Annotated in this window: 48 protein-coding genes (2 of these 48 cut by a window edge); 5 read left to right on the top strand and 43 right to left on the bottom strand. The window is 47.7% G+C overall.

Features of this window, described 5'->3' with window-relative positions; translation table 11 throughout:
* Positions 1-1316, top strand: the 3' portion of a protein-coding gene (locus ACESLK_RS07855; protein WP_373228654.1) for an APC family permease. 52 nt of this gene lie to the left of the window's left edge; 1316 of the gene's 1368 nt are visible here — the last part of the coding sequence; the start codon falls outside the window, past its left edge; the stop codon is at positions 1314-1316.
* Between the two features lie 346 nt (positions 1317-1662).
* On the opposite strand, the gene ACESLK_RS07850 is transcribed toward ACESLK_RS07855, so the two are convergent.
* On the bottom strand, positions 1663-2640 hold the full coding sequence (locus tag ACESLK_RS07850; protein ID WP_373228653.1) for an aromatic ring-hydroxylating dioxygenase subunit alpha: 978 nt from the start codon (positions 2638-2640) through the stop codon (positions 1663-1665).
* Positions 2641-2660: 20 nt separating this feature from the next.
* On the bottom strand, positions 2661-3818 hold the full coding sequence (locus ACESLK_RS07845) for a BMP family ABC transporter substrate-binding protein (protein WP_373228652.1): 1158 nt from the start codon (positions 3816-3818) through the stop codon (positions 2661-2663).
* 224 nt (positions 3819-4042) lie between these two features.
* On the opposite strand from ACESLK_RS07845, the gene ACESLK_RS07840 reads away from it, so the two are divergent.
* A complete protein-coding gene (locus ACESLK_RS07840) occupies positions 4043-5407 on the top strand; it encodes an amidohydrolase (RefSeq protein ID WP_373228649.1) in 1365 nt (454 codons plus the stop codon).
* Positions 5408-5571: 164 nt separating this feature from the next.
* Here ACESLK_RS07840 and ACESLK_RS07835 read toward each other — a convergent pair whose 3' ends face one another.
* From ACESLK_RS07835 to ACESLK_RS07805, 7 genes are all read right to left on the bottom strand, one after another.
* Positions 5572-6420 carry a sugar phosphate isomerase/epimerase family protein gene (locus tag ACESLK_RS07835; RefSeq protein ID WP_373228647.1) on the bottom strand — a complete coding sequence of 283 codons (849 nt, stop codon included), beginning with the start codon at positions 6418-6420 and terminating at the stop codon, positions 5572-5574.
* A 41-nt stretch (positions 6421-6461) separates the two neighbouring features.
* Entirely contained in the window at positions 6462-7565 is a 1104-nt protein-coding gene (locus tag ACESLK_RS07830) for a Gfo/Idh/MocA family protein (protein WP_373228645.1), read from the bottom strand.
* Between the two features lie 110 nt (positions 7566-7675).
* Positions 7676-8992, bottom strand: a complete 1317-nt coding sequence (locus tag ACESLK_RS07825; RefSeq protein WP_373228644.1) for an ABC transporter substrate-binding protein — start codon at positions 8990-8992, stop codon at positions 7676-7678.
* A 55-nt stretch (positions 8993-9047) separates the two neighbouring features.
* On the bottom strand, positions 9048-9869 hold the full coding sequence (locus ACESLK_RS07820; protein WP_373228643.1) for an alpha/beta hydrolase family protein: 822 nt from the start codon (positions 9867-9869) through the stop codon (positions 9048-9050).
* A 30-nt stretch (positions 9870-9899) separates the two neighbouring features.
* Entirely contained in the window at positions 9900-11216 is a 1317-nt protein-coding gene (locus tag ACESLK_RS07815) for an ABC transporter substrate-binding protein (RefSeq protein WP_373228641.1), read from the bottom strand.
* A 122-nt stretch (positions 11217-11338) separates the two neighbouring features.
* Positions 11339-12175: a carbohydrate ABC transporter permease gene (locus tag ACESLK_RS07810; protein WP_373228640.1), complete on the bottom strand. Its 837-nt coding sequence runs from the start codon at positions 12173-12175 to the stop codon at positions 11339-11341.
* Positions 12175-13011, bottom strand: a complete 837-nt coding sequence (locus tag ACESLK_RS07805) for a carbohydrate ABC transporter permease (RefSeq protein ID WP_373228757.1) — start codon at positions 13009-13011, stop codon at positions 12175-12177. The genes ACESLK_RS07810 and ACESLK_RS07805 overlap by 1 nt, the downstream gene beginning before the upstream one ends.
* 249 nt (positions 13012-13260) lie before the next feature.
* Here ACESLK_RS07805 and ACESLK_RS07800 point away from each other — a divergent pair, with 249 nt between their 5' ends.
* Entirely contained in the window at positions 13261-15045 is a 1785-nt protein-coding gene (locus ACESLK_RS07800) for a cache domain-containing sensor histidine kinase (RefSeq protein ID WP_373228638.1), read from the top strand.
* A complete protein-coding gene (locus tag ACESLK_RS07795; protein WP_373228637.1) occupies positions 15042-16664 on the top strand; it encodes a response regulator in 1623 nt (540 codons plus the stop codon). Before ACESLK_RS07800 ends, ACESLK_RS07795 begins: the two co-directional genes overlap by 4 nt.
* A gap of 402 nt (positions 16665-17066) precedes the next feature.
* Here ACESLK_RS07795 and ACESLK_RS07790 read toward each other — a convergent pair whose 3' ends face one another.
* The 14 genes from ACESLK_RS07790 to ACESLK_RS07725 form a co-directional block, all read right to left on the bottom strand.
* Positions 17067-17678: a nitrite reductase gene (locus ACESLK_RS07790; RefSeq protein ID WP_373228635.1), complete on the bottom strand. Its 612-nt coding sequence runs from the start codon at positions 17676-17678 to the stop codon at positions 17067-17069.
* A gap of 36 nt (positions 17679-17714) precedes the next feature.
* Positions 17715-18551 (bottom strand): hypothetical protein, encoded by an 837-nt coding sequence (locus ACESLK_RS07785; RefSeq protein ID WP_373228634.1) that lies wholly within the window; start codon positions 18549-18551, stop codon positions 17715-17717.
* 19 nt (positions 18552-18570) lie between these two features.
* Positions 18571-20997: a heavy metal translocating P-type ATPase gene (locus ACESLK_RS07780; RefSeq protein ID WP_373228633.1), complete on the bottom strand. Its 2427-nt coding sequence runs from the start codon at positions 20995-20997 to the stop codon at positions 18571-18573.
* Between the two features lie 85 nt (positions 20998-21082).
* Entirely contained in the window at positions 21083-21283 is a 201-nt protein-coding gene (gene copZ, locus ACESLK_RS07775) for a copper chaperone CopZ (RefSeq protein WP_373228632.1), read from the bottom strand.
* Between the two features lie 20 nt (positions 21284-21303).
* Positions 21304-21633 (bottom strand): metal-sensitive transcriptional regulator, encoded by a 330-nt coding sequence (locus ACESLK_RS07770; RefSeq protein WP_373228631.1) that lies wholly within the window; start codon positions 21631-21633, stop codon positions 21304-21306.
* Between the two features lie 564 nt (positions 21634-22197).
* Positions 22198-23892 carry a M3 family oligoendopeptidase gene (locus ACESLK_RS07765; protein ID WP_373228630.1) on the bottom strand — a complete coding sequence of 565 codons (1695 nt, stop codon included), beginning with the start codon at positions 23890-23892 and terminating at the stop codon, positions 22198-22200.
* An 84-nt stretch (positions 23893-23976) separates the two neighbouring features.
* Positions 23977-25200, bottom strand: coding sequence for an MFS transporter (locus ACESLK_RS07760; RefSeq protein WP_373228628.1), 1224 nt, complete (start codon positions 25198-25200; stop codon positions 23977-23979).
* Positions 25197-25946, bottom strand: coding sequence for an MBL fold metallo-hydrolase (locus ACESLK_RS07755; protein ID WP_373228627.1), 750 nt, complete (start codon positions 25944-25946; stop codon positions 25197-25199). Before ACESLK_RS07755 ends, ACESLK_RS07760 begins: the two co-directional genes overlap by 4 nt.
* A 1-nt stretch (position 25947) precedes the next feature.
* Positions 25948-27114: a cysteine desulfurase family protein gene (locus ACESLK_RS07750; RefSeq protein WP_373228626.1), complete on the bottom strand. Its 1167-nt coding sequence runs from the start codon at positions 27112-27114 to the stop codon at positions 25948-25950.
* On the bottom strand, positions 27084-27749 hold the full coding sequence (locus tag ACESLK_RS07745; RefSeq protein ID WP_373228625.1) for a metalloregulator ArsR/SmtB family transcription factor: 666 nt from the start codon (positions 27747-27749) through the stop codon (positions 27084-27086). Before ACESLK_RS07745 ends, ACESLK_RS07750 begins: the two co-directional genes overlap by 31 nt.
* Positions 27750-27890: 141 nt before the next feature.
* Positions 27891-28499, bottom strand: a complete 609-nt coding sequence (locus ACESLK_RS07740; protein ID WP_373228623.1) for a class I SAM-dependent methyltransferase — start codon at positions 28497-28499, stop codon at positions 27891-27893.
* An 18-nt stretch (positions 28500-28517) separates the two neighbouring features.
* The gene (locus ACESLK_RS07735) at positions 28518-29117 is read right to left on the bottom strand and encodes a TetR/AcrR family transcriptional regulator (RefSeq protein WP_373228622.1); all 600 of its coding nucleotides are present in this window, start codon (positions 29115-29117) and stop codon (positions 28518-28520) included.
* A gap of 49 nt (positions 29118-29166) precedes the next feature.
* Complete coding sequence (locus ACESLK_RS07730) at positions 29167-29601, bottom strand: ABC transporter ATP-binding protein (RefSeq protein ID WP_373228621.1); 435 nt, start codon at positions 29599-29601, stop codon at positions 29167-29169.
* A gap of 52 nt (positions 29602-29653) precedes the next feature.
* A complete protein-coding gene (locus tag ACESLK_RS07725; RefSeq protein WP_373228756.1) occupies positions 29654-30574 on the bottom strand; it encodes an ABC transporter permease in 921 nt (306 codons plus the stop codon).
* 159 nt (positions 30575-30733) lie between these two features.
* On the opposite strand from ACESLK_RS07725, the gene ACESLK_RS07720 reads away from it, so the two are divergent.
* On the top strand, positions 30734-31822 hold the full coding sequence (locus ACESLK_RS07720; protein ID WP_373228620.1) for a GerAB/ArcD/ProY family transporter: 1089 nt from the start codon (positions 30734-30736) through the stop codon (positions 31820-31822).
* Here the strand turns inward: ACESLK_RS07720 and ACESLK_RS07715 are convergent.
* The 20 genes from ACESLK_RS07715 to ACESLK_RS07620 all read right to left on the bottom strand — a co-directional run.
* Complete coding sequence (locus tag ACESLK_RS07715) at positions 31814-32041, bottom strand: hypothetical protein (RefSeq protein ID WP_373228619.1); 228 nt, start codon at positions 32039-32041, stop codon at positions 31814-31816. The genes ACESLK_RS07720 and ACESLK_RS07715 overlap by 9 nt on opposite strands.
* Positions 32038-33216, bottom strand: coding sequence for a Ger(x)C family spore germination protein (locus tag ACESLK_RS07710; RefSeq protein WP_373228617.1), 1179 nt, complete (start codon positions 33214-33216; stop codon positions 32038-32040). The genes ACESLK_RS07715 and ACESLK_RS07710 overlap by 4 nt, the downstream gene beginning before the upstream one ends.
* A 39-nt stretch (positions 33217-33255) precedes the next feature.
* The gene (locus ACESLK_RS07705) at positions 33256-34779 is read right to left on the bottom strand and encodes a spore germination protein (protein ID WP_373228755.1); all 1524 of its coding nucleotides are present in this window, start codon (positions 34777-34779) and stop codon (positions 33256-33258) included.
* 211 nt (positions 34780-34990) lie between these two features.
* Complete coding sequence (gene metE, locus ACESLK_RS07700) at positions 34991-37279, bottom strand: 5-methyltetrahydropteroyltriglutamate--homocysteine S-methyltransferase (protein ID WP_373228616.1); 2289 nt, start codon at positions 37277-37279, stop codon at positions 34991-34993.
* Between the two features lie 133 nt (positions 37280-37412).
* Positions 37413-38312 (bottom strand): LysR family transcriptional regulator, encoded by a 900-nt coding sequence (locus ACESLK_RS07695; protein ID WP_373228615.1) that lies wholly within the window; start codon positions 38310-38312, stop codon positions 37413-37415.
* A 925-nt stretch (positions 38313-39237) separates the two neighbouring features.
* Entirely contained in the window at positions 39238-40713 is a 1476-nt protein-coding gene (locus ACESLK_RS07690) for a protein adenylyltransferase SelO (RefSeq protein ID WP_373228614.1), read from the bottom strand.
* A 43-nt stretch (positions 40714-40756) separates the two neighbouring features.
* Positions 40757-41263, bottom strand: a complete 507-nt coding sequence (locus ACESLK_RS07685; protein ID WP_373228613.1) for a tetratricopeptide repeat protein — start codon at positions 41261-41263, stop codon at positions 40757-40759.
* A 25-nt stretch (positions 41264-41288) separates the two neighbouring features.
* Complete coding sequence (locus ACESLK_RS07680; RefSeq protein ID WP_373228612.1) at positions 41289-42074, bottom strand: arylamine N-acetyltransferase family protein; 786 nt, start codon at positions 42072-42074, stop codon at positions 41289-41291.
* Between the two features lie 115 nt (positions 42075-42189).
* A complete protein-coding gene (locus tag ACESLK_RS07675; RefSeq protein ID WP_373228611.1) occupies positions 42190-43059 on the bottom strand; it encodes a 3-hydroxybutyryl-CoA dehydrogenase in 870 nt (289 codons plus the stop codon).
* Between the two features lie 21 nt (positions 43060-43080).
* A complete protein-coding gene (locus tag ACESLK_RS07670; RefSeq protein WP_373228610.1) occupies positions 43081-44262 on the bottom strand; it encodes an acetyl-CoA C-acetyltransferase in 1182 nt (393 codons plus the stop codon).
* Between the two features lie 34 nt (positions 44263-44296).
* On the bottom strand, positions 44297-45553 hold the full coding sequence (locus tag ACESLK_RS07665; protein ID WP_373228609.1) for a dihydrolipoamide acetyltransferase family protein: 1257 nt from the start codon (positions 45551-45553) through the stop codon (positions 44297-44299).
* Positions 45554-45606: 53 nt separating this feature from the next.
* The gene (locus ACESLK_RS07660; protein WP_373228754.1) at positions 45607-46587 is read right to left on the bottom strand and encodes an alpha-ketoacid dehydrogenase subunit beta; all 981 of its coding nucleotides are present in this window, start codon (positions 46585-46587) and stop codon (positions 45607-45609) included.
* Positions 46587-47594, bottom strand: a complete 1008-nt coding sequence (locus ACESLK_RS07655; protein ID WP_373228608.1) for a thiamine pyrophosphate-dependent dehydrogenase E1 component subunit alpha — start codon at positions 47592-47594, stop codon at positions 46587-46589. The genes ACESLK_RS07660 and ACESLK_RS07655 overlap by 1 nt, the downstream gene beginning before the upstream one ends.
* 22 nt (positions 47595-47616) lie before the next feature.
* Entirely contained in the window at positions 47617-50841 is a 3225-nt protein-coding gene (gene icmF / locus ACESLK_RS07650) for a fused isobutyryl-CoA mutase/GTPase IcmF (protein WP_373228607.1), read from the bottom strand.
* Positions 50842-50858: 17 nt separating this feature from the next.
* Positions 50859-52001, bottom strand: a complete 1143-nt coding sequence (locus tag ACESLK_RS07645; protein ID WP_373228606.1) for an acyl-CoA dehydrogenase — start codon at positions 51999-52001, stop codon at positions 50859-50861.
* 85 nt (positions 52002-52086) lie between these two features.
* Entirely contained in the window at positions 52087-53001 is a 915-nt protein-coding gene (gene prpB / locus ACESLK_RS07640) for a methylisocitrate lyase (RefSeq protein WP_373228605.1), read from the bottom strand.
* A gap of 16 nt (positions 53002-53017) precedes the next feature.
* Positions 53018-54466, bottom strand: coding sequence for a bifunctional 2-methylcitrate dehydratase/aconitate hydratase (locus ACESLK_RS07635; protein ID WP_373228603.1), 1449 nt, complete (start codon positions 54464-54466; stop codon positions 53018-53020).
* A gap of 25 nt (positions 54467-54491) precedes the next feature.
* Complete coding sequence (gene mmgD / locus ACESLK_RS07630) at positions 54492-55604, bottom strand: citrate synthase (protein ID WP_373228602.1); 1113 nt, start codon at positions 55602-55604, stop codon at positions 54492-54494.
* 40 nt (positions 55605-55644) lie between these two features.
* Positions 55645-56787 (bottom strand): acyl-CoA dehydrogenase, encoded by a 1143-nt coding sequence (locus tag ACESLK_RS07625; RefSeq protein WP_373228601.1) that lies wholly within the window; start codon positions 56785-56787, stop codon positions 55645-55647.
* 697 nt (positions 56788-57484) lie between these two features.
* Positions 57485-57671, bottom strand: partial view of a TlpA disulfide reductase family protein gene (locus ACESLK_RS07620; RefSeq protein WP_373228600.1) — the 3' end only. 887 nt of this gene lie beyond the right edge of the window; only the last 187 of its 1074 coding nucleotides appear in the window; the start codon falls outside the window, past its right edge; it ends in the stop codon at positions 57485-57487.

The following is a 57671-nucleotide window of genomic DNA, read 5'->3' as shown; positions in this document are numbered from 1 at the left end:
TTGTATTGGGATTGGGTTTTATGACGCCGATGGTCATTTTCGACACGTTCGGAATCGCCTCAGACATTACGGGCGGGCATGTCACCGGCGCCTACATTATCGCGCTTATCGCTCTTCTCTTTACAGCGGGCAGCTATGTTTTCATGATCCGCGCATTTCCGAGCGCGGGATCGGCGTATACATACACCCAGAAAGCCTTCAACTCTCATCTCGGATTTATGGTCGGCTGGCTGGCATTAATGGACTATCTATTCTTACCTATGGTCAACGCTTTGATCTCGCAAATTTACCTAACTTCTATTTTCCCTGACGTTCCTTCTTGGATATTCATCGTTGCGTTCGTTGCGATTATGACGCTGATCAATCTGCTGACGGTCAAAGGAACGGCCAACTTGAATTCTTCTTTCGTCATTTTCCAAATTGTAATGGTCGCTGCTTTCGTTGTGTTTGCCGCATGGGGAGTAATCAATGGCACATTGGAAGGTAAACTCTGGTATCCCCAAGCTATTTTCTCAACGGGCATAGACTCCTCTACTATGATCGCCGGAGCGACGCTGCTAGTGTTCTCCTATCTCGGTTTCGATGCCGTAGCTGGATTCTCTGAGGAAACAACCCATCCGACACGTACGATTCCACGTGCGCTTTTCCTTACAGCGTTGCTGGGTGGACTGATGTTTATCGTCAGCTCCTACTTTGTCCAAACACTGTACCCTACGGCCGCAGATTTCGAAGATTTCACGGCATCCACACCGGAAATAGCTGCTAAATTCGGAAGTGTGGTCTTCCAGGTTATTTTCCTAGCCGCAGGTTTTGCTGGCACGATCGCTTCCGCGGTCTCCTCCCAAGCCAGCGTTTCGCGCCTCATATATGCCATGGGACGGGATAGAATGCTCCCTTCCTCCTGGTTCAGTCACATCAGCTCACGTTCCCGCACGCCTCTATTCAATATCGTGCTGGTCGGTATCATCTCGCTTACGGCTATCTTCTTCAGTTTGGAGTTGGCAGCGTCGTTCATTAACTTTGGCGCACTGATCGCTTTCTCGTTCGTCAATTTATCCGTCATTTCTCATTATGTCGTAAAGAACAAAATGCTTCATTCGTCCCGTGACTACCTCCGGTACCTAGTGGTTCCGATTATCGGAACGGCTGCAATGATCATCATGTGGTTCAGTCTTGACCGCCACTCCTGGACTCTAGGCTTTATCTGGCTGGCACTTGGCTTCCTCTGTCTTCTCTATACGACCAAGGGGTTCAAGGTAAAGCCTGCCGAATTCAACTGGGACGCCAAACCAGAAGAGCCGACTATCTCCGCTTAAACTTGTTATAACGTTTTATGAATGATATTCATTCATAAAAGTGGCGATCCACAGCACGCTTGAAAAGAATCGTAAAACAATAAAAGCAGTGGCAGTCTAGGACTTATTTTACCGTCCAAAGACCACCGCTGTTTCTATTTTTATGGTCAGTCTACAAGTCGCTTAGATCGAGCGGCTCCATGCTGAACGAGTCATACTCTACATCTCAGAAACCAAAAGAAAAACCCCATACGGGGTTGAATCTGAAATTGACCAATAGTAAGCTGCAATTATACAAAACTCAGCAGTAATTGTGCAGGAGGGGCAGTAAATTTAGGTGATATTATAGTGTAAGTCGAAGGTTACCCTATGCCGTTCCCCAAGTCACCCGGGAAGTTTTAAGCCAATTGCGGTAAGCGATGCTGAGACGATCCGGCTTTAAATGCAGCTCCGATTGTAGATCCAAAGGAAGCAATTCCGGTCGTTGGCTCTCCAGAATCAAGGTGTCCTGCTCTAAGATAAAAGTCTGAAAGCTCGTGAACTGATCGTCAGGAGCGTCGAAGGCATAGTTCCGGGATAACGCCACGTATACTTTCGAAAGCCTCTCTTCAACGGGCATTACGGAGAAAAGAATGGAAAACACGTCACCGGTCAATGGATTCGTCTTCATTAATCTAGCAGTCGTTGGCTTAAGCACCTCGTAAACGTAACGGGCGATACCTGAGTTGCCCGTACTATCCGGGTCAGGTTGGAAAAGATCGATTTCGTCCGAGCGTATACCATCATCTGTCACGGTTACGTTATAATCCGGAATTTCCGGAAATGCCGAATCTCCCAAGTAACCCTCATGCAGGAATGCCAAATGACCCACGTCAAGGAAGTTCTCGATTACTCTCGGCGCCGAAGCATTCAAAGCGTAAGGCCCGCAGAAAACCGTGCGGAACTTATCGTCCTCGAATTCCTTGTAATAAGGGATCTCCGAAGAGGATGAAGGCCTCAACCTGACCCATACAAGCCCGTGTTTCTCCAAGCTCTCGTAGGTGACGGCGCAAGCTTGTCGGGTAATCGACTGTTCCGGTTTCTGCTGGGGAATTCGGACGCACGCCCCAGACCCGTCATAACGCCATCCATGATAGGGGCAAACGAGTGTATCGTCGACAACCTTGCCTAACGATAAAGCAGCGCCCCGATGAACGCATAAGTCCTTCCAAGCGTGAATGCTCGCCGAATTGCGAAACAATACCAACCTTTCCCCTAACAAAATCCTGCCGATCGGGGCATCCTGGATCTCTTCGGAGAATGCAACCGGATGCCACTCGCCCATCAAAACCAAATCTGCCACCATGCTCCCGCTCACCTCTCGGCCTAGTTTTTAATTTCGCCTTTGATTCCTTTCACGAACCAGTTCATGCTTAGAATTTCCTCGTCGCTGATCGGCTTATCGCTTTTCACGCGAACGGCTCCGGTTTGATCTAGAACTGGGCCTTCGAAGACGTCGAAAGTACCGCCGAGTATTTCCTTCTTCTTTGCCTCAACAAGGTCCCGTACGTCTTGAGGAACGTTTTTGCCGAATGGCGCGATATCGGTAATGCCTTCTTTCATGCCTCCGAAGTAGGAGCCGGTTTTCCAGGTGCCGTCTATGATGCTCTTAACAGTCTCCACGAAATAGGGACTCCAATTCCAAATGAAATTCGTCAAATACGTTTCAGGGGCGTATTTATTCATGTCGGAATCTTTACCGCTTCCCCAAACGCCTTTCTCCGCAGCCGCTTGCAGAATAGTTGGAGCATCATGGTATGCCGCCAGGACGTCGACTCCGTAATCTATCATCGTGTCGGCTGCTAGCTTCTCTGCAGTGGGGTTAAACCAGGTGTTGCTCCAAATAACCGATACCTCGACATCCGGATTCACGCTTTGCGCGCCCAAGGTGAAGGCGTTAATGGCCGAGATGACTTCGGGAATCGCGAAGGTTCCGATATAACCGATCTTCTTGTTCTTCGCCATTTTTCCGGCTATTATCCCTACTAGATAATTGCTTTGATATTCCCGTCCCATATAAGTAGCTAAGTTGTCCAATGTTTTATAACCGGTTGCGTGTAAGAATTTCACGTCAGGGTACTTCTCTGCGGCTGTAACAATCGCATCCATATAACCGAACGTTGTGCCAAAAATAATATCGTAGTTCTGCGCAAGCTCCTCGAAAACCCGATTCGCGTCCGATTCAGCAACGTTGTCCATGGCCAACGTCTCAACGCCTAGTTCTTTTTCTAAGGCGATACGCCCGCGATCCATTTCAAAGTTCCAGCCCGTTTCCCCGATCGGTGTCGCGAATACGAACGCAACCTTCGGAAGATCTTTGGGTGGACTTGGTTCCGTCAAATCGGAAGCTGTACCGGAGGACAAGCCGGTATCGCTCACAGTCGTTGAAGAAGCACCTTCGGTCGCTGCATTGTTGGCGTTTCCCGAACAAGCCGTTAACGTTAACAAGGTAATAAAAAGGAAAATACCCATGATTTTTCTCATTTCGTAATCCTCTCCCGCCTGCTCAAATGTATATTCTTGAAGATTCTAAGAAGATTATAAAAGATGTTATCAATGACGTAAAGTTATCTGACATATAGTTCGTATTTTTCACTAGATTTATGGCCTTTTCTTGTGCGGACTGCCTCTTTTCATCATGTTTATGTTATTTTCTATCAGTAATTATGTTATATTTGGTGACATATATTTAACAGGAGGTTTGATTCATGTCCAATCAAGTATGGATCCGGAATGGCTATATCGTCACCATGAATTCAAATCGCGACGTCTACGAGCAAGGAGATATTCTAATAGAGGGGGACATAATTATTGGCGTAGGACGAGTGGAACCCCTGGCGGTCAGCGCGGATGCCGAAATCATAGATGCCTCTGGGAAAATCATTCTCCCCGGATATGTAAATACGCACGTTCATCTTTCTCAACAGCTTGCTCGAGGTTTGGCGGACGACGTAGACCTGCTGACATGGCTCCGCGAGCGGATATGGCCGTATGAAAGCAATATGACAGAGAGAGACTCCTATTTTTCCTCCCTTGCTTGCTGCTTGGAACTTATTCGTTCGGGTGTCACCACTTTCGCCGAAGCCGGCGGACAAGAAGTCGGCGGTATGGTTAAGGCCGTTACCGAAGCCGGCTTAAGAGGTATTCTCACCCGATCAACGATGGATGCGGGTGAAGGGTTGCCTAGCAAATGGGTGGAATCTACGGATAAGAGCTTGGAGAAGCAAGTGGAACTGATCGAGAAGTGGCATGGTTCCGCTGAGGGGCGCGTTAAAATATGGTTTTGCATCCGAACGATCTTTAACGCGACCGATGACCTCATTGTCCGGACGAAGCAGCTTGCTGATCGTTATGGTGTCGGCATACACATGCACGTGGGAGAGGTGGACGAAGAAAATCGGTTTGTCAGAGAGACACGCGGGAGATCAACCGTGGAACACTTGGCACACCTTGGCGTATTGGACAAGAATTTCTTAGCGGTTCACTGCGTATGGCTTTCGGACAATGAAATTGACTTATTCCGCCAATATGGTGTGAAGGTTTCCCATAACCCCGCGGCAGCTATGAAGGTCGTCCTTGGCTTTGCCAAAATTCCGGAAATGATCGACAAAGGAATCGTCGTATCCATCGGCACGGACGGAGCTCCTTCCAACAACCGAATGGATATGATGAGCGAGATGTACCTGACCTCCCTTATTCACAAAGGCAGGACGCTCAATCCCAAATCGATGCCCGCAGAAAAAATATTGGAGATGGCGACAATAGACGGGGCCGCCTGCCTGGGATTGGACAATGAAATCGGTTCACTTGAGGCAGGAAAGAAGGCCGATCTCATTATGCTTAACCCTTCCCAGATTGGCAATATCCCGCTGCACGATCCTCTTGCCAACATCGTCTATGCGATGCAATCCTCTAACGTAGAATCGTCCATGTGTGCTGGCAAATGGCTGATGCGTAATCGGAAAATCATCATGATTGACGAAGAGAAAGTCATGAAGGAAGCTTCCGAACGGGCAGCAGCTTTGATTACGAGAAGCAAAATCATTTTACCTAAGCGGTTTCCCATAAGTTGAAACAAACAGCCTAACAGCAGAAGAGCATCGCTCTTGCCGTTAGGCTGTTTCGTACAAGTTGAAGTCCACATACTGCTGTTGCATAGGCCTGTGCTTTACACCAAATTGTTTTATTCAATCAGGTCATTTTGTTAGGAGGTCTGAATCCTGTCATTACGAGTTTGTCACATACCGGCGAACAGTTTGGACATATGCCGATAACTGATAGCAACGCTTTCCAGCTGGTTTTTCGTCGTCAAATCCTGCTCGACAAAGATGTATTTGGCAAAGCCGAGCTTCCCTACTTCTTGCACGATTCGAGGAATGTCGATGATCCCATCGCCGATCTCGGCGAAGTATTCAGGCTTGCAGAAATCAAGGAAGCGTTCGTAGGAGATTTCTTCATCGTTTGAGAGGATCTCAAATGCATTCAACGGTTCGATCCCTCTTGGAAAATCCTTCTGATGAACAAGATCGCAACGCGAGCCAAGCCGCTTGAGATACTCGACCGGATCGACGCCGCCGCGTAACGTCCAGTAGGTGTCGAGCTCGATCTTCACCAAATCCTCCTCCGTGTTTTCCAGCAGGAGATCCATTACATACTTTCCGTCAAACTGTTGAAATTCTTGAAAATGATTGTGGTAATAAAATTGCATATTGTTCTTCTTGCAGATCTCGCCGTATTTGTTCAGGGTGCTGCTGGTATCGAGCACATCCTGCATGTTTCGGAAGAAGGCGATTCCTTTGCCGATGGCGGTATTGCCGAGCTCCTGGTTGAACGCGATCACGCGATCCCAATCAAACTTCTCCATCGGGTCCATATGTGCCGATACGACCTTCAAGCCGAGCCGGTCCAAAGTATCCTTCAACTGCATAGGCGTCATCCCCCCGATATTCAAGGTTTGATCCGCTTGATGAAAAGCCAGCTCCACATAGCGGTAACCGATTTCCGCCACCTTCTCGAGCGTGCCTGCGTAATCTTTGGCCAGCTCGTCGCGCACAGAATATAATTGAAGTCCAAAAGCCAAACTCATTGCGTTCTTCCTCCTCTTTATCCTATAAATGCAGATTAAGCTTATTCGTCCAACGCGTGCTCGGGAAGATCGGTAGGGAAAGCCTGCGGCTTATCGCAAGTGCTTAGCAGCTCATAATGTTTGCCTTCCCGTGAGGCTTGAAGGAGCCCGTGCATAATTTCGAGTACGTGGTAACAAAGGTCTCCGTTCGCCCGATGCGGCCTCCCGTTACGGATGGCATAAGCCATATCCATCACACCGAGCCCTCTGCTGTTCTGCGTAAAACCATGCGTTAATGGGATTTCAGTAAAACCGATCTGATTTTGGCGCTTCACCTTCACACTTCCATCATAGAAATTCGGATGGGGCACCGATAAGGTACCGGTCGTCCCGTATATTTCGATATCCGGCAGCTCTGATCCCCATACATCGAAGCTTGTGATCAGCGTGCCGACCGCCCCGATTTCGAAATCAAGTAAACCTGCGATATGGGTAGGCGTTTCAACCGGTATTTTCATGCCATAGTTGGTTTGATTCGTTATCATACGTTCATGATGAGTGATCTGGGCTAATCCGGTAACGCGTCGTACAGGACCCATCAGGTTTACCAGAGCGGATAAATAGTAGGGGCCCATGTCAAACAGCGGACCGGCACCTTCCTCATATAAGAAACCCGGATTGGGATGCCAGCTTTCTGGACCCGGACCGACCATGAACGCCGTCGCGCCGATTGGCCTGCCGATCCATCCGTCCTCGATTAATTTGCGCGCTGTCTGAATCGCGCCCCCAAGGAATGTATCCGGAGCGCCGCCGACTAGCAGACCTTTCTCTTTCGCCAAGGAGAGGATTTGCCGACCATCCTCCACCTTCACGGCAAGCGGCTTCTCTCCGTAAGTATGCTTGCCTGCTTCAAGTGCTCTAAGATGGATGTCGGCATGAGCTTTCGGGATCGTCAGGTTGATGACGATTTCAATCTCCGGATCGGCGAGCAGCTCGTCGACCGTACAGGCTCTGGGAATGTTGAATTCTTCTGCTCGGGCTCGGGCTCTTTCAATATCGATATCCGCGCAAGCCACGATGTCCAGGATGCCGAATTTCCGTCCCGCCTCGAAATAAATCGGACTAATATTGCCGCAGCCGATGATTCCGACTTTGACTTTCTCCATGTCTGACTCCTTCCGGAAAGACATGCCGCAGAGCGTACGGGATCAACATCATCCCGGCATCCGCCTGCGGCAGCCGTTCCATTCGATATATGCCTTTCTTATTTTCCGGATTACTTCTTGCTTAGCTTGTCCCAGGCAGCCTGGAATTCGGCCAGCACCTGCGTCTCGTCGATCTTGTTCGAAGCCATCTTCTGAAGAGAAGATCCGAAATCCACAATGACGCCTTCCGGCCACTTCGCCACAGTTCCGCTGAGTACTTTATTCTCATCCACATATTGTTTGACATCGACGCCTAAACTTCCCAACTTGCTTGGATCGACTTTCATGGACTTGAATGGGGGAACGAACTTAAACTCGTCGGTAATATATTTGGCTCCGTCGGTCGCGAGCCAATTCAGGAACTCCTTCGCTTCCGGCTTTACTGCGGAGCTTTTGCTGATGACCCAATAATAAGGAACCGAGACAAAGAGCTTGTCGTTCAGCACAGCATCGTCGTTGATCGGCATCGGCATCATGCCTAGATTCATATTCGGCGTCACTTGATCGAATAGGGGCTGCGTACAGTTGCAGCCGACGGTAATTGCGCCCTGACTGGTGGCGAAAGAGGTGACTTGGCCGTTATAATCCACAGTGAGCGGATCCTTGTAGGCGTTAGCAAGCTCCAATTTCACGGAAGCCAGAAAATCCTTAAACAGCGGGTTGTCGGCGAACTTCTTGGTGCCGCCGCTCAGATCCGCCATAAACTGATCGGGATCGGACTGTTTGGCCATCGGATTATCCGAGCTGAATACGCCGGGACTGTACCAGCTGCCGTAAGGAACGATGAAAGGCGTGATTTGAGCCGCATTCAGCTTGTTCACGGCATCCTTCAGCTCCGTCAACGTAACGGGTACCTTCGTAATGCCCGCTTTGGCAAATAGATCCTTGTTATAGATGTAACCGACGCCTTCCAGCGCAGTCGGGAAGCCATATATTTTGCCGTCGACCGTAGCCGCGGGCTTGGCCGAATCCACGACATCCGCCATCCATGGCTCGCCCGACAAGTCTTCCAGATGTTCGGCCCAAACGCCCATCTCCCGGTATCCGCCAACGTTGAACAAGTCGGGCATTTCTCCGCCGGTAAATTTGGATTTCAGCGTCGTGACGTACTGGTCCGAAATTTGCGTGTCGATTTCGAGCGTCACGCCGGGATGGGTGCTCTCGTACTCTTGCTTCAATTTGCCCAGTGCTTCGGCAATTTCCACCTTGATGTTGAAAATCTTAAGCGTGACATTTTTCGCCGGTTCTGATGCTGATGCTGATGCTGTTGCCGAGGTGCTGAGGGAATTCGATTCGGTAGCGGCCTTGTTTCCGCCGCTGTTGGAGCAGCCTGCAAGCATAAGAGCCATTACGATGCCAATCGTTACGAACAGATGCAGCTTCTTCACATGGGTACCCTCCGTTTGTTTTCGTTTTTTATTATTGCAATCCCATCAGCTAGACTTAAAGCTGCCGGGACAGCCAATCCGCACTCAACTCTAGCAATTCCTCCGCAATCGATTGGTTCTCCGCCAACTTTCCCCGTTCATCGTACACATTAAATCCGTGATTTCCGCCCGTAATCATTTTCAACGTGATGTCATTGCCTCCGGCGTGCCGGATCAACTCGCGGGATAAATCAGGAGGCACGAGCGTGTCCTCCGAGCCGTGCAGCGCGAGCAATGGTCCATGGTAGTTGGCAATATCGTCGAGCGCCCGCGATTGTTCAATCGCTTCAAACCAGTCTTTTCCCAGATGCAGCTGCTGTCCGAAAACCGTTGTGATCATGACTTGGCCGTTTTGCATCGCTTCGTTCCGATAGCTCCAGAACATACCGAAGTTTTCATATCCGTTCCCCGATGCGGATGCCCAGGTGACCAACGCTTTAATATTCGGTTCGCGGCCGGCAACCATTTGCGCAATTCTACCGCCTTGGCTGTACCCGACCAATCCTATGCGTGAGTTGTCGATCCGCTCTGAACCATGAAGGAACTGCAGAGCGGCATGGACATTCCGGATTGAACTGTGCAAATTGTTATTCACATGCGGTTCGCTGCTGTCTCCGCATCCGATGAAGTCAATGCGCAAGGAAGCTATCCCTCTCTGCGACAGCCGATCGGCAAGGCGTTTGTACAGGCCTCCGATTTCATCCTTGTGTCCGCCTGTTCCGTGCAGGAGCAGCACTGCAGGAAAGCCCTCTGAAGAATCCACACTTTCAGGCAGTACCAGAATACCCGGGATTTCATAGCTGTCGCACAAAAGCTTTACATCCGTTTCTACCGCCATCGTTTCATCCTCCGCAAGTATTAACTTGCTTTACTTCTTCAATTTGTCCCAGGACGTCTGGAACTCCGACAGCGCCTGCTCTGCATCGATCTTTTCCCCTGCAAGCTTTTGCAGCGTCGAACCGAAATCCATCGATATGCCCTCAGGCCATTTCGTCGCTGTCGCGGCAAGCACTTTGTTCTCGTCAATATATTTTTTGACGTCGGCTCCTAACGGACCTATTCGGGATTCGTCGACTTTCATGGATTTGAATGCGGGTACGAACTTGAATTCATCCGTCAAGTATTTGGATCCATCGGTCCCCAGCCATTTCAGAAATTCCTTGGCTTCAGCTTTCACCTGAGACTTTGTGTTCAACACCCAATACTGCCCCACCTGGATGAGCAATTTGTCGTTCAACTCCGCATCGTCGTTAATCGGCATCGGCATCATGCCCAGATTCATATCTGGTGTCACTTGATCGATCAATAGCTGCGCACAGTTGCACGACGTTGTCATGGCACCCTGACCGCTCGCCATCGCTGTAATTTGTCCGTTAAAATCGACGGTTAGCGGATCCGTGGAGGCATTATTGACTTCTAATTGAACGGCTTTCAACCAATCCTTAAAAATAAGATTTTCCGAAAACCTTGAGGTGCCTGCATTTAATTCTTGAATAAACTGATCGGAATTCGCTTGTTTGGACATGGGATTATCCGCAGAGAATACGCCAGGGTTGAACCAATCGCCATACGGAACAATGAAGGGCTTGATCCCCGCTGCTTGCAGCTTGTTCACGGCGTCTGTAAGCTCCATCAATGTGACCGGTACTTTGGAAATTCCCGCCTTTGCAAACAGGTCTTTATTGTAGATATAACCGGTCCCGAGGACGGAAGCAGGGAATCCGTATATTTTGCCGTCAAATGTCATACCAGGCTTGGCCCACTCCAGCACATCATTCATCCAGGATTCGCCGGTCAGGTCCTCCAGCTCTTCCGTCCACAAACTCATGCTTCCGTAAGGTTGGAGCGAGAATATATCCGGCATTTCGCCCGAGGTGAATTTGACCTTGAGCGTGGTATTGTATTGCTGACCCGCAGCTTGGGTCTCGATTTCCAGCTTTACGTCAGGATGGGATTGTTCATACTCTTTCTTCAGCGAGTTAAAGGCTTCCGAAATTTCCACTTTGTCATCGAAAATACGGATGATTACATTTTTCGCCGATTCGGTTTCGGCTGCCGCAGTTGCCGGAGTTGCCGCAGTTTCCGCAGCGTTAGTCTTCGTGGGGGCAGCGTCATTGCTGCTTCCGCTTGAGCATCCTGCCGCCACCAGAGCCAGCATCAAGACAATCAACACCTTAGCTTTCAAACGGATTCACCCTCACTCATGTTGGTTTATTTTACATCCACTCACTCTTATCATCGCTCGATGTCAGGTTATTTGACACGCACTCATCTGATCATTGAAGTGGACAAATATGTGTTTCGAGATTATCCTTTTACAGCCCCGCCTGAGACACCTTCGATAATTTGTCGTTGCACGATCAAGAAGAAGACGACGGCCGGCGCCGTCCCCAACACCAGAGCCGGCAGAGCCAAATCCCACCGGGTCAAAAATTGTCCGAAAAAAGCGCTCATGGCTGTCTGGATCGTGCGCTGATCGGCTTTTTGAAGCATCAGATTAGGCAGCAGGAAATCGTTCCAAAACCATAACGTGTTGAGCAGAACGACCGAGACGGTCATGGGTCTCAGCAGCGGAAAGACAATCCGCCAGAATACTCCGATCGCGCCGCAGCCGTCCACAACGGCCGCTTCTTCTATCTCTAAAGAAATCGTTTTGATAAATCCGTGAAACAGGAAGATCGTGAACGAAAGACCCAAACCCCAGTACGTGACGGCAACGCCGCTTAGTGAATTGGTTAGTCCGATCGTTCGCATCACTTGCACCAGCGGAATCATAATCGACTGGAAAGGAATGACCATCGAGGCCACAAAAACAAAAAACATCGCCGAATTGAATTTGGTCGGTTTACGCACCATCCGATAGGCTGTCAGAGCGGCAATTATCGTCACACCGATATTGCTGAACACGGTAATAAATACCGAGTTGGACAACGCCGTCGGGAATCGGAGAGCTCTCCAGGCTTTGCCATAATTCTCCCACACGAATTTCTCGGGCCAGGAAGCCGTGTTCATCAGCATGTCCGCCACAGTCTTGACGGAATTGACCAGTACCAAGTAAAACGGAGCCATAAAGACGATCGCCAGGAGCAAAATCAGGACCTCCGTCCAGAACAAGCCCGATCGCAGCCTTTGCGCCACTCTCATCAGGCTTCCACCTCCAATCGCTTGGTTATGTAGACTTGCGTGGAGGTGATCAGGACGACCGCTAGGAAAAACAGGACGGCTTTGGCCGTACCCAGACTGTAGTTGTTGTTCGAGAAAGCCTCGACATAAATATTAAAGGCAACGGACTGGGATGATTTAAATGGCCCTCCATTCGTCAGGGAAAAATTCAAATCAAACATCTTATAGGTCCAATTGATCGTCAGAAAAAAGCAAACCGTTATGGAAGACATCAGCATCGGCAGCTTGATTCTGAACAGCATCGCAAAGCCGTTCGCTCCGTCGATTTCCGCGGCCTCCTGCATCTCTTTGGACAAAGAGGATAAACCTGCGATATAGATGACCATGACATATCCGATGCCTTGCCAAATGCTGACGATGACCAAGCCCCAGAACGCTGTCGCCTCTGTACCCAACCAGGAAAGCTTGAACAACGGAATGTTCGTTAATTGTCCAATCGTATCGAATCCTTTGGTGAAAATAAACTGCCAAATAAAACCGAGCAGCAAGCCGCCCAGCACGTTGGGCAAGAAAAAAACCGTCCGCCATACATTGCGGAATTTCAAGCGCTTCATCAGGAGATAGGCGAGCGCAAAACCAAGAACGTTAGTCAGAATCGTAATGACGAATGTGATTTTAGTCGAAAACCAGAACGACCTTGCAAAATCCGTGTCATTCGTCACAATCGTTTTGTAGTTTTCGAATCCAACCCATCCTATCTTGCTCGACACCCCGTTCCAATCGGTCATAGAATAATACAAACTAAGGATAAAAGGAGCGACAATGATGAGCACGTACATAATCAAAGCAGGTCCCATAAAAAACGATTGATGCCATAACCCGGACAACTTTTTTCTCACAGGAATCTCCTCCTTTCTATCTAAGGATACCTGTTACTCGCTCCCGCCAACACACACAGATATAACGTTATAGGTGCACTTTCATGACATTATCACTGTCCCATGGGGATACAAATATCAATTTAATTGATAGAAACCCATTTTTCTGGTACAATATATAACATCATAATGTCATATATTGGTTTCATACATCCGGAGGTATTCATCATGAGATGGATCAGACAAAGTTTGAGGCGCCAATTAATCCTCCTGATGCTGCTTTCCCTCACAATTCCGATCGCATTATCCATCTACATCAACTACCGCTTCAACAAGAATTTCCTCTATTCGCAAGCGATTGATGAAACGATGGGCCTTCTCTCCAGAGGCGGAGAGGATATCGTCGATTACGTCAATTCCATTCAAAGGGCTTCCCTATCGATCTATTCGGACGAGGACTTCTATCGACTGCTAACGGGTCAGACGAGCATCATCGGAAACGATTTCTATTACAACCGGCTTCATGCTATTTACAGGTCGATCCATGAAACAAGACAGGTCTATCTATACAGCGCGGCCAACGACAGTTCTTATCTCATGGTCAACGGCAATTTCCAGAAAGCTTCTGGCCGTTCCGCCCTGCTTGACCGGAAAGTAACGCCCTATTCGTTCGCGCTTCAGGGCGTTCACGAGAGCGGGTATTATGTCAATCAGACGTCTTCTTACTTGTCCGTTCCTGTGATTACCTTGCAACGGCCTTTGTACAGAGTGCCTACAAACGAAAAAATCGGAGATTTGGTCATCGAAGTAAAACCCGATGCCTTCCAGCGCATCTTCCGTAACCTTAACGGCAATTTATCGGGCGATCTTTTTCTATATGATGATCAAGACGCCTTGTTCTATGAATCCGGATCCGCCACGGTTCATGAAACCTTTCACAATTCCGTTACCCAACGAATTTCTGAATTTTCTGCCCAAGTAGGTTCCTTTTCCATCAAGGAGGACAGCTTTTCCGGCATTCTGTTTTTTCAGAAAATTCAGGCGGGGAACCACCCGTTTGTTCTGGTGAAACGAATTTCCGCAAAGGTGCTTTACGCCAAGGCGCATCGGATTACGCTGCTGAACTCTACGATCGCCTTGCTATTTCTAGCGGTAGCCATGGGCGCCATTCTCATCGTATCGCTCAATCTCTCTTCGCCGATCCTTCGGCTGATCCGCCATATGAACCGTATCCAAACCGGCCAGTTCAACGCCTCGATCCGCCTCGATCGACAGGACGAAATCGGCGTACTTGCCAATCGATTTCAAACGATGATGGATACGATCAACGATCTGATCCGCAGCGAGTACAAAATCAAATTGGCCAACCAATTAAGCGAAATCAAAGCGCTGCAAGCCCAAATCAATCCGCATTTCCTGAATAACGCGCTCCAATCCATCGGAAGCGAGGCGCTTGAAGCGAATGTGCCGAAAATATATACTTTGATCTCGGCGCTTGGCCAAATGATGTACTACAATATGAATAACAAGGAAATTCTCGTAACGGTGGACCAAGAAGCTGACTTTACGCATCATTATTTGCACCTTCAACAGCAGCGATATCAAGATCAATTCCGATTCCGGATCGAGATCGATGCGGATTCGTGGAATTTGCAAATTCCCAAAATGACCTTGCAGCCCATCGTAGAAAACTATTTCAAGCATAACCTTTTGATTGAAAACGGCATGCTGATCTTGAAATCCCGCATCTTCGGAGACGCGCTCCACTTGACTGTCGAAGATAACGGAACGGGAATGGCGGAGAGAAGCCTGCTGCAAATGGAGGACTATTTGAATTCCGATCATGAAACCGGGAAAACTGCCGGATCAAGCATCGGTTTGCGCAACGTGGCGGAACGCCTGCGGTTTTATTACGGCCCTGAGGCCAGAATTCGGTTGAAGTCTGCAGTTCCTAATGGATTGACGGTCACGTTGGTCATTCCGATCGAACAATTGAAGGAGGAACTGGCATGAAGGCATTGATTGTCGATGACGAGCAGCACGTCCGCAAATCCATTCGGCTGCTGGCAGACTGGCAGGCTTTGGGCATCGATACCGTGCTGGAAGCCGACAACGGCAGTTCCGCTTTGACCCTTATCCAGGAACAGAACCCGGAAGTTATCATTACAGACGTTATGATGCCTCTCCTGAACGGGTTCGAGCTTATGGAGCGGATGCAGGCCCAAAATTCCCGTAAGCACAAATTTATAGTTGTCAGCGGATATAACGACTTTGAATTTATTCAGCATGCGATGAGAAGCGGAGGCATCGATTATTTGCTAAAGCCTGTGGATCGGCAGCAGCTTCAGAATGCTTTGGGCAAAGCTGTCGAATACTGCAGGACCGAGCTGAAATGGGAAGAAAGCAAAAAACTTGAAGAGGAAATGCAAGAGCTCAAGCTCCTCTATCGGGACAAGACGTTATCTGAGCTGTTGGTCAAACGGGGCGTTCCCGCCATTCCCGAAACCTTGATCAGAGCTTTGCCCGGCCTGGTTCAAGCCTCTTCGGGACGTGCGGCCATCGTCCGGTTCAATGCTTGGGAGCCGGGAATGGTTCCGCCTGCCGAAGCGGATTTGAACGCGCATCTGGCCGCATGGTTGGAACGGTTTAACGCCGCTCTCCCGGACAAGCAATGCGGGGTCGCTTTCAAGAACTGGAATCATCACTCGGAGATCGTCGTTCTGACCTGGAAAAACCTGGATCGGATGGATTTTCTCGCTGAAGCTGCGCACCGTCACGCGGGAGCCGCCGTGGAGGCAGGCATGCACATCGGCATTGGCTCGAAGACGGATTTTCCGGCTTGCTTGTACCAATCCTACGAGGAAGCGATCCACGCGCTGTCCCGCCGAAATATGTTGACCGCGGAACGGCGAATCCACCTATATTCGGAGTCCGCAGCGGACGTTTCCGGCCGTTTGCGCTTCGATCCTTTCGAAGAAAACATCCTTACCGCGCTGAAGAGCAGCAATAAAGAGCAGGTGCGAATCGCGGTTCGCAAGTGGACGGAATATTTACAGGGGCTCAAGGGGATCGGTTTGCTTCATCTGCGTCGGTGGCTGGATGAATATAAAATGGTCAAGGAACGTTGGCTAGACAGCTTCTATAATGACGATTCCGGAGCCGGGCATCGTTCGGCGCCCACAGCTCTACAGATTCCCTTGAATGCGTCAGGCAATATCGACCTATCATCATTGGAAGACGCTCTGGGAGAGGATCTGATCCGGCTTCAGCACGCCTTCATTCAATCTCGCCAATCCAGGCAGCTTAACATCATGAAGGATATCGCCCTGTTCCTGCAGGCGAACTACTGGAAAGATATTCCCCTGCAAGAAATATCCGATCGCTTCTATTTGAACAAAGAGCATATCTCTCGCCGATTCAAACAGGAGTTCAGCGAGACGATCACGGATTATACGAACCGGATCCGTATCGAGAAAGCCAAAGTTCTGCTGCTTAATCCCTCCCTGCGAATTTCGGAAATCGCGCTAATGATCGGTTACCGCGATGAAAAATATTTCAGCCGTGTGTTCAAAAAGATCGAGAAAATGCCCCCGAATTTATACCGTAGCAAAATCAGCGGACTTTCGTCTTAACGAAGCTAGACGTGCATAAAACCTCGCTCTATCGGTGCTGGTAGATCAAGGAACATCTCGTATCCGGCCAGGTTGCCGGAGATGTGCCGCTACCTGATAAGCAGGGGTCTCTTCCCTACCACCCATATTGGATTAAGGTATAAGCAATAAACCCCAACGAAAGCACCATGGAAACGATTGAGAAAATCAGGATCCAAATTTGTTTACTACGATGGCTTATTAAACGATATAACGAATATAGAATCATAATTAAAGTAATAACAATCATTGTCCTTCTTATCCAAACAACCGCAGACATGGCAGCCATCATATTTGTGACTTATGGTTCATTATTCAAATCCTCCTTGGCGCTTAGTATTGCAGTTGTAAACAGTTTGAAGCCGTCAACAATCCCTTTCTGCTTTAAGGCGCCATTTCTTCCTTGAGCCGCTCCAAGGTCATCCGCTGGATAAAGCGGGAGTATTTCTCCTTAGTCTTGCCGTTCTCCTGATAATAGGAAATCAGTCTCTCAACTATCGGAATTAATCGAGTTTCAGGAACATTCTCGAACAGTATTTGGGCTAATGAGGCTTTGATCGATTTCCCTTCCCCACCCACGTAAATATTGAACCCGTCTTTCATCTTGACGATCCCGATATCTTTGAAAAGCGGCTCGCTAGTCGCATTCGCACAACCTGCGTACCCAACTTTCAGCGGGTTAGGAACCACATGACCTGCGACGATTTCGTTCAATTTAAGAGCAACGGAAAGCCCTGCTTCTTCCGCGCCTCTACAGAAATTACAAGCATTTAAGTTTTTTGAGAAGAAACCGGTCGGATATACCTCTAAACCTGCTTCAATGAGTTTTTCTTTCGTTTCATTAAAATGATCTTCTTCGATATCGATATACAGCTGCTTAAATGTGGTAAATTCAATTTTTGCATCTGCTCGGAGTACGTCACTTATGGACTTCCATTGCTCTGCAGTGAATAAACTTCCCCCGACCCCAATAGGGGGTGCAACCGCGATCTTCATCCTCTTCTCCTCCTGCTTGCTTAGCTTATATACAGCTTAAGGAACATTTACGACAAAAGGTACAATAAAGGTTTTACCATTCCGTTGAAATTGCCCCCATATTTTATAAAGACCGCTCTTTGGGAATTTCGTCATAAACTGTGCATCCGGTCCTTTCGCTTTCTCATCCGTAGGATGAACGTGTAAATATTGCTCAGCGTCCGCACTTATGATGACCACATGGCCTACGGCACCCAGATAGGGTTGTAAATCAGTAATGGGCTTTTTCGTTTTTGCATCCACCATGTTAAACGTTAAGTTCAAGTCCTTTTCAGCCATTAAATGATCAAAGGATAACGTAATGTTAATGTCGTTAATCGTCTTAACGAAGTTTGTTTCCGGAATAATCTCGGTAAGTTCTGAAGCAGTTCCATTGACAGACACCCATTCACTTTGGGATGTCGCTGAACTGCCAGTTGGGACATAGTCCGCAAACAGCTTGTAGTCGCCTGAATCCGGGAACTGAGTAGTCACTACAAATTTGCCGTCACCTGTGTATTCAGGATGAATATGGTCGAAGAAAGATAAATCTTTGCTCACAACAATTAAATGCATCTTCTTCTCATGGTTGATATCAAACTTATCGATTGGCTTACCTTCGTTATCTTGAATTTGAATCGTGATGGCAGTATCTGTATTCGGCTTCGGATTTTCAGTCGAAAGCGTCCAAACTGCACTTGTTGATTGTGCGGCGCTTGTCGAACCCTTCTCTGCATGTGATCCGTGATCCATTCCGTTGCTGCCATGTTCCATCTGGTTATTGCTATTTTGTTTGGAACAGGCGGTTAAAAATACAAAAACTACGATTAACAATACGAGAGAAAGTCGTTTCATTGTGATACCCTCCATCGATTTAGAGCTTTATTCTTTGTAAACGAAGCGCATTAAGGACAACTGAAACCGAGCTTAGTGCCATGGCTGCTCCCGCAACCCATGGAGCGAGAAAACCGATAGCTGCAATCGGAATACCAATAACATTATAGGCAAGCGCCCAAAACAGATTTTGCTTAATGTTTAGCATTGTTTTTCGACTCAAGAAGATGGCATCTGGGATACTATTCAAATCACCGCGCATGAGAGTAACATCTGCTGCTTCCATTGCTACATCAGTACCTGTTCCGATCGCCATACCAATATCCGCTGTTGCAAGGGCTGGTGCATCGTTAATTCCATCGCCGACCATTGCAACCTTTTTCCCGGCGGCTTGAAGCTTCTTAACTTCAATGGCTTTGCCCTCTGGCAGAACTTCAGCGAATACATCTGTGATACCCGCCTCATTCGCGATCGCTCTTGAGGTACGTTCATTGTCGCCTGTAATCATTATGACTTGAAGTCCTAAGCTTTGAAGCCTGGAAACCGCCTGTTTGGACGTCTCTTTAATGGTGTCTGCAACAGCAACCATCGCCGCATAAGTTCCATTTACCGCGACAAGCATGGCGGTTTTGCCTTCTACTTCAAGCTGACTCATCCGAGAAAGCGCCGTATCAACATCTACACCATATTTACCCATAAGCTTACGGGTTCCTATCAGCAATTGATTACCTTCAACCACAGCCAGAACTCCATACCCTGGAATCGCTTCGAACGATTCCGTTACCGGCAATGTAATTCCTTGGCCTTGGATCCCTTTTACAATGGCTTCAGCAAGGGGGTGTTCTGAATTGCGCTCAGTGGAGCCAATCCATGCAAGCAGATCTTCACGATTCCATCCTTGCATGACGTCGATATCCGTAAGTTCCGGCTTCCCTTTGGTGACCGTCCCGGTCTTATCGAGCACGATCGTATTAATTCGGTGAGTAGTTTCAAGGTGCTCCCCGCCTTTGAACAATATGCCGAGTTCGGCAGCGCGTCCGGAGCCCGCCATAATCGAGGTAGGTGTTGCAAGACCAAGCGCACAAGGACAGGCAATAACGAGCACGGCTATCGCTTTCTCCAATGCACCTGAGAAATTACCAGTATCTACTCCAAAATACCAGACAAAGAATGCAGCTAATGCAATTCCTACGACAATGGGGACAAAGATACCCGAAATAACATCTGCAATACGCTGGATAGGTGCTTTGGAACCTTGCGCTTCTTCGACGACTTTAATAATTTGGGATAGAGCCGTCTCTTTACCGACTTTGGTTGCCCGAATTTTCAAGACTCCGTTTTTGTTTAGGGCAGCGCCGATCACCGGATCTCCTCCGCGTTTCTCTACGGGGATACTTTCACCTGTAAGCATTGATTCGTCAACGGCTGATACTCCCTCGACGACCTCGCCGTCTACCGGAATTTTCTCCCCCGGTTTCACGAGAATTACATCTCCAACAATAACTTCTTCTATAGGTATACTAATTTCTTGACCTTCTCGAATGACAAGGGCAGTTTTGGCTTGCAATCCCATAAGGGTTTTAATTGCTTCTGAGGAACGTCCTTTGGCCATTGCTTCGAATAATTTACCCATGATGATCAGGGTAATTAGAATTGAGCTCGTTTCATAATACATCTCAACCTGGTGGTGAAGATTTCCGATGGATTGCAAAGTTAAATATAGACTATAGAAGTAAGCTGCCGAAGTACCAAGAGCTACGAGAACGTCCATATTAGCGCTCCGGTTACGCAATGCCTTATAAGCGCCGATGTAGAATGGTTTGCCAATGACAAATTGAACAGGGGTCGCAACGATCAGCTGGAACCAAGGATTCATAAAGAGCTCTGGAACCCAAATCCATGAAGTGAAAGTAAAATGGCCTACCATAGCCCATAAGAGGGGCAAGGACAAAAGAGCGGAAATCAGCAGCTTGCGTTTCTGTTTACAGATTTCGTGCTGCCGGCGATCGCCTGCATCCTTCTGTTCTTCTTTGGGTTTCGCTTTGTAACCAAGCTGTTCTACTTTCTTGATCATATCGGGAATCGTGAGAGTTGAAGGATTGAATTCTACGTGAGCCGTTTCCAAAGCTAAATTTACGGTTGCTTTATGAATTCCAGCCAGCTTACCCAGCCCTTTCTCAATCCGAGTCGCACAAGCCGCACATGTCATACCGCTTATATCAAAATCAACAGATTCTTTCGCAGTGCCATAACCGAGATCTTGAACTTTCTGCTCAAGCTTGCTTAGGTCCACTTTACCAGGATCATAACTGACAGATGCCTGTTCCAAAGTAAAATTCACAGTGGCTTGGGTTACACCGTCAAGCTTGTTTAGCCCTTTCTCAATTCGGTTTGCGCAAGCTGCACAAGTCATTCCCGTAATTTGTAATGTTGTTTGTTCGCTTGGCACGGATTCATTTGTACTCATTGTTATCACCCCTATCCATTATACCCATATAGGGTATAATTAATTTCAAAAAGATGGAGCCATCAACTGATGACTCCGGATGAAGTTATATGACATCGTAACCTTGATCTTCTATTGCCTCTTTGATTGCAGAAGCCGAAACTTTTGTCTCATCATAATCTACAGTTACCGAATTGCTTGCAAGGTCCACTTTGGCAACAGTACCTAGTTTTTTTAATGCACCTTCCACCGAATTCACACAATGCCCGCATGACATTCCCTGTACATTTAAAGTGACATTAGTCATTCTAAATCCCTCCATATTGTTTATTTCATTAATTTGTTTACCGTTATCAGCAACTCTTCGATGACTTCATGATCGCCAGATTGGATTCTATCGACGACACAACTCTTCATATGGCCTTCGAGCAATAACTTGCCCACACTACCTAGTGCAGACTGAGCGGCAGCGATTTGATTTAAGACGTCATCACAATAAGTATCCTTCTCGATAAGTCCCTTGATGCCACGAATTTGGCCTTCAATTCGGTTTAATCTAGAAATAAGATTTGATTTCATTTTATCCGAATGATGGCTCTTTCTTTCACCATCGCTCGAACAACATTCTTCATCATGCATATCATTCGAATTTTCCATCTTATGTCACCTCTTGATTAGATTATAGGATACCCCCATATGGTATGTCAAATACATTTTTATGATGGGAGAAAACCCCATTTTCTATAAGAATTTTGAAAGATCTATTGATGTTCGCAGAGAGACAACGGACTGTATTCAAGCACCTTCGTAGGAGAACGAAACTAATAGTCGTCTCATCATTGTCGCAAAATGAGGCTGTCGATTAATAGTTCATAACTTCGGAAATCTACGGGAGACCACAAAATGTATGCGAAAAATCATACAAATGAGCAGCACACACATCGAACCAGTCGACCTATGCGAAATTTCATACATAAAACGCGATTTGAGCCCGGATTCTGTATATGTATGCGTGAAATCATATACATTCCCAGCATGTGTACGTTCACATTAAAACTGTCCAAAATTAATCGATAGCCTAAAAATGTAACAATGAGAGCGCCTCGTAAGTGGTGTACTCCATAAAGCATGCTATAGCTCACCTAGGAACAGCGAGAAAGTTATGTTCGTAGATTGTGCCGTCGTAGAAAAAAAACCGCTATTCAGCGGCTTTCTTCTTACTTACAGCTTCTTGTCATCAACGCCGCTCAGCCAATTCTCGATGTTCCCCATGACTGATACGACACAGCCGTCTTCGAACGGCGAGATGAGACCGGTCACCTTGACGAGTTCCAGGAATGACTTGCTTCCGCCTTGCTGGCACAATTTCAAATAATCGGCCCAAGCGGCTTTGTAGTCTTCGTTCATCCGCTTCCAGAATTGGAACGCGCAAATTTGGGCTAGAGTATAATCGATGTAATAAAACGGCGAGCGGTAAATATGCTGCTGCTTCTGCCAAAAACCTCCGCGTTCCAGATAGTCATTATTCTCGTATTTGCGGTGCGGCAGGTATTTCTTCTCAATTTTGCGCCATGCCGCTTTGCGCTCGTCCGGCGTCGCTTCTGGATTGTCGTAAATGAAATGCTGGAATTCATCCACCGCAACGCCATACGGAATGAATTGCAGCGAGCTCGCCAGATGATTGAAACGGTATTTATCGGTATCCTCTTTGAAAAACAGTTCCATCCACGGCCAAGTGAAAAACTCCATGCTCATCGAATGGATTTCGCACGCCTCGTAAGTCGGGAACCCGTATTCCGGCACTTCGTAGTGGCGACTCTCAAAAACTTGGAAAGCATGCCCTACTTCGTGCGTCAATACGTCGATGTCTCCCGAGGTACCATTAAAGTTGGAGAAAATGAAAGGAGCTTTGTAATCCGGTAAATAAGTGCAGTACCCGCCGCTCTGCTTGCCTTTCTTGCTGACGAGATCCATCAGCCCGTTATCCTGCATGAAGGTGAAGAATTTGTCGGTTTCCGTAGACAATTCCCGGTACATCTTCGCGCCGTTCTCAACGATCCAATCGGAATCCCCTTTAGGTGTTGCGTTGCCGGTTTTGAAACTGAATCCTTCGTCGTAATATTGCAATTGGTCGACGTCGATCCGGTTGCGTTGACGCTCTTTGAGCCTGGTGGTCACCGGCACCATATATTGAGCCACTTGCTCGCGGAAATTTTGAACCATCTCGGCATTGTAATCCGTACGGTTCATCCTTGCATATCCAAGCTCTACAAAATTAGGGTAGCCCAGTTTCTTGGCGATTTTAGTACGCACTTTGACCAAATCGTCGAAAATACGGTCCAACTGTGGTTCATGCTCCTCCAAGAATTGATATCTGGCGTCCGCTGCCCTGTGCCTCATATCCCTGTCGGTCGACAATTCAAACGGCGTCAACTGAGCCAGCGTCCGTTCTTCTCCTTCGAATGGGATTTTCGCGGACGCGATGAGCTGACTGTACTCCGTGGACAATTTATTCTCTTGCTGCAGATCTTCAATGATTTCAGGGTTGAATGTCTTAAGCGACATTTCTGCTAAGCGGAAAAGTTGCGGGCCCCATTTGGCCTCAAGCTCCTGACGGAATTTCGACTGGGTTAACGCACGATAATAATCCGTTATGTACTCTTGAATGACGGGATTGATTTCGTCGAAATAATCTTGCTCGGCCTTATAAAATTCGTCTTTCGTATCTACGGAATGGCGAATGGAGGCCAGCGTCTCCTGTGTGTTATACTCGTTGCGCAATTGATTGATGGACTCCATCACTTGGTTTTGCTGGGAAACACTTTCAGCTTGATTGAAAGACTCTAGCAGCTCCTTAAAACGTTGTTCAATCTTTTTCACATCCGGACGTTCATACTGATACTCATTAAATTTCATGAATCCAATCATCCTCTCTATTCATCAATACCTTCTATTGCCTACTACTCATCATACCTCAACCGAAATACGGTTTTCCAATATTCATCTAATCAATGACTCTTTCATTCGAATCATTGATTGTATGCCTGAAGCCAACGGCAAAATCGCAAGAATTGTAATCGCTGCTGCTGGGTTCATTAGATCCGCAACAACTCCGGCTAACAAGGCTCCAAACGCATATCCGCTGTCTCTCCAGAAGCGGTATACCCCCATCGCCGATGCTCTCCAAATAGGACCCGCAACGTCACTAATAGTTGCCTGAAGCGTTGGATAAACCATCGCCGTTCCTAAACCTAACACAGCCGCTTCAATCATCCAAGCAGTGTAGTTGTTTGATATCGCAATGGAAAACAAGCCAAACCCTTGTATGATCATACCTAATACGATTAGAGGTTTTCTTCCCCACCTATCGCTCAATGTACCGGTAATCAACTGGAATAGCCCCCATGATATTGGATAAGCGGCAACCACTCCCCCTATTTCCCCTATTGTTAGTCCCTTATCTAACAAGAATAAGGGGAATAATCCCCATGCCACTCCATCTTTTAAATTGGTTGCTAATCCTGAGATACTACAACTGGAAAGAGTTCGATCCTTCCAAGTAACCATCTTTATTACCATGATTGCTGAATGCTCGGTTTGATTAGAACCAGCTCCGTTTTGAAGTTTTAAATGCTTTTCTGTAGACTTCACTGTTAAAGAAAGCAAAAATCCGATTATTGCGAATCCAAGTCCCCATAGAAAGGGTTCCGGACGCAATGAAGATACAGAAGCGATGTAACCTGTTAAGGCTGCTGCCGCAGATAAACCCAAATAACCCGCCGCTTCATTGAGTCCGATCGCATGTCCTCGCTCATTGCTTTTTACCAAGTCGATCTTCATATTTACAGTCATGGACCAAGTCAAGGCTTGATTGATGCCAAGAAAGAGATTGGCAACAATGATAACCCACCAATCATGCGCGACAATGACCAGAATGGGCACGATAAAACCAATACACCAGCCAACCAGCAGTATTTTCTTACGTCCGTACCGCTCTGCAAGCCTTCCGGCAAAATAGTTGACAATCGCTTTCGAAAAGCCAAAGGATACAATAAACGATAATACCGCGCTCGCCGAGGCCAGACCGAAGATTTGCTCTCCAATCAGCGGTAATATGGTTCGTTCCATCCCCACCATGGAACCGACGAACAGATTAACCAAGACAAGTGTCGAAAAGGTAAACAGATTGTTGCGAATACCTAACCGAGTATGTTCATTGCTCATGGTCTATTTGATTGAAAACCAGAGTTATACGCACGAATCTCTAGAAATCCTGCAGGAGGCTCGGGAATATTCGCCGACATGAAAGCGATGAAAAGCTCTCTTTCCGTAATCCGTAGGGCTTTGTTGTTCTTCTTCTCGAATCCGATGGTGGAAGAAGGTTTGCCGCTTAAGCTTCTTCCGCATACCGAACCGGAATACGCTCCGGGATAAACCTCGAGTTCATCCGGCAGATCGAGGATCTTAAGAAACAAGCTTTCGAACAGCTGCGTCGCGCCTGCTTTCACGTCACTCGCAAGTTCAGTTCTGCCTACATCTCCGACCATCAAAGTATGACCCGTAACGATAAACCAGGGATCCTCTCCGCGCGCACGATCCGTTACAACAAGACTAATATGCTCTGGAGTATGGCCCGGCGTATGCAATATCTGAATGACGGTATTTCCGGCTACAATCTTGTCTCCGTCCTCGACTGTTTGAAAAGGAAATGCGGTATTCGCTGATTGATGTAATATATAGGCTGCACCTGTTTTCTCGGCTAACAGCCTTGCTCCCGAAATATGGTCTGCATGAAGATGCGTATCTATCACGTATCGGATATCCATGTTTAGGCGACTTGACTCTTCGATATAGAAATCCACACTTTCTATTACAGGATCGACTACAATACCTTGAGATTGACTGCCGCAACCGAAAAAATAGGATATAGCAACGACCGGATCATGATGCAAGTATTGGCGAAACAACATTTCAAATTCCTCCTTTGGTTGTGAGAGGTATCCGTTGTTTAATTAACGATATAACATTCCGTATCGTTTCCTCTGTCGAATATCTTCCCAGACTAAATCGGACGGCCCCTCTTCCGATCTCTTCAGGTACTTTCATGGCTGCCAGAACTGGAGAAAATGTAGATTTGCCGGTGTGGCAAGCAGAACCTGTCGTTGCCGCGATTTCCGGTAACCGCTGAAGAATTTCCTGGCCACTGTATCCATGAAAGTTGATGTTGAACGTGTTTGGCAATCGATGAATCGGATGTCCGTTTAAGGAAATGGCTTCTTGAAAATGTTTATTGATTTCGGTCCATAACATCTTACCCATTCTCTCGATTTTCCCATCGGCCAGATCTGAAGCGACCAATGCCGCAGCCCTTCCAAGCCCAACAATATAAGGAATATTCTCAGTACCCGCTCGGCGTCCCGATTCATGACCGGCTCCATGGATGAGCGATTCAAGGGCAGTTCCTTTACGGATGTACAAGACCCCAATGCCTTTGGGCGCATAAAACTTATGGCCGGCAATGGATAACAAATCGACTCCTAGTTGATTCACGAGAACGGGTATCTTCCCAATCGTTTGAGCAGCATCCACATGAAAATAAACATCGTATTTACGAGCTATCTGGGAGATCTCAGCGATGGGTTGTACGGATCCTATTTCATTATTCGCATGCATAACCGATATTAGAATGGTTTGGTCGGTAATCGCCTTTTCGACGTCTCTTGGATTAACGAGACCGTATTCATCTACCTCAACATAGGTGATGTTAGCTCCGATCTTTTCTAGGAAACGGCAAGTTTCAAGTACGGAGGGATGTTCGATTTTCGTTGTAATGATATGGTTACCCCGATTTTGTAGAGCGTAATATACTCCTTTTAGCGCGTGGTTATTAGCCTCACTAGCCCCGCTTGTAAACACGAGTTCTTCCGCATCACAACCAATTAATCGGGCAACCCGAGTTCGTGCTTGTTCCGTAGATTCCTTTAAGTTAGCCGAAGCCCAATGTGCAGACGAAGGATTTCCATACCAGTCCGAAAGAAATGGCCGCATCTCTTCTATAACTTCCTGAGCAATCGGAGTGCTTGCGTTGTAATCAAGGTAAATATGATTTAATGAATGTTCCCGAAATGTTGTTTCCACTCATGAACCCCCTCCTCTATACGGAAAGCCGAGAATCCTTTGTTCCGAAGTTCCGAGACAGCTTGTGCGGCATAAACACAATAAGGACCGCGACAATAGGCTACGATTTCACGGTCTGCGGGGAGATTGTTTAAGTGTGCCGCCAACTCGTCAATGGGAATAGAGAGCGCGCCTGGGATATGATCGGAATTGTATTCTTCCGTAGGTCGAACATCGAGCAATACGATCTCTCCCCCATTCTGTTTGGTCATGACCTCTTCTAGGGTAAGTGTATGGCAGCCTTTCGTACCGTTCATAAAATCCTCTTTCAATCTTTTAATGTCCGTTAACTGTTGTTCCCCGACTTCCCATAAAGCTAGCAGAAATGTGATAACTGACGGATCCGCCACCTCGTAAAAGACAAATGTACCTTTCTTACGCGATTTCACAAGCCGAGCCTCAGACAGAACCTGTAAATGATGGGATACGTTCGCGATCGGCATATCTGTGCTCTGGGCCAATTTCTCCACGGATTTGGGACCCTGAGACAATAAATTCAGCAGTTCAAGGCGTTTCTCGCTCGATAATGATTTGCCGATTCGGGAGAACTGTTTGTATATGCCGTCTTTAAAAAGTCTTCCTTTAGTTATATTCATCTCTGTCACCCACTATTCAAATGTTTATTTGAATATTAAAACATCGACGAGGGTCTGTCAATCATTAGTAAAAGAAAAAAAGCCAACCGCATGTCAGCAGTCAGCCCCTCAACTCAGTTTCAAGTGATTATCGATTAAATTTTAGATCTTATTTGGAGCCGCCCAGACCAAATGAACCGCGCCAAACATATAATGTTCCATTTTGTTAATGTGCAAATTGGATAGTTGAAGGATCTGAAGCATATCGCGTTTTAAGTGGCAGCCAACAGCTTTCTTAAATAATGGATCAACGATCTTTTGGAGCTGACCGATGATTCTGTTAGAGCTAATCCCGTGTTCCAATAAAAGAATCTGGCCATCACGCTTGCACCACTTTTGAAAAGCACCCAATACACTGTAAGGATCTTCATATCCGCAGAACGATAATGTGGATACAATGGTGTCAAATGAATCGTCCGGAAACGAAAGCGATTCAACATCAGATTGAATGAATTCTGCTTGAACACCAGTTTCTGCGGCAGCTTGTTTGGCTTTGTTCAACATTTCCAGACTGAAGTCAACCGCAGTCACTTGAACATCTTGGGGGTAAAAATGAAAATTGGCTCCCGCGCCGACAGATACTTCGAGCACCCGGCCTTTTGCGCAACTGATCAATTTTTCACGCCATTCTTGTTGCGTTTTCCTTTTTCTTCTAACCTCGTAAAATCTAGCTTGCCTATCAAACTTTCGAATTAACTTTTCTTTGCTCATCTCATTTCCTCCTGCGAATCAGGGTTTGAACATTCGTAAAATAAGATCCGTATGAAGAATCGGTTGTATTGTTTTATTCTGTACCTGCTGCATGGCAATACCTTGGATCATAGCAAAGTAGGCAACAGCAAGCATTACAGGGTTTTCCTGCACAAATTGACCTGCTTGTTGCCCAGCTTTGATGATTGGGATGAGACTCTCCATTGCTGTGGGAGAAGTGCAGCTTACCATCCTTTTTACTTCATCTGGCACCGCTTCTGATGTAAATGCCTGAATGATAATGAGGTAATAGTAAGCACCGTGATTCGCAAGTCCCTTTAGAATGGTTTCTGTTAGCCACTTTAATTGCTCATACGGTGACACTTCTTGCCCTGCAGCATAATCCACAACTTTTACAGATCCATCCAAAGCCATTTCAACGAGTTTCGTGAAAATTTCATCCTTCGTACCCAGATAATGATAGACCAAGCCATAGCTCGATCCAGCTTCAATTGCAATATCATTGATTTTGGTAGCGGCTAATCCCTTTCGGGCAAATACTTTAAGCGCAGTACGCAGGAGCTGCTCCTTTCGCTCATCCCTGATTTTTTTATTTTGTTCTTCTTTTCGCGGAGACATAGGTAATTTCCTTTCGGATGCATTATCTTATCAGCACTTCCTGTTGTTGTCATTCGATTAATCTACCGTCACGCATTCTGACAACCTTACTTATTTTATCGGTCCACTCTGTATTATGGGTTACCATCACGATAGTATTTCCATCTCTATTCAACTTCAAGAGGAGATCCATAATCATTTCACCATTTTCGCTATCCAGGTTTCCAGTCGGCTCATCCGCCAAGATTAGATCCGGATCGTTCCCGAGTGACCGCGCAATAGCAACTCTCTGTCTTTGTCCCCCCGAGAGCTCAGAAGGCAAGTGCTTCGATCTGTTGCTTAATTGAACCTGCTCCAATAGCTGATAAGCCTTATGATTCGCTGCCTTTGAGCTTATTCCTGCAAACTTCATCGGTAATGCGACATTTTCCATTGCATTTAACGAAGGAATAAGGTTAAACGTTTGAAAAATAAATCCGATTTGCCTTAATCGATGTTCGGCCAATTGCCTCTGGTTGAAATCTCCGAGACTCTGGTCATTGAATGTAATGTCACCTTTAGAAGGAACATTCCGCCATGATGATGCCGATAATCTTGCGTTTAGTTGCGCCTATCGCTTTTAAGGTGCCGATTTCTTTTCGCCTTTCGAATATAGCCATGACCATCACGATCGTGACGACAACTATAGCGATGACAATCGCCGTACTGTTGATCATTGTAAAAAAAGAACGAGTGGATTGGAGCAATTTTTCTGCATTTATGGCAAGCTCTTCAGAGGTGGAAACACGCAACTTTGGGTGGATTGCACTGATTTGTTCACCTATCGATTTCGCTTCATCAGCCTTGATGGCAGTTACCACGATCGCGCTGATTAGGCTTGGACGGGCAAAGATTTCTTGCGAGGTTTGCAGGGGAATCAGGATAGAGCCGTCAATGAGCCAATCGGCATCCTCGACAATTCCTGTAACCGTGAGCTTATAATCCCTTAAACTAATATTATCGCCAATTTGTACCCCATAATGTTCAGCTGCCTTCAAACCCAATATCGCGTTATTAGTGCTTTCAAGCCTGCTATCCCCTCTTACATCAACATTTCCTAAATAGACATTTTCTTTTCCGGGTTCAATACCGACTGCCAGAACACTTGGCGGCATACCCGGTCCTGGTGCGGGTACGAGGGTTTGAAACAATAATTTGCTGCTTAGGGAAGGATCAATGCCCTGAAATTCAAAGATCTGGTCCACTGAAGTTTCCGCAATTACGGTATTCAATGGCGGGTAACCAAGGGTTTCGGTTTTATCCTCTACGACGATTCGCCCTGCCATCCCTGAAATCTGTCTTTGGGTCTCTTGGTCGAAATAACCCATGATGTTGGACATCATGACATAAAGCTGAATTGCCGCAAGAATTCCGAAAATGGTCAGCAAGGACCGGGTTATTCTGAACTTCAGATTCTTGAATGCCAACTGCCACATCATACTCACCTCTTTTTTTGATTGATACTTTTGTCAATTTAAAATAAACCAGTTTCCTCGTTTTGTCAATATACGTTGCCTGAGGCGAGCTTCATTATAGTATCAATTGATAGCTTTAAGGGGAAAATAACGGTTATCCTGTATAAAGAAAGGCAAAAAAATATGCGTATTACCGAAAAAATCACAGCTACCCAAATAGGCTTATTAATATTTACTTTTATCGTTTCCACACTCATCCTATCGGTGCCTGGTGTGATGGTTGCATACGCCAAGCAAGATGCCTGGTTATCGATATTTCCCGCTTCCATAACAGGATTTATCAGTATTTGGGTAATGACGTCTCTAGCAAGCCGTTATCCGGGAATGACTATTATGGATTACAGTTCTGAAATCGTCGGAAAATGGCTGGGTAAATTAATCGGTTTTTATTTTACCTATTATTTGTTTTTCTTCATTTCAAGTACGGTTAACGAGCATGCCGGTTTTATAACCACGGTCCTTTTGCCTAGAACGCCGGCGTTAATCGGGATTATAACCATATTGATCCTATGCGCTCTTGCTGTTTTCTCCGGAATTGAGGTCATCGGAAGATGTAATGAGTTTCTTACCCCCATTATCATCATTTTCTTGATTCCGCTCTTTATTCTGTCGTTTACGGATGCAGATCCCGAGCAGCTGAAGCCTGTTCTGGGAGAAGGAATACGGCCTGTCTTGCAAGGTGCTGTGGTCCCTTCCGCCTGGATGAGCCAATTCTTCTTTCTGGGATGGCTTCTTCCTTTTTTGAATAAACCGGAAAAAGCGCGTAAGGTCTCGCTGATTGCTCTCGGCAGTATTATTGTTCTCTTTGTACTCATAGATTTGATAGCTGTTATGGTATTCGGTCCGATAACGGGCAGATTGAACTTCTCGTTCCTTAGAGTTATTGAATACATTGGCATCGTAGGATCTTTGGAACGTATGGAGGCATTGGCCGTCTCGGTATGGATTATGGGCATCTACGTGAAGGTATCGGTACTGCTGTTTATGTTCTGTCTTAGCGTTAGCCAGCTTTTTAACCTTAAAAGTTACCGTAATATCATCTCTCCGGTAACCCTCTTGTCAGTCGTTGGATCGGTTTGGATTTTTGAAAATGCGGCCGAATTTCAAAATTGGATTATACATTCCTATCCGATTTTGGCTTTTGTTACTCAAAGCTTTCTGCCATTGGCGCTTCTTACTATAGATACCATAAAAAGAAGATCACTACTTTAAAATCATTTTCCCAATGGGTTGAAAAACGATTTCATAAGGAACAACCAGGCTTGGGATGTCAATACCTGCAAGGAACAGGGAGCCGAGGACAGCGCACACGGCCATTAAGCCGACGTATAACGCGGCTTCTTTTGATTGTCGATTTTGCAAAAATAACTTTGTCTGCACAAATGACAAGACGATTATGCCAACCACGTACACGATAATTTGTGCTATCATTCCATCTCGATCTCCTTTTCCTTTAATAACAGAGGCGGACCTGCCATCCCCGAGGATTCTATGGAAAGCTCCACCGTAATCGAAAAGTCTGCATCAGGGAACTGTTTATCCCACTGCTCCTTCACCATTTTCCACTGTTTAGGCTGTTCGCGATAAATGGTTTGACCGAAGCCGACAACATCCACTTTGTATTTCTTTTGGACTTTGGCTAATACTTCCCTGACTTCCTCTTCAACTGTTGACTCTAATGCTTTCTGTACACGCTTGAGGATCTTTAGTTGGCCAACATCCAGGTTGGTGTTATTCTCTTGCAGGGTTCCGTTTCCCTGCAGCCGGATATGGAATGCGACTTTTCTGCCTTTTATTATTGGTGTGATCGTTCTCTTAGTACCGGTTATGAGCATCCCTACATTTCCCTTGCCTTCTGGCAGAGTGGCACTGATTCTTCCAACCTTCATCTTATCCGTTAACCACATTAATCCGCGGGATTCTTTATTGCTCAAGAAACCGACCATCTTATAATCTTTAAGCACCGCCGTTCCTGCCAGCCGAAAGATTTGGTCTTTCCTTTCACTCATTCCTTTGGACGGAATCGTTGGTTCTATAACTCCTATGACTGGGTTAATGCCTTCACTGGTCGCAGCCATAAACAAATCTCGCATTGTAACCCCCAGTCCAACCCTGGATACTTCCAATTCCCTTGCCGCTTCGGCAGACGCCAGTTCAAAGGGATAATGGATATCTAACATTTCCCTTCCTTCTGTTCCCTTTGCAACCATAATAAATGTTCTTAATCGACTGCGTGGATCGCGGCTGAAGTGATCCAGTACATCTTTAATTCCACGCTTAGCAAGCGGCTCCCCAATAAAGACTACACTGCGATGGGCATAAAATAATCTGCGGGATAATCGATCCTGTAGATTTCGGATCACCTCGCTTGAATTTTTTCCAGTAGCCGATAATACGAAAAAGTTTTGATGCTCGCCGCCTCCCCCCGCATTGCCTTCTTCCGACGGAGGAATTGCGATTTGAACAGTTCCCAATATTTTTCCATCTTCCGTCAAGTCCATGGCTGTTCCCATCACAAATGCAATATCGTTGATTTCAGTACGGTCCCAACAACCGGTTGAGATCAATAATATGAACAATAAACCGATGTACAGAAATGGTTTCATCCCCTATGTCCTTTCCCCTGCCGTTATTTCCCCTTAACGTTATTTCCCCTGACCCGGACCTGGCTTCTGTCCTTTCGGTATGCGTACAGGATTATTAGATCCTGTAGACTCGGGACGCAGATTTCTATTCCATATAGGTTGGCTGATCAATACATCCTTTAAGCCTTGAAATGAAAGCGGGGCAATCGGTGAAAAATAGGGGACGCCGAACGAGCGAAGGGAAGTGACATGCAACAGGATACCCAGAAAACCAAGCACTATTCCATATAGTCCCAACGTACCTGCCAATAAAATCATCGGAAAGCGCAGAAATTGGATTCCATATGAGAAATTGAACCTTGGAATTGTAAAAGAAGCAATTCCAGTGGTCGCTACAATGATGACAACAGGGGCTGAGATAATTCCCGCCTCTACAGCCGCTTGTCCGATTACTAACGCTCCCACGATGCTAACCGCTTGACCTACCTGTCTGGGCATTCGAACCCCAGCTTCACGCAACGCTTCAAACATGACCTCCATTAGCAGAGCTTCGATCAAGGCCGGGAACGGTACGGCTTCCCTGGCAGCCGCAATGCTAAGCATCAGGTTGGTCGGAATCATTTCCTGATGGTAGGTCGTAACGGCAACATACAAGGAAGGGGCAAAAATGGAAATGAAAATGAAGAGGAAACGAATCCACCGAACAAAAGTTGCGATAAGCGAGCGATTATAATAATCCTCGCTTGCATGTAGCGCAGACCAGAATGTCATTGGAACTAGAAGTACAAAGGGAGTAGTATCAACCAGAATGGCTACTTTTCCTTCCAGCAATCCTGCAGCAATGACATCCGGCCGCTCCGAACTGTTCACTTGCGGAAAGGGAGAGTACGGATAATCCTCGATAAATCCCTCGATATAGCCCGACTCGAGGACCCCGTCAACCTGAATTCTGGATAACCTCTTTCGAACTTCATCAACTAAAGAATCGGTAACAATGCCATTCAAATAAGAGATGACTACTCTCGTTTGTGAAAATTGTCCAATTGTAAGGGATTCCGTCTTCAGACGGGAGGTTTTCAGTCTGCTTCGCAGCAGTCCGATATTCGTTGTTATATTCTCGATAAATCCGTCTCTCGGACCGCGAACAACGAGCTCGGAAGGAGGCTCCTCAGGATTTCGTTGCGCTCTGTCGCTAACCGCAACAGTTAGCGCAAGGGCATCCCCCGCTGACATAATGGCGACTTGACCCCCTAACATATTACGTACAATGTCGGCCACCTTGGATGACTTATCCAACAACCCGACGGAGACTAGCCGATCGTCGATGATTTCTATGTTCGCAGGTACAAAACCATCATGTGATAAATTATTGGATATCAATGGTTTCAGAACATATTCATCGAGATGCTTCTCGTCAACCAAACTTTCTATGTATACGATAAGCCATTGAATTTGACCGGAATGTTGAATTTTACGGTATACCATGTCGGAACAGTTCTGAAAAATCCGTTTTAAAATCATCTCATTTTGTTCGATATCCGAAGTCAATTGGCCGTTCTCTTCGTCAGCTAACGGAAGATCCATCGTATTTTTATGTCCATTTCTTTTCGCTGTCCATTTCTTAAACCTTTTCACTAAATTATTCCTCCCGGGAAACAGACAATAGATTAATATATTATTGCATTAATTAGATAATCTATTCTTCGCTTGTTAAGGGGAAAGTCCATCTCTCTTCACCTCTTCGACAAAAAAAAGCCTGCGATTATCGCAGACTTCATTCGGCTAATATTCTAAATCAAACTATTGCAGCATGTTTCCTGCGAAGGATCCGCGTCGCCTCTACCATGTTGCGCAAGGAATCGACCGTTTCTTCGAACCCGCGGGTTTTTAGTCCACAGTCCGGATTAATCCAGAATAGCTTAGGATCCAGCACGCGTAAGGCACGTTCGATCATACTCGTCATTTCCTCTACACGCGGAATTCTCGGACTATGGATATCGTATACTCCTAAACCGATGCCCAGTTTGTATGTGTTCAACTCGAAGCTATGAATCAGTTCGCCATGACTGCGAGACGTCTCGATCGAAATCACATCCGCATCCATTGCTTCAATTGAATCAATCATGTCATGGAACTCGCAATAACACATATGCGTATGAATTTGCGTTGTATCCTGTACCGTGCAGGTGGCCATGCGGAATGCTCTAACCGCCCACGCCAGGTATATTGCTTGTTCATCTTCTTTAAGCGGCAGCCCTTCTCGAACCGCAGGCTCGTCTACCTGTATCATGCCAATGCCGGCTTTCTCAAGCGCCTCCACTTCTTGTCTAAGCGCATAGGCCAGCTGGTAGGCAATTTGTTCGCGCGGGATGTCATCGCGGACGAACGACCAATTCATTATCGTAATCGGTCCGGTCAGCATTCCTTTAACGGGGCGTTCGGTCCGCGTCTGAGCATACTTAGTTTCTTCGACGGTCATCTCACTTGTGAAAGCTACATCCCCAAATATAATTGGCGGTTTAACACAGCGAGAACCGTACGACTGCACCCATCCGTTCTGCGTAAACGCAAAGCCCGCAAGCTTCTCGCCAAAGAACTCAACCATGTCGGTTCGCTCAAATTCTCCGTGCACGAGAACATCCAGACCTATATCCCCCTGCAGCTTGATCCAGATATCGATTTGTTCTCGGATAAAGTCAGCATACTGCTCATTGCACCATTCCCCCTTACGCCACAGTTGACGAGCCTTGCGCACCTCTGCGGATTGCGGGAAGCTGCCGATTGTCGTCGTCGGAAAAATCGGCAATTGCCATTTCTTCTGTTGAGCAATATGACGGTCAGAAAAAGGACGGCTACGCTCTAGGTGTTGTTCACTCATGGCTGCGACGGCACTCTGAACGTCGATGCGCTTCCGCTCCTCTGACTGCTTGAAAGCCTGAAGAGCGCGATCGTTTTCTTCTAATTCACCTGTAATTCCAGCTTTATCACGATTGACTGCTTTCGCTAGGAGGACAATCTCGTCAAGTTTTTCGTCCGCAAATGCGAGAGCATCCTTTAGCTCAGTTGCGAGCTTCGTCTCCTTTCCTACTGTTACCGGAACATGAAGTAAGCTGCACGAGGATTGGACGATTAGGCGCTCGGGTATTACAAATTCAGCGAGCTCCTCCAGGAGTGCCATTTTCTCGCGAAGCGGCGCCTTCCAGATGCCGCGGCCGTCTATGACACCTGCACCTAGAACCTTGTCTTTCGGAAAACCTAACTCTCTAATCGATGACAGATTACCGGACAATCCGTGCACGAAATCAAGCCCTATTCCTTTGACGGGCAGCGAGACAATGTCGCTGTAGTTCTCTATCGATTCAAAATAGGTTTGCAGCATGATGTTCAGGTTAGGCACAGACCCGGCCAACGTCTCATAGATTGTCTTCAGTCGCTGCACGCCAGCCACGCATAACTTCGTTACGAGAATCGGTTCGTCGATCTGTACCCATTGGGCTCCTTCTTCCGAAAGCTCTTGAAGGATCTGTACATAAAGCGGGAGCAATCGGTCGAGCCTGGTATCGATCTCCGAAGGGCTGTACCCTTTTGACAGCTTCAGGAACGTCAACGGCCCTAAGATAACCGGCTTTCCCTCAATACCGAGCTTTTCTTTAGCCTCCCGATAGGCTATTAAGGGTCTATTTTCGGTAAGAACCGGCGATGCCCCATCTAATTCAGGAACAATATAGTGATAATTGGTGTTAAACCACTTGGTCATTTCGCTTGCAGTAGCATCCTTCGTTCCTCGGGCAATATCATAATAAACAGACAGCGGCACGACGCCGCCCTTATAGGCAAAGCGTTTGGGAACAATACCGAACATTGTAGCCGTATCTAGTACATGATCGTAATAGCTGAAATCATTAACCGAGATGAAGTCGATGCCCTTCTCCTGCTGCTTGCGCAAATGATTCAGACGGATCTCCTGAAGCTGCCGGTGAAACTCTGATTCTTCAAGCTTACCTGACCAGAACGCTTCGAGCGCTTTCTTCCATTCTCGATCTAACCCAATTCGCGGATATCCCAACACACTGCTTTTTACCATCTTGTAAACTCCCCTGCGTAAAAAAATTTGTGGCATTCGGTTGTTTACAAGAAAGATACCATGGATCGTTCGATATAGTGTAAATCGATTAAACTATACCTAGTCATAGCCTGTCACTATAGCAAAGCTAATGTTAGGATATGACCTGTTTGAGCGCTTCTATATAGGCGACACCGAGCTTGGAAAGCGAAACATTGCGATGGGATATCCAACCGACTGTAATGATTTCCTCGCAATCCAAAGGTACCGGAATAATTTCATTGCCATTCAAATCGGCGCTTAGCACCCCTGTCGATATGGTATATCCGTTCAAACCAATCAGTAAATTAAAAAGCGTCGCCCGGTCATTCACACGAATACTTTTCCTGTGGGTCAACGTACTGAGAATCTCTTCTGAAAAATGAAAGGAATTATACTCCCCTTGATCAAAGGAAAGATACGGATAATGCTGAAGTTGCTCTATGGTCACGATGGATTGCTTTGCCAGAGGGTTCCTAATACTGATGAAAATATGCGGCTTCGCCATAAATAAGCTGTTGAATTGCAAATTTGCGGCCTTGAGCAATTTGTTGATGACTTTCCCATTAAATTCATTCAGATAGATGATTCCGATCTCGCTGCGTAAGCTTCTGACATCTTCGATAATTTCGTAGGTTTTGGTCTCGCGCAAAGCAAGCTCATATTCATCTTGGCCATACTCCTTGACCAGACTCACAAATGCATTCACGGCGAAAGCGTAATGCTGAGTGGATACCGAAAAATGCTGTGGCGAAGGCTTAGCGCCCATATATCGGCTTTCCAATAATTCGGCCTGCTCGACTACCTGTCGCGCATAACTTAAAAATTCAATACCCTCCTTGGAAAGTGAGATCCCTTTATTGGATCTTTCAAAAATGGTAATTTGCATTTCTTCTTCCAGATCCCTAATCGCATTTGAAAGGCTAGGCTGAGAAATAAACAACCGCTTGGCAGCCTCATTAATGGAACCCTGATTCGCGACCTCAATAACGTACTTCAATTGTTGTAGAGTCAATGAATTACTCCCCTTAAAGATTCACTTATTACTAGATTGATAGTAATCTTCTTTACATTATACATTTATAACGAGCCTTGCGGAGACATCGAACCCCTTAGTCCGCAATTCGTGATGCAATTCTGAGTGAATTAAGTGAACCTGTCTAAGATTGGGTTGATTCGGGTTAGCAGCCACCCTTGAGCGATGCTTGACGGTCTTGCCAAATGTGTGTCATCCTCTACGCCAAACCCTGTAAGGAGCGTAATGCTCTCCCGATTCATTTTGCTAAAAGAATGATTAGAACTCCGACTTACTGCTATTACAAATCTGTTATCTAATGTCATCATCAATAGCCTCCCCCTCCCTACAACATAATCAATTGATAAGTAAAATTTTACCACGCCACACGTGAAATTATTGAATACTGCCCGTTCAATAAAAAAACTACGACGGCACAATCAACGAACATAAATTTCTCGCTGTTCGCTCTCATTGTTGCATTTTGAGCCTGTCGATTAATTGTGGACAGTTTTAACGTGAACGTACACATGCAGAGAATGTATATGATTTTTCGCATACATTTACAGAATCCGGGCTCAAATCAAATTTTTTGTATGATATTTCGTATAGAATCGACTGATTCGATGTGTATGACGCTCATTTTGTATGATTTTTCGCATACATTTTGTGGTCTCCGTAGATTTCCGAAGTTATGAACTGTTAATCGACAGCCTCTTTTTGCGACAATGGTGGGACGACTATTAGTTTCGTCCTCGTACGAGGGTGATGCTTGAAATACAGATCAGCTATCATTAGGGAAATACTGTTAGAAGATTATGCCGTCGTCGAAAAAAAGAGGAGCTGCTGCGTAGCGAGCTCCTCCACTATAGTTTTTCGTTAGTTGAGTACAGAAAAACCTATTAGCTGGTCCAATGTTTCTATATCAGGTACCGCAAAAGGTTCGGTAAGGACGGGATGATACTCCCGGCAATGTATTGTAATCAGCCTGTTCGGGGGAGTGCGCGAAGGGACTTGAAAGAACAACAAGAAGCCGTTCCATCACGCTGTAGTCTTCTTGTTTCACCGCAGCTTCTAATGCCTCTTCTACCCGGTGGTTGCGAGGAATTAGTGCGGGATTGCTGCTGCGCATTAACTGATGCGAGGAAGCCGTTGGTTCCTGCTGCCTGCCTAGTCTCGCCTGCCACAGCTCATTCCACTGAACAAATTCCGAGCTGTCGAACAGTACCATGTCCTCCGGCTTATCAAAAGTTAATGCACGGAAGGTATTGGTGTAGTCCGCACGATACTTCTGCATCATACTGAGTAGACCTTTAATAAGGGATTTATCCTCTTCCTCTTCGTTAAAAATTCCCAGTTTTGCTCGCATTCCCGCGAGCCAATTCCGTTGAAACAACTCGGTAAAACCCGAAAGTGCATCCTCTGCCAGTTTGACTGCCTGTTCCTCGTCGACGTGCAGCAGCGGTAATAGGGTTTCTGCGAATCTCGCTAGATTCCAAACGGCAATATTCGGCTGATTGCCATAGGCATAGCGGCCTTGAGTGTCAATGGAACTGAATACCGTTGCGGGGTCATAGGCATCCATGAAGGCGCAAGGACCATAATCAATGGTTTCTCCGCTAATCGCCATGTTGTCGGTGTTCATCACCCCGTGAATAAAGCCAACGAGCTGCCATTTGGCAATCAGATCAGCCTGAAGCTTGATCACTTCCTGAAGCAGCAATAGATAGCGGTTCTCATCAGCATCAACTTCTGGAAAATGCCTTTGCAATGTGTAATCAGCCAGAGCCCGGAGATCCTCGTCAGTTCCCCATTGTGCAGCGTATTGAAAGGTACCGACGCGCAGATGGCTGGCAGCCACGCGAGTCAGAATTGCACCGGGCAGCTCGGTTTCGCGGATGACCGACTCACCGGTTGTTACCACAGCTAGGCTGCGGGTAGTGGCAATACCTAGCGCATGCATGGCTTCGCTGATGATGTATTCGCGCAGCATCGGCCCAAGCGCCGCCCGACCATCGCCTCCGCGGGAGTATGGCGTTCTGCCTGGACCCTTAAGCTGAATATCAACCCGCACACTCAGGGGAGTGATCTGTTCACCAAGCAGCAGAGCCCGGCCGTCCCCTAACCTGTTAAAATGTCCGAATTGATGCCCTGCATAAGCTTGCGCAAGAGGTAAAGCGCCTTTGGGAATTTGGTTGCCGGCAAGCACCGCTACGCCATCATTGCTTTGCAGTGCTTGGCCATTCAATCCTAGAGATGCTGCCAACGGACCATTAAGAATGATCAACTTCGGAGAGCGTACAGGGGTTGGGTCCTGCCTGGTAAAAAGGGATTCCGGCAGACGAGCATAACTGTTGTCGAAGTTCCATCCTGTAGCTATTATTGCTTTATTCTCTGTCATCGTATCTCCTTTTCCTTTTCTTAAGGTATTTTCTTGAATTCTTTCACCAGGTTTCATCGAGGTGTTGCGCATAATACATAATCCCTCGTTTGAAGTACTGAAGTTTTTCATCAGAGGTTGTCTCCATCAAATTGGTTAGAAGGAGTTCTACTGCTTCCTTGTCTTGCTTCGTATTATACAGGACTATCGCGAGAAACACTTGGAGAGCCCGATTATGAGGAAACTCTCTTACACCTCGCCTTAATGTTTCCTCCGCTTCCTGATAGTATCCGAGGTAACGATACGTACTTCCCAGGCCAAGTAAAGCTCTTTCATGATCTGGTCCGGAGAGTCCTAGTTCGAGGGTTCGCAGGTAGAAAGGAATTGCCTCTCGGCCTAATCCCAAATTGTCATAAGCCACTGCTATCTGAAAGTTGATCTCAGCGTCATCTGGATAGGCGGCGACCAAGTCGAAAAGGAGCTTTCGGGCAGCCTCCAGAATGACTTGGTCTTGCTTGGCCCGTCCTTCTTCTCGCAGTTGAATAGCTTCTGCTAATCTGAGCTTTATCATGGGCATACAGCTCCTATACGGCTTCTTATAGCTCTTTAAATCCAAAATGCTGTTTTGCTAGCTCACTGAATTTAGCGTTATCAATCTGTTCCTTTTTCGATTTTCCATTCACCCATTGTGTGAAAGAAGTATCGGTTAGCGTTACATTCCCATCGTTTGTAAGTTGGGTAATCAGCGGGGTTTTGTTAAATCGTGATTCCTTGTGCTGGGCGATGATGTCTTGGACTTCATTCAATTCTGATAAATTCTCTAATGGTCGTTTTGTATCAAAGGCATAGCCTATTTTCCAATCAATATCTTTATACTTTAATTTCATTTCAAGTATATAGTTTCCATAAACACTTTCGATTTCTTTGACTCGAAATTGTCCATTCATTGAGGAGGTAGTTTCCCCATTTAGCGGCACAGATTTTAAGGCTAGGTTTCCTCCAAATCCAGTATCAACCAAGTACGTTTGACCTTCGTGCCGCAGAACAATTGCTACATGAGTTCTCCCGAGTTTTGACCAGTCCTTCGTTTCATGATTGTATACTTCTCCGCGAACTAACACGGCACTAAACCCATTTTCAACTAAGAAAAAATAAAGCAGAGGATTCAATTGATAACATAACCCCCCTTCATTTTTTACGAGAAGTTTATTAATCAAATTCTCTTTAGTTATTGCTCTTGTTTTATTAGAGATGATGCTTAAATTTTCAAAAGGAAGAGTTGTTGCAGTTTTTTCAAGGATGTAATCTAAAGTTTCAAATGTAAGCTTTAGGCTCTCTGGAATGCCAATTCTTTTACGAAATAAACTATTCAACTCATTCATTATGAAGATTCCCTCCATGTTTCAACTATTGCCTTAACCCCATCATCAATTTGCTCCTTCTGCACGTTCTGAATCTGTATATGATTTATTATATAGCAATACTATTTATAATAAATCAGTATGAACTTTCTTTCCCTTGATAACGGAAAAATCCCTGACCGGATTTGCGTCCCAACCGTCCGGCTTTCACGTATTTACGCAGCAGCGGACACGGACGGTACTTCGGATCTTTGAAGCCTTCATAAAGAATTTCCATGATAGAAAGACAAGTATCCAATCCAATGAAATCAGCAAGTTCAAGCGGCCCCATGGGGTGATTCATTCCGAGCTTCATTACTTGATCTACCGCTTCTGCGCTAGCAACCCCTTCGTAAACGGTATAGATAGCCTCATTAATCATAGGCATTAGGATTCTGTTCGAGATGAAACCGGGAGAATCGTTTACCTCTACAGGAGTTTTGCCCATCTTCTCCGCAAGTAGGCGGATCTCATCGAACACCTCCTGAGACGTTTCCAAGCCGCGAATCACCTCAATCAGAGGCATTACCGGTACAGGGTTCATGAAATGCATCCCAATCACCTGCGAGGGTCGTCTAGTTGCTGACGCCAATTCGGTAATCGGAAGAGATGAAGTATTGGAGGCGAAAATCACTTTGGGCGGACAGATGTCGTCAAGTTTCCGGAACAGGGCGGATTTCAACTCCATATTTTCTGTGATCGCTTCAATTACGAGATTAGCCCTGTTCGCTTGCTCTAATTGCTCTGCTGGGCGGATTCGATTTAGGATCTCGGCCTTTCCTTCCTCCGTAAGCTTCCCTTTTACTACACCTCGAGATAGACTCTCCGTAATCGATGCAAGTCCTTTTCGAACGAACTCCGAGGACACATCGTGTAAGAGCACTTCGATTTCAGAAGCTGCGATCACCTGCGCGATACCGATACCCATTTGTCCTGTGCCTACGACCATAACGGTCTGAATGTTCATAAGATCCCTGCTTTCGATTGCTTAATCTTGGACACGTAAGAGAACGGCATCGCCCTGAGCGGATCCGGAGCAGATCGCCGCAATGCCATAACCTCCTCCAATTCTTCGCAGCTCATAGATTAAGGTTAATAGAATTCGCGCCCCGCTAGCGCCAATCGGATGGCCGAGCGCAATCGCTCCCCCATTTACGTTGACCTTCTCCTGATCCCAGCCCAATAACTTCCCGCTAGTCAGCGTTACGGCCGCGAATGCTTCGTTCACTTCAAACCTATCTATCTGTTCGAGGGAAAGTGAGGTTTGCCGCAGTAACTTCTGAATCGCCAATGCAGGCGTCGTCGCGATATATGGGGCTTTCTCCCCAACGGACGCGTGACCGACAATCGCCGCTAGCGGCCTTATTCCTTTAGACAGCGCCTTTTTTTTGGACATGACGATCATCGCGGCAGCACCATCGTTAACGCCAGGAGCGTTACCCGCAGTTATGGTACCATCCTTCGCGAATAAGGGTGGCAACGCAGCAAGCTTTACTAAGCTGGTGTCCGCGCGCGGGGCTTCGTCTTGGTCAACGGTTATAGTCCCCATCTTGCTGATAATAGAAAGTGGTACGATTTCTTCGGCCCAATAACCTTTATTTCTCGCATGAATTGCCCGTTGATGGCTACGCAGCGCCCATTCATCTTGAGCGCTGCGGGATATGCCGAACTCTTCGGCCACCCGGCTGCCATGCACGATCATATGCACTTTGTCGAACGGACATTCAAGGCCGTCATGTATCATCGAATCGACTAACCCTTGGTCCCCCATTCTGGCTCCCCAACGGGCGCTTGGCAATAGATACGGCGCGTTGCTCATGCTTTCCATGCCGCCTGCGGCGATGATGTCCGCATCTCCCGAACGAATAATTTGATCGGCCAGCGTAACGCTTCGCATGCCGGAAGCGCACACCTTGTTAATCGTCTCCGTCGTCACGTTCCAACCCAAGCCGGCATATCTGGCTGCCTGGCGGGATGGAATTTGTCCGGCGCCGCCTTGCAGGGCCATCCCCATGATCACAGCTTCAATATCGCCAAGTTTAAGAGAAGATCGATCTATCGCTCCTTTGAGCGCGGTTCCGCCGAGCATGACAGCCTCAGCTTCTTTCAAAGCGCCTCCAAATTTGCCGAACGGAGTTCGCGCTCCACCGACAATAACACTCTCCCTCATGGAATCAACCCCCACGCAGCTAGTCAAATTAAGCTTAGTAAATGATGGTATCTTGATCGTATCGCTCCAAATATTGCTTTACCCGGCGCATAAAATGCCCGCAAATCACGCCATCAAGTATACGATGATCAAGCGAAAGGCAGAGATTGGCCATGGAACGGATCGCAATCATGTCCCGCTGAATCACGACGGGTTTGCGGACAATCGCTTCAAAGGTGATGATCGCCGCCTGCGGAAAATTAATAAGGGGAAAGGATTGCAAGGAGCCGAAAGCCCCTGTGTTGTTAAAGGTAAAGGTACCCCCTTGCATATCGGAAACCGTTAATTTACCGCTCCTAGCCCGTTTGACCAAGCCGTCTAGTTCGATAGCCAGACCGCCAATCGTCTTTCGGTCCGCGTTACGAATGACGGGTGTGATTACGGATTCCTCAGAGCCTATTGCAATGGAAACGTGTATTTCTTTCTTGATAATGATATTGTCCGAAGCCCATGTGGAATTGAGAATCGGATAATCCTTAATGGCATTAACGACTGCTTTCAACACGAAAGGAGTCACTGTTAGCCGTATCCCTTCCTTCTCTACGAAATGGTCTTTCCACCTTTGTTGCAGGTCGACAAGATGAGTCACATCCGCCTCGATTGTTAACCATGCATGAGGAATTTCTGATACGCTTTGATGCATCCGGGAAGCGATCAGCTTTCTTATAGGGGTGACGGGGAGGATTTGATCGTTTGGAACCCGGTCGCTTGCTGGCTCTTTGCGCTCTGGAGCTGCTGGGGAAATGCCAGTTTCTTTAAAGCCAGCGGCAGTAACCTCGTTCTTGTCGATGCTGTTTACCGGAGGAGCCGCGGTTTGTGTGTTCATTCCGTCCCGAACATAAGCGAGGACATCCTTCCGATTAATTCTGCCGCCAAGCGAGGTGCCTTTGACCTTCCGCAAATCGATCCGATGCTCATCGGCAAGACGCATAACGGCGGGAGAATAACGGGTGCTCAGATCAATTTCTTCGTGCGAGACACTCGGCGTCTGATCATTAGGCTCCCTAATGAGGCAGATGGGAACGCCAACGTCGGCGGTTTCCCCATCCTGAACCAAGATGCGGATCAGCGTTCCTTCTATGGGCGAAGGCATTTCCACGTTTACTTTATCCGTATTCAGCTCGCATAGGACCTCGTATTCCTTCACGTAATCCCCCGGCTCCTTCAGCCATCTGCCAAGGGTCGCCGAAACAAGGCTCTCGGCAAGATGCGGAATCGTAACCTCGCAAACACGCTCCTCCTCGTTGTGCATCTTTACAATCCCCCCCCAGACCGAAATCGAAGCTAGCGATTCGAAAGTTCATTTTACATTTCTGCTAGGCGGCGCATCGCTTCTTTCAAGGTATCTGCATTGGGCAGGAAAAACTTCTCGAGAGTAGGCGCCATTCCTACGGCAGGAACATCGGGCGGACAAAAACGCAGGATGGGAGCATCCAATTGATACAGCAAATGTTCGGCAATGATGGCGGCGATTTCTGCACCGATTCCCCCTGTTTTGTTATCCTCATGCACAATTAAGATTCTGCCTGTTTTCGCGGCAGCCTCGAAAATAGCGGATTGATCAAGCGGATGCAGAGTACGCAAATCTAGTACATGTACGCTAATCCCATCCTTCTCCAACTGATCCGCAGCTTTAAGCGCAAGATGAACCGACATACCGTAAGCTATGACGGTGATATCGTCTCCTTCTCGCTTGACGGCCGCTTTGCCGATGGGAACCGTATAATCCTCTTCCGGCACATCATCGGAAATATACAGATAACATTTTTTATGCTCGAAATAGAGAACGGGATCATCATCTCGTACAGCCGCTTTCAACAGGCCTTTGGCATCATAAGCGGTAGACGGGGCTACGATCTTAAGGCCCGGCGTACCGAAGAATACCGATTCGGGGCACTGCGAATGATAGAGTCCGCCACCGCCCGTCGCTCCGTAAGGAAGGCGGATCACGATGGGACAAAACCAATCGTTGTTCGAGCGATAACGGATTTTCGCCGCTTCGCTGATGATTTGATTGGCAGCGGGGAAGATAAAATCGGCAAACTGGATTTCGGCGATCGGCCTCATACCCACCATGGCCGCTCCAATGGCAACGCCGACAATCGCAGATTCGGCCAGCGGCGTATCGAGCACCCTCCGTTCGCCGAATCGATCCCGCATTCCTTTGGTCGCATTTAATACGCCGCCTTTACCGATATCCTCACCAAGAACAAAGACGTTTTCATCGCGTTGCATTTCCTCGCTCATCCCGGCTCGGATTGCTTCCAAATAGGTTAGGATAGCCATCATGCACCACCTTCCTCACCGTACACATGCCGCAGTGTGCTCTCGGGCTCCGGGTAGGGGGCTTTGTCGGCATATTTGGCTGCTTCGTTCACTTCTCTCATGACGTTCTCGTTCACCAATCGGTAGAGCTCTTCGTTCAGAACGCCGCATTCGAACAAATAACGGCGGAAGCTCTCTATTCCGTCCTGCTCCTTATGGTATTCCACCTCATCTCTCGTCCGGTACTGCATGTCGTCATCCGCGGTGGAATGCGGCGGTATGCGGTACATCATCGCTTCGATTAAAGTCGGCCCCGCACCGCGAAGGGCTCTAGTTCTCGCCTCTTTGACTGCGCTATACACCTCGAGGGCATCATTGCCGTCTACGCGGACTCCAGGAAACCCGTATCCGGCCGCGCGGTCGACAATCCGCCCCGCCACTTGCCGATGAGCCGGAATGGAAATCGCATATTGGTTATTCTCGCACATGAAGATGACGGGCAGCTTGAATACCCCGGCAAAATTAAAGCCTTCGTGCACGTCGCCTTGATTGCTTGATCCTTCCCCGAAGGTGACGAACGCGACGCGCTCCTCTTGCTTCATTATCACCGCCAAGGCAATGCCTACGGCATGCGGAACTTGGGTGGAAACGGGACTCGAGCCCGTTACGATATGATGCTTGCGGTATCCGAAATGCCCGGGCATCTGCCTGCCGCCGTTGATGTCCTCCGCTTTTAAGAACGTAGCGAGCATCAGCTCTCGAACTGTCATTCCAACGGAGAGAACCAATGCGTAATCACGATAATAAGGGAGGAAGTAGTCATGCTGCTTTTCCAATGCGAATGCCGCGGCCACCTGCGCGGTTTCTTGGCCTATGCTGGAGATGTGAAAAGCGGTTTTTCCCGAGCGTTGAATAAGCGTGGCGCGCTCGTCGAATTTTCTCGCCGTCAGCATAAGAGTGTACATGCTCAAAACTTGCCCGTCCGTTAAACCAAGCTGCTGGTGCTTGGCAAGCTGCGGAGTCGACAAAGGAAACCCTCCTCCTTTCAGACTACATATTCCTGCGATATTGTCCGCCGACCGCATAGAGGGCTTGAGTGATTTGTCCTAGGCTCGCTACCTTGACCGTCTCCATCAGCTCGGCAAAGATATTGCCGCCTTCCAAGGCGATCTTCTGCAATCTAGTTAGGGCAGCATGTGCCTCCGCTTGGTTCCGCCTATGGAAATCTCTCAGATTCGTCAGCTGCTGCTCCTTCTCTTGGAGAGTTGACCGGGCAAGAGGAATACTCAACTCATCTCCGGCAAGCGGATTTGGATTGCGAAACGTGTTCACGCCGATAATAGGCAGCTCTCCGCTATGCTTTTTCGTTTCATACAACATGGATTCTTCTTGGATTTTACCCCGTTGGTACTGGGATTCCATCGCGCCCAGCACTCCGCCCCTGTCATTTAAACGCTCCAGCTCCTGCAGAACCGCCTCCTCCACTAATTCGGTCAGTTCGTCAATCACGAATGAACCCTGCAGCATGTTCTCGCTCGTCACCAGACCAAGCTCCTTCGTGATGATCAATTGAATGGCCATCGCCCTGCGTACCGATTCCTCCGTCGGAGTCGTGATCGCTTCGTCGTAAGAATTCGTATGAAGCGAGTTGCAATTGTCTAGAATCGCCATGAGCGCCTGCAGCGTCGTTCGGATATCGTTAAAATCGATTTCCTGCGCATGCAGTGAGCGTCCGGACGTTTGGATATGATACTTCAGCTTTTGGCTGCGCTCATTGGCCTTGTATTTGAGCTTCATGACCGTTGCCCATATTCTCCGGGCAACACGCCCGATAACGGTGTACTCCGGATCAAGCCCGTTGCTGAAGAAGAACGATAAATTTGGGGCGAACTCATCGATGTTCATGCCCCGTGACAAGTAATATTCGATGTAGGTAAACCCGTTGGCCAGCGTAAACGCCAGCTGCGAGATTGGATTCGCGCCGGCCTCGGCGATATGGTAACCCGAGATGGACACCGAATAGTAATGGCGGACGTCATGGTCGATAAAATATTGCTGAATGTCGCCCATCATGCGAAGCGCAAACTCCGTGGAAAAAATACAGGTGTTCTGCCCCTGATCTTCCTTCAAAATGTCGGCTTGAACGGTTCCCCTCACCGTTCCGAGCGTTTCTTTGCGAATACGCTCGGATTCCTCCGTCGTAGGCGCGCTCTTATGTCCCTGACAGAACCGTTCCATTTGAAAATTAATCGCGGTATTCATATACATCGCGAGCAGAACCGGAGCGGGACCGTTGATGGTCATGGATACCGACGTCATCGGGTGGCAGAGATCAAAGCCTGCGTACAGCTTCTTCATATCGTCCAAAGTACAAATGCTGACGCCGCTTTCGCCGATTTTACCGTAGATGTCGGGCCTCTCGTCGGGGTTTTCCCCGTACAAGGTTACGGAATCGAACGCGGTGCTCAGACGTTTGGCCATGTCGTTCTGCGACAAAAAGTGAAAACGCAGGTTGGTTCGCTCCGGCGTTCCTTCCCCGGCGAACTGGCGCTTCGGGTCTTCCTCCTTGCGTTTGAAGGGAAAGGCACCCGCCGTATAAGGAAACTCCCCCGGAACATTTTCGCGGTACATCCAGCGTACAAGATCGCCCCAGTCGTGGAATTTGGGCAAGCTCACTTTGGGGATATTTAGACCCGACAAGCTTTGGGTCGTAAGCTCCGTCGCAATTTCTTTGTCCCGAACCCGGGTAACAAAGGTGTTTCCGGTATAGCTGCGCCGCAGCTCCGGCCATCTTGCGAGCAGGTCCCGCGTCGTCTTCTGCATACGGTTCTCAACCATTTCCTTAAGCCGTTCCAGCGACGAAAGGCTTTCAACCGAACCTTGCTCCTCTCGCAGCGCTTGGATAGTTCCTTCTATTCGGTAGCAGGCGCTGGCCAACTCGGCTTCGCTTTCAACGAAAGATCGATAGCTCCTGACCGTATTTGCGATCTCGCCCAAATAGCGGGTGCGGTCATTCGGAATAATCACATGATTGTTAGCGCTAAGGACGGAAGAATAGTCGGGGAGCGGCCACTGCAGCGAGAGTTTGCGATTCATGATTTCGATAAGTGCCGCGAACAACGCATTTACTCCGGCATCGTTGAACTGGCTGGCCATCGTTCCATAAACAGGCATCGTTTCAAAAGGGATATCGAATAAGCCGTGATTTCTTTGAACTTGTTTTTTCACGTCGCGAAGGGCGTCCTCCGAGCCTCTACGCTCGAACTTATTGATCGCGATTAGATCGGCATAATCGATCATATCGATTTTCTCCAGTTGGGAAGGCGCGCCGAACTCGCTTGTCATCACATAAACGGATACGTCGGCGATTTCCGTAATCTGGTGATCTCCTTGCCCGATCCCGCTCGTTTCCACCAAGATCAAATCAAAGCGTGCCGCCGTAAGTACGGCGATCACTTGGCTAATCGCGTTCGACAGCTCATGACCCGAGCCTCTAGTTCCCATACTTCGCATATACACCCGGTCGGAGTGAACGGCGTTCATTCTCATCCGGTCCCCGAGCAGGGCGCCGCCGGTCCGCTCTCTGGTCGGATCGACCGATAGGATGGCCATCGTCTTGTTAGGATAGTGCCGAAGGAAGCGCCGAACCCATTCGTCGGCGAGGGTGCTTTTGCCGGCTCCTCCGGTACCGGTAAGCCCGATGATCGGACAGTCTGCCCTATTGGTTTCTGCGAATACAATCTGGCCCGTGTTTTCGGCAATCGTAATACATTTTGCAATATACCGTTGCTCCCTGCTAATTGCTGTATTAAAGTCTGGAACAAAGCCGGAAACCGTAGAGAAATCACACTCTTGCATCATGATGTCGATCATACCCTGAAGGCCGAACTCCCTTCCGTCTTCTGGCGAGAAGATACGGGCAACACCGTAATCCTGCAGACATGCGATTTCCGAGGGAAGGATCACTCCGCCTCCGCCGCCGTATACACGGATATCAGAAGCCCCTTTCTCCTTTAATAAATCGATCATATATTTAAAATATTCGACATGCCCGCCTTGATAGGAAGAAACGGCGATGCCCTGCACATCTTCTTGAATGGCGGCTTGAACGACCTCATCTACCGAACGGTTATGTCCGAGATGAACGACTTCCGCCCCGCTCGCCTGAAGGATCCGCCGCATAATGTTGATCGAGACATCGTGGCCGTCGAACAAGGCGGATGCAGTGATGAACCTCACTTTGTGCTTCGAACGCACCTTCGTATCCGTTCCCACGTTAGCCCCCGCCTTTCTCAGTCTGCCAGCAGCATTCGAGAAATGATGAGACGCTGGACTTCGTTCGTCCCTTCGTAGATCTGCGTGATTTTGGCATCCCGCATATAACGTTCAACCGGGAAATCCTTCGTATACCCGTATCCCCCGAAAATTTGCACAGCCTCTACCGTTACCTCCATCGCGGTATCCCCGGCATAAAGCTTGGCAAAAGCCGATTCCTTGCCATAACTCAAGCCTTGGCTTTCTCTCCAGGCAGCTTGATAGGTCAGCAGCCTTGCGGCTTCGATCTTGGCGGCCATATCGGCAATCTTAAAGGCAATCGCCTGCTGTTGAGCGATCGGCTTGCCGAATTGCTTGCGCTCTTTCGCATAGGCGATTGAAGCATCAAGCGCCCCTTGGGCAATCCCAACGGCTTGAGCCGCTATGCCGTTACGCCCTCCGTCAAGCGTCATCATAGCGATTTTGAAGCCTTCTCCTTCCTTCCCGAGCAAATTGTGCGCAGGGATGCGGCATTCTTCGAAAATAATCTCCATCGTCGGAGACGAGCGAATGCCCATTTTTCTTTCCTTTTTGCCGAAGGAAAATCCCGCAGTCCCTTTTTCAACAATAAAGGCGCTGCAGCCCTTTTGTTTTTGCTGCGGGTCCGTCAATGCGAACACGACATAAATTTCCGCATCGCCCGCATTCGTAATAAATATTTTGGAGCCGTTCAGAATAAAGTGATCCCCATCCCGTCTCGCCGTCGTTCTCATAGAAGCGCTATCTGAGCCGGACTGGCTTTCGGTCAAGCCATAGGCCCCAAGCTTCTTCCCTTCTGCCATCGGACGCAAAAAACGTTGCTTTTGTTCTTCCGTGCCAAATTTATAAATAGGCCACCCCGCGAGCGAAATGTGCGCCGATAACGTAACACCCGTAGAGGCGCAAACGCGTGACAATTGTTCAACGGCCAACACATAGGTCACATAGTCGGCCCCAAGTCCGCCGTAGGCTTCCGGCCACGGAATGCCAGTAAATCCGAGCTCGCCCATTTTATCGAACAAGATCCGGTCAAACCTTTCCTCCTCATCCCGGATCGCGGCGCTTGGCTCAATTTCGTTACGAGCGAAATCGCGCACGACCGAGCGAATCATCTCCTGTTCTTCCGATAGAAAGAAGTCCAATGCATATGCCTCCCTTCGCAGCCTGATGAAAGCAAACGCAAAGGCCCCACCGACAGAATCAGCGAAGCCTTGCTTGGTCTCTTACTTATTCGGGAGGGGTTTTGGGTATACTGGTTTTTGCGATTTTCCGATCCAGCGCTTCGTAATCGTAATACCGGATCGTATCGTACAAATGTTTACGTGTTTGCATGCTGTCCAGCGAGCCTTGCTGTGTTCCGGTTCGGCTGATTTCCTCAAAGATCCGCTCGTAGGCCTTAGCGGCTACCCGTAGAGAAGTGACCGGATAGATCACCATGCGGTAGCCCCAGCTTTCGAATTGTTCCGCCGTATAATACGGCGTTTTCCCGAATTCCGTCATGTTCGCTAATAAAGGCGCTTTAACTTCCTTGCCGAATCGTCGAAAGTCTTCTTCGTTTTCCAATGCTTCGGGGAAAATTCCGTCCGCACCCGCAGTAAGATATTGCTTAGCTCTGTCGATAGCGGCTTCCATTCCCTCGACGCTCTTGGCATCCGTGCGCGCCAGGATAAACAGCGTAGGACTGACTTCTTTTAACGTACGGATTTTTTGGATCATTTCCTCTGTGGATATCAGCTTCTTTCCGCTTAAATGCCCGCATTTTTTCGGCATTTCCTGATCCTCGATTTGGACGGCCGCCACTTTCGCCTCCACCATCTCCTTGGCGGTTCGGGCAACGTTCAGGACGCCTCCGAATCCGGTGTCGATATCGACGAGGAGCGGGAGTCCGGATGCGCGAACGAGATCACGGGCGCGTTCCGCTACTTCATTAGAATAAATTAAGCCTAGATCAGGCAATCCCCTGCTAGCAGTATACGCGGCTCCGGAGAGATAAATGGCTTCAAAATGATAAAGCTTGGCAATTCTTGCCGACATTCCGTCGTGGGTTCCGGGGATTCGGACAATCGGCCCCGCTTCGACCAGCTTTCGGAAATCGGCTGCCAATTGCTTCTGATCAGGTTCTTCTTCAACTAGCCAAGACATGGGTCCCTCCCTCCGCTCAGATGACGAAGTGTGCCATAAATTCATGAACAGGCGTTTGGATCAAACGCTTGTAATCAACCGAGAGCTTCAGGATTTCCACGGCCTTTTTCCGGGGGAAGCGAGTTAACAAATTGGACTCGTACTTTTGTAAAACTTTCGGCAATCCTTCTTCTCGGCGCCTACGGTGTCCAATCGGATATTCGCAAACGGCTTTTTCCGAAGACGTCCCGTCTTTGTAATGAATTTGGATCGCATTGGCGATGGAGCGTTTCTGCGGATCGAGATAGTCTATACTGTACTGCTCATCCTCCGTAACGACCATGATCTCCCTAATCGCATCAATTCTCGGATCACTTGCGATTTCTTCCTCGTAGTGTTCAGCGGTTAAAGTACCGAACAACAGTCCGATCGCGACCATGTACTGCAGGCAATGATCCCGGTCTGCCGGATTACGCAAAGGCCCTCTCTTATCGATGATTCGAATGGCCGACAGATGGGTTGTCAGCGTGATTTGTTTAATCTCATTAATCCTATCTCGCACCCGAGGATGCAGCTCTATGGCGCATTCGACGGCCGTTTGGGCATGGAACTCGGCAGGGAACGAAATTTTGAACAATATATTTTCCATGACATAACTTTCAAGGGGACGACTGAGAATTAGTTTAATGCCGTTAAATAAGACATCTTGAAAGCCCCAGTTTTTCGCGGACAAAGCCGTCGCATAGCCCATCTCACCGCCCACTGCCATCAGCGCTAACCTTACGGCCCGGCTTGTGGCATCTCCGGCTGCCCATGATTTGCGTGAACCCGTATTCGGAGCATGGCGGTAAGTCCTTAAACTTGCCCCGTCGATCCATGCGTTGGAAAGCGCGTTAAGGAGCTCCTCCCGGCTTCCCCCTAACATTGCGGTAACGACGGCCGTAGAGGCGATTTTCACGAAATGAACATGATCCAATCCGACGCGGTTTAAGCTGTTCTCGAGCGCAAGAACGCCCTGAATCTCATGCGCTTTAATCGCCATCGTTAGGACGTCTTTCATGAGAAGGGGCGCTTTCCCTTCTGATACCCGAGTGCGGCTGAGGTAATCTGCAGTCGCGAGTATGCTCCCTAGATTATCCGAAGGATGTCCCCACTCGGCAGCGAGCCAAGTATCGTTATAATCGAGCCAACGGATCATGCATCCAATATTGTATGCCGCATGGACGGGGTCGAGCTCGATCATTGTCCCCGGTACCCGGGCTCCGCCCGGAAGAGTAGCCCCTGGCACGATCGGACCCAGATGCTTCGCGCATTCCGGGAAGCGCAAGGCAAGCAGTGCGGTTCCTAGAGAGTCCAATAATACGTGCTGTGCGATCCGGTACGCTTCTTCGCTTTCAATCGTGTAACCCAATGTGTAATCCGCGATATCCGCCAATAAGGGGTCAAACGCCATTTGCCGATTCTCTGCCTCTTCGTTGGCGCCCATATCATTCTTCCCTTCCGCTCAAGCGCTATTGTTTGGTGGGAGGATGCAAATTCCGCGGACCATTGTAGAGAACGCGGGGCCTGAAAAGCCGGTTATTCCCGTGCTGTTCCATCACGTGAGCGCTGATTCCGATTGTGCGGGCCGCGAGAAAGACGGGCGTAAACAAGTCGATCGGGATGCCTAACAAATGAAAGACGGGCGCGGCGTAATAATCCAAGTTCGGATACAGATTTTTTTCCCGTTTCATGACTTGTTCCCCGATGACGCATCGATCGTACAGCTCTTTCGCATTTTTCACCGCTGCCAGATTCACCAGAGCCTCTTTCATAAGCAAGGCGCGCGGATCTGCCTTCCTCATGTACACCCGGTGTCCAAAGCCCATAATGCGTTCCTTTTGCGATAGTTTCTTCTGCATTAACCTTTCAAGATCATCTTCTGTTTGCGCCTCCAAAAGCATGTGCATGACCGCCTCGTTCGCACCGCCGTGCAATGTGCCTTTCAGTGACGCGATTGCGCCGGTCAACGCTCCGTAGAGATCGGACTGCGTGGAGGCGATCACCCGCGCGGCAAACGTAGAGTTCGGCAATTCATGCTCGCTGTACGCGATCAGGGATTGATCGAACACTTCTTCTTCCATACGGGAAGGCACGTTCCCGGTAATCATGTATAAAAAATTAGCCGTGTAGGAGAGCTCCTTGCGTGGTTCTATTAGGGGTTGGTTGTTGATGGCCTGGAAACCATTCGCAACGATTTGCGGAACTTTCGCCAGCAGCCGAATCGCTTTACGCTTATTGGCGTCTTTGGAACGATCGTCTAGCTCCTCATCGTAACTCGCTAAGGCTGATACACCAGTTCGAAGAACATCCATCATATTCGCTTGCTTAGGGAGCAGTTGAAATATCGCTTGGATATTTCGAGGCAAACCGCATTCCGATTTAATTTTCACTTCTAATGAATGTCGTTCTTCCGGAGTCGGCAGTTCGCCATCCAGCAGCAGACCTGCGATGTCCAAGTAAGTCACGTTGTTGGCTAGCACGATCAAGTCATAGCCGCGAAGGACGATTTCTTCCTTCTCGACATCCAGGTATGAAATGGCTGTCTCGCTGGCAATCACGTTCTCAAGTCCAGGTACGCTCATCTAAGTTCCTCTCCCATCCTCCGTATCCAGTCCCAGCCGATCAATCGGCTAGAACCATTCGAGAAATGACAAGACGCTGGATTTCGTTCGTGCCCTCGTAAATTTGCGTCACTTTCGCATCGCGCATAAAGCGCTCAACGGGATAAGCTTTCGTATTTCCGTATTCTCCGAAAATTTGCAAGGCATCCATCGTTATTTGCATGGCGGTGTCGCTGGAGAAAAGCTTGGCAATAGCGGCTTCTTTGCCATAAGGCAAACCAATGCTTTCCCGCCACGCTGCTTGATAAGTCAGCAGCCTGGCCGCTTCGATCTTGGTAGCCATATCGGCAATCTTGAATGCAATCGCTTGCCGGTGTCCGAGGGGCTTGCCAAACTCCTTGCGATCATTGGCAAAGGCAATCACAGTATCAAGAGTGCCCTGCGCAATGCCGAGCGCTTGCGCGGCAATTCCGCAACGCCCCCCATCGAGAGCCGACATCGCGATTTTGAAGCCTTCTCCCTCTTCACCGAGCAAGTTTCCCTTCGAGACGCGGCAGTTGTCGAATATAAGCTCTAGGGTAGGTGACGAGCGAATGCCCAGCTTTTTTTCCTTTTTGCCGAATGTAAAGCCCTCTGTTCCTCTCTCGATGATAAACGCGCTGTATCCTTTGCTCCTTTGCTCGGCGCCCGTAATCGCGAATACCAGGTAGATTTCCGCTTCTCCCCCATTTGTAACGAATATTTTGTTGCCGTTCAAAATATACCAGCTGCCATCCCTTGTCGCCGTCGTTCTCATCGCCTTGGCATCGGACCCTGAACTGCTTTCGGTTAAGCTATAAGCCCCAAGCTTCTTTCCTTGCGCGATTGGGCGCAAAATCTTTCGTTTTTGCTCTTCCGTACCATAAGTATATAGGCACCATCCTACGAGCGAGGTATGCACGGAAAGCATAACCCCGGTGGAAGCGCAAACCCGTGACAGCTCTTCGACTGCCATGACATACGAGACGTAATCGGCTCCAATTCCGCCGTAACGTTCAGGCCAGGGTATTCCGGTCAGCCCGAGTTCCCCCATCTTATCGAACAGACCACGATCAAACCGTTCTTCCTCATCACGCTGCGCCGCGGTAGGCCCTACTTCGCTTTTTGCGAATTCCCGTGCCTTTGAACGAATCATCTTCTGTTTGTCTGATAAATCGAAGAACATATAATAGCCTCCTTCGATCTCATCGCCGATAATTGATTATATGTAAGGACTGTTCCACCTTAGACACGAGTGTAAAAGAAGGCAAAGCTGCGGGGGAATAGTTATTGAGCATTTCAAATAAAACTACGATGGCACAATCAACGAAAATAACTTTCTCGCTGTTCGTAGTGAGCTAAAGCGTGCTTTACGAAGTACACCACTTACGAAGCGCTCTCATTGTTGCTTTTTGAGGCTGTCGATTAATTGTGGACAGTTTTAACGTGAACGTACACATGTAGAGAATGTATATGATTTTTCGGATACATTTATAGAATCCGGGCTCAAATCGTGTTTTGTGTATGAAATTTCGCATAGAATCGACTGATTCGATGTGTGTGCTGCTCATTTTGTATGATTTTTCGCATACATTTTGTGGTCTCCCGCAGATTTCCGAAGTTATGAACTGTTAATCGACAGCCTCATTTTGCGACAATGATGAGACGACTATTAGTTTCGTCCTCGTACGAGGGTGCTTGAAATACAGTCCGTTGTCTCTCAGTGAACCTCAATAGATCTTTCAGAATTCTGATAGAAAATGGGTTTTCTCCCTTAAGGATTAGCTGCCATTAGGGAAATACTGTTAGAAGATTATGCCGTCGTAGAAAAAAAAGCCCGCGAATTTACGCGGACTTTATTCGGTTCGCTGCTATCTGCTCTATCATTTTTGAATGGCTTGCTTCATGGTATCATAACTTATTGCACCTTGATAAATATCGCGTATAATGCCGCTTGAGTCGATAATAAAGGTCGTTGGATAGGCTATGACCTTATATTTATCGCTTACTGCACCTGACTTATCTAGTAATATCGGAAACGTTAATCCGCGATTCTCGATAAAAGACTTT

Origin of the sequence: Cohnella sp. (assembly GCF_041640265.1) — a bacterium.
Classification (GTDB): Bacteria; Bacillota; Bacilli; order Paenibacillales; family Paenibacillaceae; genus Cohnella.
The sequence above is the reverse complement of the archived record's forward strand: the minus strand, read 5'-3'. Positions and strand labels throughout refer to the sequence as shown.

Excerpts from the sequence above, each read along its gene's own strand:
- ACESLK_RS07850 (WP_373228653.1), bottom strand. The coding sequence starts at position 2,640 with ATGGTGGCAGATTTGGTTTTGATGGGCGAGTGGCATCCGGTTGCATTC.
- ACESLK_RS07845 (WP_373228652.1), bottom strand. The coding sequence starts at position 3,818 with ATGAGAAAAATCATGGGTATTTTCCTTTTTATTACCTTGTTAACGTTA.
- ACESLK_RS07840 (WP_373228649.1), top strand. The coding sequence starts at position 4,043 with ATGTCCAATCAAGTATGGATCCGGAATGGCTATATCGTCACCATGAAT.
- ACESLK_RS07835 (WP_373228647.1), bottom strand. The coding sequence starts at position 6,420 with ATGAGTTTGGCTTTTGGACTTCAATTATATTCTGTGCGCGACGAGCTG.
- ACESLK_RS07830 (WP_373228645.1), bottom strand. The coding sequence starts at position 7,565 with ATGGAGAAAGTCAAAGTCGGAATCATCGGCTGCGGCAATATTAGTCCG.
- ACESLK_RS07820 (WP_373228643.1), bottom strand. The coding sequence starts at position 9,869 with ATGGCGGTAGAAACGGATGTAAAGCTTTTGTGCGACAGCTATGAAATC.
- ACESLK_RS07810 (WP_373228640.1), bottom strand. The coding sequence starts at position 12,175 with ATGAGAGTGGCGCAAAGGCTGCGATCGGGCTTGTTCTGGACGGAGGTC.
- ACESLK_RS07805 (WP_373228757.1), bottom strand. The coding sequence starts at position 13,011 with ATGGGACCTGCTTTGATTATGTACGTGCTCATCATTGTCGCTCCTTTT.
- ACESLK_RS07800 (WP_373228638.1), top strand. The coding sequence starts at position 13,261 with ATGAGATGGATCAGACAAAGTTTGAGGCGCCAATTAATCCTCCTGATG.
- ACESLK_RS07795 (WP_373228637.1), top strand. The coding sequence starts at position 15,042 with ATGAAGGCATTGATTGTCGATGACGAGCAGCACGTCCGCAAATCCATT.
- ACESLK_RS07790 (WP_373228635.1), bottom strand. The coding sequence starts at position 17,678 with ATGAAGATCGCGGTTGCACCCCCTATTGGGGTCGGGGGAAGTTTATTC.
- ACESLK_RS07785 (WP_373228634.1), bottom strand. The coding sequence starts at position 18,551 with ATGAAACGACTTTCTCTCGTATTGTTAATCGTAGTTTTTGTATTTTTA.
- ACESLK_RS07780 (WP_373228633.1), bottom strand. The coding sequence starts at position 20,997 with ATGAGTACAAATGAATCCGTGCCAAGCGAACAAACAACATTACAAATT.
- copZ (WP_373228632.1), bottom strand. The coding sequence starts at position 21,283 with ATGACTAATGTCACTTTAAATGTACAGGGAATGTCATGCGGGCATTGT.
- ACESLK_RS07770 (WP_373228631.1), bottom strand. The coding sequence starts at position 21,633 with ATGGAAAATTCGAATGATATGCATGATGAAGAATGTTGTTCGAGCGAT.
- ACESLK_RS07765 (WP_373228630.1), bottom strand. The coding sequence starts at position 23,892 with ATGAAATTTAATGAGTATCAGTATGAACGTCCGGATGTGAAAAAGATT.
- ACESLK_RS07760 (WP_373228628.1), bottom strand. The coding sequence starts at position 25,200 with ATGAGCAATGAACATACTCGGTTAGGTATTCGCAACAATCTGTTTACC.
- ACESLK_RS07755 (WP_373228627.1), bottom strand. The coding sequence starts at position 25,946 with ATGTTGTTTCGCCAATACTTGCATCATGATCCGGTCGTTGCTATATCC.
- ACESLK_RS07745 (WP_373228625.1), bottom strand. The coding sequence starts at position 27,749 with ATGAATATAACTAAAGGAAGACTTTTTAAAGACGGCATATACAAACAG.
- ACESLK_RS07740 (WP_373228623.1), bottom strand. The coding sequence starts at position 28,499 with ATGAGCAAAGAAAAGTTAATTCGAAAGTTTGATAGGCAAGCTAGATTT.
- ACESLK_RS07735 (WP_373228622.1), bottom strand. The coding sequence starts at position 29,117 with ATGTCTCCGCGAAAAGAAGAACAAAATAAAAAAATCAGGGATGAGCGA.
- ACESLK_RS07725 (WP_373228756.1), bottom strand. The coding sequence starts at position 30,574 with ATGATGTGGCAGTTGGCATTCAAGAATCTGAAGTTCAGAATAACCCGG.
- ACESLK_RS07720 (WP_373228620.1), top strand. The coding sequence starts at position 30,734 with ATGCGTATTACCGAAAAAATCACAGCTACCCAAATAGGCTTATTAATA.
- ACESLK_RS07715 (WP_373228619.1), bottom strand. The coding sequence starts at position 32,041 with ATGATAGCACAAATTATCGTGTACGTGGTTGGCATAATCGTCTTGTCA.
- ACESLK_RS07710 (WP_373228617.1), bottom strand. The coding sequence starts at position 33,216 with ATGAAACCATTTCTGTACATCGGTTTATTGTTCATATTATTGATCTCA.
- ACESLK_RS07705 (WP_373228755.1), bottom strand. The coding sequence starts at position 34,779 with ATGGATCTTCCGTTAGCTGACGAAGAGAACGGCCAATTGACTTCGGAT.
- metE (WP_373228616.1), bottom strand. The coding sequence starts at position 37,279 with ATGGTAAAAAGCAGTGTGTTGGGATATCCGCGAATTGGGTTAGATCGA.
- ACESLK_RS07690 (WP_373228614.1), bottom strand. The coding sequence starts at position 40,713 with ATGACAGAGAATAAAGCAATAATAGCTACAGGATGGAACTTCGACAAC.
- ACESLK_RS07685 (WP_373228613.1), bottom strand. The coding sequence starts at position 41,263 with ATGATAAAGCTCAGATTAGCAGAAGCTATTCAACTGCGAGAAGAAGGA.
- ACESLK_RS07680 (WP_373228612.1), bottom strand. The coding sequence starts at position 42,074 with ATGAATGAGTTGAATAGTTTATTTCGTAAAAGAATTGGCATTCCAGAG.
- ACESLK_RS07675 (WP_373228611.1), bottom strand. The coding sequence starts at position 43,059 with ATGAACATTCAGACCGTTATGGTCGTAGGCACAGGACAAATGGGTATC.
- ACESLK_RS07670 (WP_373228610.1), bottom strand. The coding sequence starts at position 44,262 with ATGAGGGAGAGTGTTATTGTCGGTGGAGCGCGAACTCCGTTCGGCAAA.
- ACESLK_RS07665 (WP_373228609.1), bottom strand. The coding sequence starts at position 45,553 with ATGCACAACGAGGAGGAGCGTGTTTGCGAGGTTACGATTCCGCATCTT.
- ACESLK_RS07660 (WP_373228754.1), bottom strand. The coding sequence starts at position 46,587 with ATGGCTATCCTAACCTATTTGGAAGCAATCCGAGCCGGGATGAGCGAG.
- prpB (WP_373228605.1), bottom strand. The coding sequence starts at position 53,001 with ATGTCTTGGCTAGTTGAAGAAGAACCTGATCAGAAGCAATTGGCAGCC.
- ACESLK_RS07635 (WP_373228603.1), bottom strand. The coding sequence starts at position 54,466 with ATGGGCGCCAACGAAGAGGCAGAGAATCGGCAAATGGCGTTTGACCCC.
- mmgD (WP_373228602.1), bottom strand. The coding sequence starts at position 55,604 with ATGAGCGTACCTGGACTTGAGAACGTGATTGCCAGCGAGACAGCCATT.
- ACESLK_RS07625 (WP_373228601.1), bottom strand. The coding sequence starts at position 56,787 with ATGTTCTTCGATTTATCAGACAAACAGAAGATGATTCGTTCAAAGGCA.